This window comes from Clostridium sp. LY3-2 (assembly GCF_024705715.1).
Classification (GTDB): Bacteria; Bacillota; Clostridia; order Clostridiales; family Clostridiaceae; genus Clostridium.
The window spans coordinates 57,672-102,163 of sequence record NZ_JAMDLQ010000039.1 but is presented as its reverse complement, the minus strand read 5'-3'; the positions used below and the strand labels follow the sequence as shown (position 1 = coordinate 102,163).

At 27.0% G+C, this 44,492-nt stretch carries 40 protein-coding genes, 1 pseudogene and 1 riboswitch (1 of these 42 only partly in view); of the genes and pseudogenes, 38 read left to right on the top strand and 3 right to left on the bottom strand.

Going from position 1 to position 44,492, the window contains the following annotated elements:
• Nucleotides 1-1,412 (top strand): annotated as a pseudogene (locus M4I33_RS12805) (hypothetical protein); the annotation flags it as partial.
• A gap of 96 nt (nt 1,413-1,508) precedes the next feature.
• Here M4I33_RS12805 and M4I33_RS12800 read toward each other — a convergent pair.
• Nucleotides 1,509-2,798, bottom strand: a complete 1,290-nt coding sequence (locus tag M4I33_RS12800) for a D-alanyl-D-alanine carboxypeptidase family protein (RefSeq protein WP_257917161.1) — start codon at nt 2,796-2,798, stop codon at nt 1,509-1,511.
• A gap of 128 nt (nt 2,799-2,926) precedes the next feature.
• On the opposite strand from M4I33_RS12800, the gene M4I33_RS12795 reads away from it, so the two are divergent.
• The 18 genes from M4I33_RS12795 (at nt 2,927) to M4I33_RS12710 (ending at nt 22,964) form a co-directional block, all read left to right on the top strand.
• Nucleotides 2,927-3,598, top strand: a complete 672-nt coding sequence (locus M4I33_RS12795; protein ID WP_257917160.1) for a helix-hairpin-helix domain-containing protein — start codon at nt 2,927-2,929, stop codon at nt 3,596-3,598.
• Between the two features lie 76 nt (nt 3,599-3,674).
• Entirely contained in the window at nt 3,675-4,700 is a 1,026-nt protein-coding gene (gene selD / locus M4I33_RS12790; protein ID WP_257917159.1) for a selenide, water dikinase SelD, read from the top strand.
• Between the two features lie 17 nt (nt 4,701-4,717).
• On the top strand, nt 4,718-6,106 hold the full coding sequence (gene selA, locus M4I33_RS12785) for an L-seryl-tRNA(Sec) selenium transferase (protein ID WP_257917158.1): 1,389 nt from the start codon (nt 4,718-4,720) through the stop codon (nt 6,104-6,106).
• Nucleotides 6,103-7,974 (top strand): selenocysteine-specific translation elongation factor, encoded by a 1,872-nt coding sequence (selB, locus tag M4I33_RS12780; protein WP_257917157.1) that lies wholly within the window; start codon nt 6,103-6,105, stop codon nt 7,972-7,974. The genes selA and selB overlap by 4 nt, the downstream gene beginning before the upstream one ends.
• Nucleotides 7,975-8,038: 64 nt before the next feature.
• The gene (locus M4I33_RS12775) at nt 8,039-8,749 is read left to right on the top strand and encodes a hypothetical protein (protein ID WP_257917156.1); all 711 of its coding nucleotides are present in this window, start codon (nt 8,039-8,041) and stop codon (nt 8,747-8,749) included.
• Nucleotides 8,750-8,772: 23 nt separating this feature from the next.
• A complete protein-coding gene (locus M4I33_RS12770; RefSeq protein WP_257917155.1) occupies nt 8,773-9,195 on the top strand; it encodes an RDD family protein in 423 nt (140 codons plus the stop codon).
• 116 nt (nt 9,196-9,311) lie between these two features.
• Nucleotides 9,312-10,637, top strand: a complete 1,326-nt coding sequence (rlmD, locus tag M4I33_RS12765) for a 23S rRNA (uracil(1939)-C(5))-methyltransferase RlmD (protein ID WP_257917162.1) — start codon at nt 9,312-9,314, stop codon at nt 10,635-10,637.
• 308 nt (nt 10,638-10,945) lie between these two features.
• A complete protein-coding gene (locus M4I33_RS12760; RefSeq protein WP_257917154.1) occupies nt 10,946-11,719 on the top strand; it encodes an EAL domain-containing protein in 774 nt (257 codons plus the stop codon).
• 62 nt (nt 11,720-11,781) lie between these two features.
• Entirely contained in the window at nt 11,782-12,498 is a 717-nt protein-coding gene (locus tag M4I33_RS12755) for a LytTR family DNA-binding domain-containing protein (protein WP_257917153.1), read from the top strand.
• 407 nt (nt 12,499-12,905) lie between these two features.
• A complete protein-coding gene (locus M4I33_RS12750) occupies nt 12,906-13,661 on the top strand; it encodes a GGDEF domain-containing protein (protein WP_257917152.1) in 756 nt (251 codons plus the stop codon).
• Between the two features lie 179 nt (nt 13,662-13,840).
• Nucleotides 13,841-14,773: a sulfurtransferase gene (locus tag M4I33_RS12745; RefSeq protein WP_257917151.1), complete on the top strand. Its 933-nt coding sequence runs from the start codon at nt 13,841-13,843 to the stop codon at nt 14,771-14,773.
• A gap of 74 nt (nt 14,774-14,847) precedes the next feature.
• Complete coding sequence (locus M4I33_RS12740) at nt 14,848-15,549, top strand: TVP38/TMEM64 family protein (RefSeq protein WP_257917150.1); 702 nt, start codon at nt 14,848-14,850, stop codon at nt 15,547-15,549.
• Nucleotides 15,530-16,630 carry a (Fe-S)-binding protein gene (locus tag M4I33_RS12735; RefSeq protein WP_257917149.1) on the top strand — a complete coding sequence of 367 codons (1,101 nt, stop codon included), beginning with the start codon at nt 15,530-15,532 and terminating at the stop codon, nt 16,628-16,630. Before M4I33_RS12740 ends, M4I33_RS12735 begins: the two co-directional genes overlap by 20 nt.
• On the top strand, nt 16,630-17,217 hold the full coding sequence (locus M4I33_RS12730) for a CDP-alcohol phosphatidyltransferase family protein (protein ID WP_194189679.1): 588 nt from the start codon (nt 16,630-16,632) through the stop codon (nt 17,215-17,217). Before M4I33_RS12735 ends, M4I33_RS12730 begins: the two co-directional genes overlap by 1 nt.
• A gap of 213 nt (nt 17,218-17,430) precedes the next feature.
• Nucleotides 17,431-18,582, top strand: a complete 1,152-nt coding sequence (locus M4I33_RS12725; protein ID WP_257917148.1) for a diguanylate cyclase domain-containing protein — start codon at nt 17,431-17,433, stop codon at nt 18,580-18,582.
• A 79-nt stretch (nt 18,583-18,661) separates the two neighbouring features.
• Nucleotides 18,662-19,810, top strand: a complete 1,149-nt coding sequence (locus tag M4I33_RS12720) for a diguanylate cyclase domain-containing protein (protein WP_257917147.1) — start codon at nt 18,662-18,664, stop codon at nt 19,808-19,810.
• A 12-nt stretch (nt 19,811-19,822) separates the two neighbouring features.
• On the top strand, nt 19,823-20,533 hold the full coding sequence (locus M4I33_RS12715) for a nuclease-related domain-containing protein (RefSeq protein WP_257917146.1): 711 nt from the start codon (nt 19,823-19,825) through the stop codon (nt 20,531-20,533).
• Nucleotides 20,534-20,630: 97 nt separating this feature from the next.
• The gene (locus M4I33_RS12710; protein WP_257917145.1) at nt 20,631-22,964 is read left to right on the top strand and encodes a 3'-5' exonuclease; all 2,334 of its coding nucleotides are present in this window, start codon (nt 20,631-20,633) and stop codon (nt 22,962-22,964) included.
• Nucleotides 22,965-23,003: 39 nt separating this feature from the next.
• Here the strand turns inward: M4I33_RS12710 and M4I33_RS12705 are convergent, their stop codons facing one another.
• The gene (locus M4I33_RS12705) at nt 23,004-23,588 is read right to left on the bottom strand and encodes a metal-dependent hydrolase (RefSeq protein ID WP_257917144.1); all 585 of its coding nucleotides are present in this window, start codon (nt 23,586-23,588) and stop codon (nt 23,004-23,006) included.
• 143 nt (nt 23,589-23,731) lie between these two features.
• On the opposite strand from M4I33_RS12705, the gene yqeC reads away from it, so the two are divergent.
• The 7 genes from yqeC (at nt 23,732) to M4I33_RS12670 (ending at nt 31,546) form a co-directional block, all read left to right on the top strand.
• Complete coding sequence (yqeC, locus tag M4I33_RS12700) at nt 23,732-24,418, top strand: selenium cofactor biosynthesis protein YqeC (protein ID WP_257917143.1); 687 nt, start codon at nt 23,732-23,734, stop codon at nt 24,416-24,418.
• 14 nt (nt 24,419-24,432) lie between these two features.
• Complete coding sequence (locus M4I33_RS12695; RefSeq protein WP_257917142.1) at nt 24,433-25,005, top strand: NTP transferase domain-containing protein; 573 nt, start codon at nt 24,433-24,435, stop codon at nt 25,003-25,005.
• 78 nt (nt 25,006-25,083) lie between these two features.
• Entirely contained in the window at nt 25,084-28,023 is a 2,940-nt protein-coding gene (locus M4I33_RS12690) for a hypothetical protein (RefSeq protein WP_257917141.1), read from the top strand.
• A gap of 143 nt (nt 28,024-28,166) precedes the next feature.
• Nucleotides 28,167-28,961: a hypothetical protein gene (locus M4I33_RS12685; RefSeq protein WP_257917140.1), complete on the top strand. Its 795-nt coding sequence runs from the start codon at nt 28,167-28,169 to the stop codon at nt 28,959-28,961.
• A 129-nt stretch (nt 28,962-29,090) separates the two neighbouring features.
• Nucleotides 29,091-29,765, top strand: coding sequence for a response regulator transcription factor (locus tag M4I33_RS12680; RefSeq protein WP_257917139.1), 675 nt, complete (start codon nt 29,091-29,093; stop codon nt 29,763-29,765).
• Nucleotides 29,762-30,772, top strand: coding sequence for a HAMP domain-containing sensor histidine kinase (locus tag M4I33_RS12675; RefSeq protein WP_257917138.1), 1,011 nt, complete (start codon nt 29,762-29,764; stop codon nt 30,770-30,772). Before M4I33_RS12680 ends, M4I33_RS12675 begins: the two co-directional genes overlap by 4 nt.
• Before the next feature lie 18 nt (nt 30,773-30,790).
• The gene (locus tag M4I33_RS12670) at nt 30,791-31,546 is read left to right on the top strand and encodes an ABC transporter ATP-binding protein (protein WP_257917137.1); all 756 of its coding nucleotides are present in this window, start codon (nt 30,791-30,793) and stop codon (nt 31,544-31,546) included.
• A 30-nt stretch (nt 31,547-31,576) separates the two neighbouring features.
• Here M4I33_RS12670 and ilvA read toward each other — a convergent pair whose 3' ends face one another.
• Complete coding sequence (gene ilvA, locus M4I33_RS12665) at nt 31,577-32,779, bottom strand: threonine ammonia-lyase (RefSeq protein WP_257917136.1); 1,203 nt, start codon at nt 32,777-32,779, stop codon at nt 31,577-31,579.
• A gap of 151 nt (nt 32,780-32,930) precedes the next feature.
• Between ilvA and M4I33_RS12660 the strand changes: the two genes are divergently transcribed.
• The 12 genes from M4I33_RS12660 to clpB form a co-directional block, all read left to right on the top strand.
• Nucleotides 32,931-33,695: a hypothetical protein gene (locus M4I33_RS12660; protein ID WP_257917135.1), complete on the top strand. Its 765-nt coding sequence runs from the start codon at nt 32,931-32,933 to the stop codon at nt 33,693-33,695.
• A gap of 80 nt (nt 33,696-33,775) precedes the next feature.
• The gene (locus M4I33_RS12655) at nt 33,776-34,063 is read left to right on the top strand and encodes a DUF503 domain-containing protein (protein WP_194189694.1); all 288 of its coding nucleotides are present in this window, start codon (nt 33,776-33,778) and stop codon (nt 34,061-34,063) included.
• A gap of 33 nt (nt 34,064-34,096) precedes the next feature.
• Nucleotides 34,097-34,594 (top strand): GNAT family N-acetyltransferase, encoded by a 498-nt coding sequence (locus M4I33_RS12650; RefSeq protein WP_257917134.1) that lies wholly within the window; start codon nt 34,097-34,099, stop codon nt 34,592-34,594.
• A 61-nt stretch (nt 34,595-34,655) separates the two neighbouring features.
• Nucleotides 34,656-34,792, top strand: a riboswitch (SAM riboswitch).
• 78 nt (nt 34,793-34,870) lie between these two features.
• A complete protein-coding gene (locus M4I33_RS12645) occupies nt 34,871-35,845 on the top strand; it encodes a methionine ABC transporter ATP-binding protein (protein ID WP_257917133.1) in 975 nt (324 codons plus the stop codon).
• Nucleotide 35,846: 1 nt separating this feature from the next.
• Nucleotides 35,847-36,485: a methionine ABC transporter permease gene (locus M4I33_RS12640; protein WP_257917132.1), complete on the top strand. Its 639-nt coding sequence runs from the start codon at nt 35,847-35,849 to the stop codon at nt 36,483-36,485.
• A 21-nt stretch (nt 36,486-36,506) separates the two neighbouring features.
• Entirely contained in the window at nt 36,507-37,316 is an 810-nt protein-coding gene (locus M4I33_RS12635) for a MetQ/NlpA family ABC transporter substrate-binding protein (RefSeq protein WP_257917131.1), read from the top strand.
• 123 nt (nt 37,317-37,439) lie between these two features.
• Nucleotides 37,440-38,546 (top strand): YkvA family protein, encoded by a 1,107-nt coding sequence (locus M4I33_RS12630; RefSeq protein WP_257917130.1) that lies wholly within the window; start codon nt 37,440-37,442, stop codon nt 38,544-38,546.
• 15 nt (nt 38,547-38,561) lie between these two features.
• Complete coding sequence (locus tag M4I33_RS12625) at nt 38,562-39,212, top strand: ribonuclease H family protein (RefSeq protein ID WP_257917129.1); 651 nt, start codon at nt 38,562-38,564, stop codon at nt 39,210-39,212.
• Nucleotides 39,213-39,287: 75 nt separating this feature from the next.
• Entirely contained in the window at nt 39,288-39,464 is a 177-nt protein-coding gene (locus M4I33_RS12620) for a hypothetical protein (protein ID WP_194189701.1), read from the top strand.
• Between the two features lie 231 nt (nt 39,465-39,695).
• Nucleotides 39,696-40,997: a helix-turn-helix domain-containing protein gene (locus tag M4I33_RS12615; protein WP_257917128.1), complete on the top strand. Its 1,302-nt coding sequence runs from the start codon at nt 39,696-39,698 to the stop codon at nt 40,995-40,997.
• Between the two features lie 19 nt (nt 40,998-41,016).
• Nucleotides 41,017-42,267: a helix-turn-helix domain-containing protein gene (locus tag M4I33_RS12610; RefSeq protein WP_257917127.1), complete on the top strand. Its 1,251-nt coding sequence runs from the start codon at nt 41,017-41,019 to the stop codon at nt 42,265-42,267.
• A 249-nt stretch (nt 42,268-42,516) separates the two neighbouring features.
• Nucleotides 42,517-44,492: the 5' portion of an ATP-dependent chaperone ClpB gene (gene clpB, locus M4I33_RS12605; protein WP_257917126.1), read on the top strand. Its footprint extends 628 nt past the window's final position; only the first 1,976 of its 2,604 coding nucleotides appear in the window; the start codon lies at nt 42,517-42,519; its stop codon lies off the right edge, out of view.

Below are 44,492 nucleotides of genomic sequence, written 5' to 3'. Positions count from 1 at the left end.
CAAAAGGAGACACAGGGGCAACAGGTCCACAAGGATTAACAGGAGCACAAGGTCCACAAGGTGAAAATGGAGAAACAGGACCACAAGGACCAGTAGGGCCAAAAGGAGATACAGGATCTACAGGACCAAAGGGAGATACAGGAGAAACAGGGCCACAAGGACCGGTAGGACCACAAGGGCCAGCAGGACCACAAGGAGCACAGGGGCTTACAGGACTTACAGGACCACAAGGACCAGTAGGGCCAAAAGGTGATACAGGAGAGGCTGGTCAAAGAGGAGATACAGGACTTACAGGACCACAAGGACCAGTAGGGCCACAAGGGCCAGCAGGACCACAAGGACCACAAGGATTAACAGGGGAGCAAGGTCCAAAGGGAGATACAGGATCTACAGGTCCACAAGGGTTAACAGGAGCACAAGGACCACAAGGACTAACAGGAGCTCAAGGACCACAAGGAGACCCAGGAGTTCAAGGACCAAAGGGAGATACAGGTGATGTAGGACCACAAGGACCGGTAGGACCACAGGGAACACAAGGAGCAACAGGACCACAAGGACCTATAGGGCCAGCAGGGCCAACAGGAATGACAGGACCACAAGGACCAGCAGGACCACAAGGGCCTCCAGGTTGTTGTGGTAGTGGAGAACAAGGGCCTCCAGGACCACAAGGACCAGCAGGACCAGCTGGAGCAGCAGGACCACAAGGATTACCAGGTGGAAATATATGTCCTTGCGAAATTTCTTTAAGTAAAGTTGCTCAATTAATTTTAGATCAAAAAATTCCTATCACAGTAAATGTTGATAGCGGATCAGTTACAAATATTCCAGATGCAACTGCTAAAACAGTAACAGGTATAAGTCATGGAACAGTATACTTTGAAAATAATGTTATAGTTCCTATCTGTAATGTTGAAAGTTATAATATTGAATTTGCAACAGTGACTGCTAGAGATGCATTTTTAGAGAGCGTAGAGATTGTTCTAGATTATACTTTATGTTGCTGCTGTGGATGCCCTGATACTTGCAATGTAAATCAATACGGTGAATGCATTCCTACAGGAAATATTAAGTGTGATTACAAATATCAAAGCATCGGAACTTGCAAAGCTACAGGATGTGATTGTGATGATGATAAAACAACAGGTTGTTGCTCATTTACAGGTCAGTTAATTGATGTTTGTCAATATGTAAGTAATGGATCAGATAGATTAAGATATATCTTTAATGAACAAAAATTGTTAGGTAGGGTTGTAGATACTTTATCAACATCTGTTCAAGATTTTATAACAACAGGAGATCCTATTTATATAGGACCTACTGGATTATCAACAGTTGTTTTATATTATGGAAATAATGTAAGAGTATTATGCTTAAATTCAGTAACATCAATGAGTTTTAAAACTGCTCCTTAGAAATAAGGGTATAACTAAGTTTTAGATTTAGTTATAATTTAAAAAAGACCCTAGAGATTTACATCTGTAGGGTCTAATTATATTTAAAAATAAATTTTATCTGCTATGTCTATTTTTAATGTGTTTCCACTTTTTGTTAAATTTATCTTGTTTTCTTTTTTTAAATAGTAAGTAAATAATTAAAGATATTACTACTAAAGAGATAAAAGAAATAATTAAAGTTTTAGCATTTCTAGAACTGAAATCTTTAACCTTGTCTAAGGTATCAACATCCCTATATTCAGCGCTTACTAAATCTATTGTTTTAATCTTTTTTCCGTCTATGTAAAGATCTGCTGTAGTAACTTTTTCGCCTTTTAAATAAGATTTACTTTTAAAATTATCTGGAAGAGTATATTTTAATTCTTTAGATAATTTATTAACTTCGTTTTTAGGAACAGAGTCATAAACATCTTCTGAAACTGTTAAAGGGAAAGTTTCATCATTAGAAATTTTAACATTTTCAACTATTTCGCCTTTTTTATATATATCTACATTAGAAAAATTATCAAATCCATAGTCTAAAAGTTTTGCCATATCTTTAAAGTTCTTGTCTTTATCTTCTGCTTTCATAAAGGCTGCAACTAATCTTCTTCCGTCTTTTTCACCAGAAATTACAAAGGTATGTCTTGAAACATCAGTATAGCCACTCTTTCCTGCTAAAGCGTATTTGTAATAATATTTAGAATTAGGATTTATAAGGTGGTTATGGTTGTTACACCATCTTTTATAACCGTCTAAATTACTTTTTGGAAGTTCTACTGAAATTAACCTAGAGATTCTAACAAAGTTTGGGTCTTTTATAGCTTCTTTAAGTATTAGCGCCATATCGTGTGCTGTAGAGGTATGCTTTGGATTTGGAAGTCCACTTGCATTTACAAAATTACTATTGTTTGCACCTATTGATTTAGCCTTTTCGTTCATAAGGCGAGTAAAATTCTCCTCGCTTCCAGCTACATGTTCTGCAAGGGCTAAAGCACAGTCATTACCAGATTCTAAAAGAAGACCTGTTAAAAGAGTTTCTACTGTGAATTTTTCACCTTCTTTTAAGCCTATAGAACTACCGTCAGCAAAGGGCGGATTTTTACCTACAGTTACAACGTCAGATAGTTTTGTGTTTTCAAGTACTACTAAAGCGGTTAAAACTTTTGTTGTAGATGCTGGAAAATGTTTATCTTCACCTTTTTTAGAATAAAGTATATCTCCTGTATCAGCATCAATAAGTATAGCTGATTCAGCGTTTATCTTAGGCGGTTTTTCTTCTGCACTTGCACTAATTGCAAAAATATTAGTGAAGATAAAAAGAAATGTCATTAGTTTTAAGGTCTTAAAAAATAAGTTCTTCATGTCTATCTCCCAAAAATTTAAGTTTATTTTTTAATATTAACAAACTTTTAAATACTTTTCCACATTTTAAGCATAATTTTGCATAAAAGTGAGAATAATTAATAAAAAAATTAAAAAGGGGAATAACTATGCATAAAAATAAAAAATTGATAGGTATAATTGCCATTTTGTTAATACTTGGAGTTGTTTTTGGGGCTTTGTATTACCGAGATAAAAAGAGTTTTGAAGGGGTAAGTAGTAGTGAAGAAATCTTTGTAGAAGAGAAGAAAGATGAAAGTAAAAAGGTAGATTCTAAGGAAGACTCGAGCGAAGAAAAGATAGAACTTAAAGATAAAAGCCTTGCAGTTCATATTGATGGAGAAATTAAAAATCCTGGGGTATATAAAATGCAAGCTGATAGTATTTTAGAAGATTTAGTAAAGACTGCTGGAGGCTTTACTAATAGTGCTGATACTTTAAGTGTAAATTTAGCAGAACTTTTAAAAGATAATCAAAAAATAATAATTCCAAAAGAATTATCAAAAAAAGAAAAAGAAGAGCTTTTAAAATCTAATGGAAATAGTATAGAGACTAAAGGTGCTACGCCGCAAAATTCAAATAGTGAAGATAAAAAAATTAACATAAACACAGCAACAGCAGAAGAACTGGATGCTTTGCCTGGGGTAGGCCCTTCAAGAGCGAATGATATTATAGCGTATAGGGATTCAAACGGAGGTTTTAGTAGTATTGAAGATTTAAAAAACGTAAGTGGGATAGGCGATAAAACTTTTGAAAAGCTTAAAGATTCTATTTGTAATTAATTTGTTTTGAGTTTTATAATACTTATTGTAAAATAGAGATAGAACCTTATGCACCGAGAAAGGATGGTAAGTAAGTATGGTAAAATTAACAAGTTATGCTAAAACGGCTGGTTGAGCAGCTAAAATAGAGCCGGGGGCTCTTTCAGATATATTAAATAGTATACCTAAGATGGTAGATTCTAATCTATTAGTAGGTATAGATACCTCAGATGATGGGGCAGTATATAAATTAAGTGATGATATAGCACTTATTCAAACTTTAGACTTTTTCACGCCTGTAGTTGATGATCCTTATATCTTCGGTCAAATAGCTGCAGCAAATTCTCTAAGTGATGTTTATGCAATGGGAGGAATTCCAAAGGTTGCATTAAATATAGTATGTTTCCCTAATTGTTTAGATAGAAGTATACTTGGAGAAATACTTAGAGGCGGCGCTGATAAAGTATTAGAATCAGGGGCTGTAGTTATCGGAGGACATTCAGTTCAAGATGATGAACCAAAATACGGTCTTTCAGTATCAGGAGTAGTTCACCCTGAAAAAATATTAAAAAACTGTGGTTCTAAAAAAGATGACGTATTAATTATTACAAAGCCTTTAGGAGTTGGAATTATTAATACTGCAAACAAAGGTGAAATGGCTTCTAAAGAGGCTATGGATGAAGCTGTTAAGTGGATGAAAATGCTTAATAAATACGCAGGTGAAATAATTATTAAGTATGATATAACAGCTTGTACTGATATTACTGGATTTGGACTTATGGGACACTTAAACGAAATGGCAGAAGGTTCAAATGTAACTTTTGAAATATTTAAAGATAGTATACCTTATATAAAAGAAGCTAAAGAGTACGCAAATATGGGCTTAGTACCAGCTGGCGCATATCAAAATAAAGCTTACATAAAAGATATATATAAGTTAGAAGAAGTAGAAAGTTATTTAGAGGATATTTTATTTGATCCTCAAACATCAGGTGGTCTCGTAGTTTCATGTAGCGAAAAAGTAGCGAGCGAAATGCTTAAAGAGTTTAGAGAAAAAGATGTTAAGGCTTGGGTTATAGGAAAAGTTAAGGAAAAAGAAGACTTTAATTTAATCGTTAAATAGCCTTAGGGAGGAGTTTTATGGAACTATTAAGAAAGTTACCTAAGATTAATGAACTTTTAGAAGAAGATATAGTTAAATCTTATTTAAAGGTATATTCTAGGGATATAGTAGTTGAAAAGCTTAGACTCTCCATAGACATTTTAAGAAAAAGAATTTTGAAAATGGAGGATATGTCCTCCATTTTTTCTTTAAAAGAGGAGAGTCTTAAGATTTTTAAAGATAATATAGACCTTTTAGATAAGAAAAATTTAAAAAGAGTAGTAAATGGTACTGGGATTGTTATTCATACAAACCTTGGAAGGTCATTATTATCTAGTAGTAGCCTAGAGGCTATTATTGATGTATCTAAATATTATTCAAACCTAGAATTTAACTTAAAAGAAGGAAAAAGAGGAAGTAGATACGATTCTGTTATAGAGGAATTAAAATATCTAACTTCAGCTGAAGATGCCTTAGTTGTAAATAATAATGCTTCGGCAGTACTTTTAGTTTTAAGTGCATTAGCTAAAGGAAAAGAAGCTATTATTTCAAGAGGTGAGTTAGTTGAAATAGGAGGTTCTTTTAGAATACCTGATATTTTAGAATTAAGCGGAGGTATTTTAAAAGAAGTTGGAACTACAAATAGAACACATATTTTTGATTATGAAAACGCAATAAATGAAAATACAGGTATTATTTTAAAAGTACATACTTCAAATTATAGAGTTTTAGGTTTTACAAAAGAAGTTAAATCAGATGTATTAAGTGAAATTTCTAGAAAAAATAATATCCCCCTTGTTGAAGATTTAGGGAGTGGTCTTATAGATAAGTTAAATATTCCTAAAATAGAAGAAGAAAAGACTGTAAAGGAATGTATAAATAGTGGAGTTAATATTGTTACATTTAGTGGAGATAAGCTTTTAGGTGGCCCTCAATGCGGAATTATCGTAGGAGATAAAAGATATATAGAAAAAATTAAAAAGCATCAATTAAACAGAGCTTTAAGAGTAGATAAATTCACTTTAGCTTCATTAGAAGCAACCTTAAAAGAATATATAAAAGGAAATTATAAAAATATTCCTACTATAAACCTTTTAGAATTACCTTTAGAAGAAATAGAAAAAAAAGCAGATAAGTTAAAAGATATATTAGAAAATTTAAACTTAGATTTAAAAATTTCTAAATCTTTAGAAAAATCTTTAGTCGGAGGGGGTTCTCTTCCAACACTAGAGTTAGAAACTTTTGTTTTAAAGATAAGAAGTGAAAAAATAAAAGAACACGAAATAGATGAATTGCTTAGAAGAGAAGATATACCAGTAATTGGAAGAGTTTCTAAGGGAGATTTTATAATAGATTTAAGGTGCATTTTAGAAGATGATTACAAAGTTATAGAAAAAGCATTTAAAAACATAGGAGAAACATTATGAAAACACTTATAGTTGGAACTTGCGGGCATATAGACCACGGCAAAACTTCACTTATAAAAGCTTTAACTGGAGTAGATGCAGATAGATTAAAAGAAGAAAAGGCACGTGGAATCACTATAGATTTAGGTTATGCAGATTATATTTTGCCTTCAAAAAACAGAGTAGCCTTTGTTGACGTTCCAGGTCATGAAAAGTTTGTTAAAAATATGATAGCTGGAATAACTGGCGTTAGTTTAGCTATGATTATAATTTCAGCAGAGGATGGAATTATGCCACAAACAATAGAACATTTTGGAATAATTAAAGGGTTAGCTATAGAAAAATGCGTAGTGGTTATAACAAAGTGTGATAAATCAAACGATGAAGTTATAGAACTTATCTACGAAGAAGTTAAAGAACTTTTAAAAGGAAGCCCTTTTGAAAATTCTAAAATAATAAAAACATCAGCTAAAACTAAAGAAGGAATAAAAGATTTAATAGATTATTTTGAAGAAGAGATAAAATCATCTAAATCAGAACTAGATGAAGATGTTTTTAGAATGAATATAGATAGAGTCTTTACTATAAATGGTGCTGGAACTGTAGTAACAGGAACTATTATAGAAGGGGAAGTAAATTTAGGAGATAACTTATTTTTATACCCTGAAAATATAGAAGTAAAGGCAAGAGGAATACAAGGGTATGGTGAAAACACTAAAAAGTTAACTAAAGGAAACAGGTGCGCAATCAATTTAAGCGGAGTCTCAAAAGAAGAGATAAAAAGAGGGGATGTTTTAAGCTTAGATAAAAATTTAAAAACATCTTTTATTGTAGATTGCAAGTTAAACATTGATGACTCTTTAGATAAAAAGATTAAAGACAGGCAAAGAGTTCGTTTTTACGTAGGAACTAAAGAAGTAATAGGAAGAATTCATTTATTAAATGATGACTACATTCAAGTAAGATTAGAAGAAGAAATAATATCTAAAAAGGGTGATAACTACTATATAAGAAATTTTTCGCCTATTTATAATATTGGCGGTGGAAAAATAATAGAGCCTAATGCTAAAAAGGCAAAGGGAGATAAAGAAAAGTATTTAGATTCTCTAAAATTAAAGGAAAAAGGCTCATTAGAAGAGAATATTTTAAAAGAATTATTAGATATTGAATTTCTATTTAAAGAAGATTTAATTAAAAAATTTAATTCAAAAGAAGAGATAGAAAAAGCTTTAGAAAAATTAGTTCATAAAGATTTAGTAGTTATATTAAGTAAAAGTAATAAAAATATTATATTTAGCAGGAAAAGATTAGATAAAATAGAAAGTGAAGCCTTTAGTATAATAAAGGAATATCATAAAAAGAATCCTTTAGACAAAGGTATATCTAAAGAGGAACTTAGAAAAAAGTTAACTAAAAAAGAAATAAACAAAAATGATTTTAATATTTTTATAGATTATTTAAGTGAAAATTTAATAGAATCTTCAAGTGGTATAATTTATTTAAAAGACTTTAAAAAGAGACTTAGCTTAAATCAAAAGAATTTTAAAAAAGAGTTATTAGAAGAACTAGATAAAGGGTTTGTACCTTTAAATTTGAATGAGTTATATACTAAGCATAATATAAAAGAAGAGGATAAAAATAAATTATTAAATTACTTAAATGAAGAGAATGAATTAATATTATTAAACGACGGTGTTATACTAAGTAAAGATACTTTTAATTTTGGAATAGATGAAATATACAAACACTTTAGGAAAAATAAAACATTATCACTAGGTGAATGCAGAGATATCTTAAAAACAAATAGAAAAATTGCCTTATCTTTTTTAGAAGAACTAGATAATAGAAAGATAACAAAGAGAGGCGAAAAAGACAGAGTTTTGTTGTAAGGAAGGCTATTTAGGTGATATAATTAGGAAAGAAATTTAAAGGATAAAATCAGGAGGGGTATAAATGTTTAAAAAATTAGTAGGTCTTGGAGTGACTTCAATTATTGCATTTTCTTTAGTAGGATGCGGAAGTGGGGATGAAGCAAACGAAAAGTCAAAAGAACAGGTTAATAACGCTAAGGCACAAGAATTTAATATCAATCAAGATAAATTTACAAACCTTAAAGGTGATTGGATAAAAGATTTCACAAAAGAAGATTTCGATAAAACAGGTAATGATTTAATTAAAAAAGTTAAAGAGCAATCTGAAGCCTTTGGATTAAAGGTAGAAGAAAGTGATAAAGTTGATACTGTAGTTGGTCAAACTGCTAAAGTTAAGTCAGTATATTTAGATAATAAAAATCCAGAGGATAATAAACTTGAAAGTATGCAATTTGAAGAGCAAGTTTTAGGAGAGTCAGGAGAATCAGGTAGATTCGAAATGAAACTTTCATTAAAATTCAATGGAGAGAAAGCTTTAAAAGAAGGAAAGTTCAACTTAGGGGATACTAGCTTACCTAAATATGCTGAAATAATGACAGGTGTAAAAGATAGAAACTATGGTAAAATAAACGATGAAATTTTAAAAATAGTTAAAAGCGACAAAAAAGAAGGCGTTTTTGAAGATGATATAAATGGTTTAGTTGAAGAATTTGCAGTTAGTAAAGAATACATAGTATATACTCTATCAACTAAAGAATATAAGTTTGTTCAGGGAAATAGTAATGGAATTTAACTTTAAAATTTAGGAGGATTAAGATGAGCAACAAAGAAGAAATAGAAAACGTAAAAGACGAAGTAAAAGAAGATGTAGTGGTTGTAGAAGAAACTACAAACGAAGATATAGATTCTTTTTTAGAAGATGAAGAAATAAAAGAAGAATCAAAAGAAATTAATAACGAATTACAAACTTTAGAAAACGAAAAGTTTGTAGAAGTAGATAATAATCCATCATTTTTCAAAAAACTATTTGCAAATCTTTTAGATCAAGCGTTAGTTTTAGGAGTATCTGCTATATTCTTATTAGTATTTGATTTTGTAATTGGATTCTTTGGATTTATGGTTGTAAATCCTTCACCAGTACTACTTATAATATATGTAATATTTAACGTATTATATTATCCTTTAATCGAAAGAAAAGGGAATAGAAGTGTAGGAAAAAGAATTTTATCAATAAGATAGGATAAAATAGATTAAGGTGGACGTAAAACTCCACCTAAATTTTTGTAAAAATATTATTTAAAGAGGAGTAAAAAATGGGCAAAAGAAGAGGAAGAATGCAAGAAATATAAGTAAAGATAGAAAAAACTGAATTTCCATCAGTAGGTATATCTAGTTATAACGACAGAAAGGTTTATGTAAAAAATACTTTTCCAGGTCAAACTATAAAAGGTAGAGTTAAGAAAAGAAGAGAAGGTTATTTAGAACTAAAGCTTCAAGAAGTTTTAGAAAAAGCACCATACGAAATAGAAGCTAAATGCCCTCACTTTGGAGTTTGTGGAGGTTGCTCATCACAAAACTTAACTTACGATAAGCAATTAGAACTTTTAGGAGAAGAGGTTAAAACTCTTTTTGAAGATGCATCTGTAACTACAGGAACTTATGAAGGCGTAACAGGAAGCGTAGATCAATTCGAATACAGAAACAAAATGGAATTTACCTTTGGTGATGAATTTAAAGGTGGAGAACTTTGCCTTGGAATGCATATGAAAAACCAAAGTTTTGGAATCTTAACAGTAGATAATTGTAAAATAGTCGATGAAGATTTTAGAAAAGTTATAAAAGCAACTGTAGATTTCTTTAAAGATAAAGACCTTCCTTACTATAGAGTAATGAAAAGAGAAGGGTTTTTAAGACATCTAGTAGTTAGAAAAGCTAAAAACACAGGGGAATTACTTGTTAATTTAGTTACTACAACGCAAAATGATTTCGATGTAAATCTTTATGCTGAAGTTATAAAAAACTTAGAGTTTGATGGTACTTTAACATCAATTCTTCACACTGAAAATGACTCACTATCAGATGCGGTTATTCCAGAAAAGGTTAACCTTTTATTTGGAAGAGATTATATAGTAGAAAATCTTTTAGGATTAAAATTTAAAATCTCACCATTTTCATTCTTCCAAACTAACACAAAAGGTGCTGAAAGCCTTTATAGTATAGTTAGAGACTATATGGGAGATTCAGAAAATAAAGTAGTATTTGACCTTTACTGCGGAACTGGAACTATAGGTCAAATAGTTGCACCTAAAGCTAAAAAAGTTGTAGGGATAGAGCTTATAGAAGAGGCTGTTGAAGCTGCAAAAGAGAATGCTAAGTTTAACGGCCTTAGTAACTGCGAATTTATAGCAGGCGACGTAGCAGAAACTATAAAGCACGTAAAAGATAAGCCAGATATAATTATACTAGACCCTCCTAGAAGCGGAGTGCACCCTAAAGCATTAGAATACGTAATTAAATTTGATGCAAAAGAAATAGTATACGTATCTTGTAACCCTAAAACTTTAGTTACAGACCTTAAAGTCCTAGTAGAAAATGGCTACGAAATAATAAAAACTAGAGTTAAAGACATGTTCCCAAATACTCCACATGGTGAAACTGTGGTTAAGCTAATCAAAAAATAGTACTTAATTTAAAAAATTGTAAAGATAATTTTAAAAGGTTCTTCCACCATTTTATATATAATGGGGAAGAACCTTTTCGGTTTAGGATATGTATAAAAATAAAAAGTATATTTTTTATTTTTATAAAACCTAAGTATAGATATGGAGATTGTCTAAGTAATGCCATTTAGGGAATCTTATTTGTAATTTAGGGATAATGAGAAAAATAAATGGATATATATGCTAAAATATTTATAATAATTTAAGAAAATTCAAAAAATTAGATTCGGATATTCTATATTTACATAAGAAAAGGGAGGATGATGAACGTGGAGAGGTATATTGAGAGTAAAGAGAGGTATGAGGCACTTTATAGCGACTTCAAATATGAGAATCTATATTTAGTTTATCAACCTAAGGTAAAAAATATAACAGGAGAGCTTGTAGGGCTTGAAGCTTTAATACGGATAAAAGGTAAGGAAAAAATAAGTATAGAAAAGTACATTAGAAATTTAGAGGAAGAAAAGCTTATACACGTTATAGATTATTTTGTATTTGAAAAGGTTATAGGTGTTATAAAAGAACGTAGAAATAGAGGTAGACCAGGAGTTTGTATATCAATTAATATGTGTACAGGAACTTTGTTAAGAGATGATTTTGAAGAGTTTATTAGTAATGGAGTAAAAGAAATAGATTTAAATAAAGAATTAGAAATAGAAATAACAGAAAGAAATATCCCCTTAGAAAAAATTAAAGAGATAAATAAAAGAATAAAGTTTCTAAAAGAAAAAAATATAAGAGTAGCCATAGATGATTTTGGTATAGGGAATTCTAATATAAGTCTTTTGATAGAGGCAGATATAGATACATTAAAATTAGATAAGTCATTAATTAGAAATATAATACATAGTAATAAAAGCAAAAACATATTAAAATATATATTTAATATGTGTAAAACTATAAATGTTGATGTTATAGTTGAGGGCGTTGAGAGAAAAGAAGAATTAGAGGCCTTAGTAGAAATCGGAGGAGAATTTTCTCAAGGGTACTATTTTTCAAAGCCATTATTATTAGAAAGAATATCTAATAAATATTATATTTAAATCTTAATAGATGAGAAGCAGCAAGATTTGTACTATTAACAAAAAAGGGGAAGGCATATATTATGAAAATCTTAATATGTGATGACGAAAGGGATATGATAGATAAATATAAAATACGGCTTGAAGAGATAGGTAAAAAATTTAGCGTTAAGATAGAAACACTTTATTATGCTAGTGGAGAGTTTATGCTAATTAGTAGAGAAGAGTGGATAAACCAAGTATCTATAATCTATTTAGATATTCAAATTAATTCTTTAAGTGGAATAGATTTAGCAAAGAGAATAAGAGATCTCGGTTATGATGGAGAGATTGTTTTTTTTGCTAGATCTAAGAATTTTGCATATGAAGCGTATGAAGTATTTCCAACTAGTTATATTTTAAAAAATCAGCTATATGATGAAAGTTTTGAAAAAATATTTTATAAGTGCTTAACTAATATTGAAAAGCAAGACGAAGAAAACTTCATATTAAAGTATGGTCAAGGAAGTGTAATAATTCCTTTAAAAGATATAAATTATTTTGAAATAAATAAAAAATTAGTTACATTAAATTATCTAGATAATAAGATGGAAACCTTTTACTCAAACTTAAATACATTAGAGGAAAAATTAAAAAGAAAGGGGTTTTTAAGAATACATAGATCATATTTAGTTAACACTGATAAAATATATAAGTTTACAGGTAATAATATTACATTAAATTGCGGTATTAATATACCGATTGGAAGGACATACATAAAAAAAGTAAGTTTAGTTTTAAATAAATTATTTAATCTCTAAATATAAGTTTATCTTTAAAAGATAAACTTTTTTTAGTATTAATATTAAAATTTGGTAAAAATATTTTTAAATTTAAATTATAACATAATAATTAGTTCAAAAAATCCTTTAAATTTCTATATGTGTGAACATTTATTGTATAATATCATAAAACTTTGACATATTAATCTCACTTATTTAATATTAAAGTTATATGAAAAAAAGAATTAAATAATAATCTTTAAAAATTAATACAAGGCTTAAGTGATATTAATGTTGTAAAAGGGAAGGATGGGGTTAATATTATTAATTTTACTAATTTAGACGAGTTTAAGAATTTCACAAAAACTGTAAGGAAAATTTACAGTGGAATTCGTGTTATAGACAGTAATTTTAATTGCATCATAGGGGATAAAGAATTTAAAGGATTGAAATGCTATGAAATATGGGAACAAGGTAAAAAGTGTGATATCTGCATTTACGATAAGGCTTTAAAGGACGAAAAGCCTGTAATAAAAGTAGTAAATTTTAATGAAGATACATACGTGATAAAAGCAGTGGCAGTAAAGATAGGTGCTTTAAAGTATGTAGTTGAATTTATAGATAAAATAGGAAATAGACTTTATTATGAATCAAAATATTCAGAGTCTAAAGGAAAGTCATATATGATTCAAGTTGATAATAGCTTAAAAGGGATAGTCTTAGATGGGCTTACAGGATTATATAATAGAAAGTACATAGATACAAGGCTTAAAAGTGACATAGAAGATTCATTTGAATATAATGAACCTTTAAGTATATTGATGATAGATATTGACTTTTTCAAAAAAGTCAATGATACATACGGGCATGTAATAGGGGATAAAATCTTAAAGAGATTTGCAAAAATCTTAGAAGAAAACTTTAAGGATACTAATAATAGTTGGATAGGAAGATATGGAGGGGAAGAATTTATTTCAATAATTCCAAATGGATCTAAAGCCTATTCAAAAAAAATAGCAGAAGACTTAAGAAAAGAGATAGAAAAAGAAGAGTTTAAAGTTAAAGAAAATATTATTAAGATAACTTGCTCTATAGGAATATATACTATGGAAAAAGAAAAACTAGAAATAGATGAACTTATAGAAAGAGCTGATTTAAAACTTTATATGGCAAAAGAACTTGGTAGAAATAGAGTGAAATAAAGTGGGATATCCACTTTGTTTTTTTTATGTTTGATTTTCTAGATTTATAATTTAAATATATGATTAATTATAATTGTATAAAATAATTTCTATAAAATATAAATTATTATTAAAAAAAAGTAAAAAATAGTGTATTATAGAAAATGTAATTATAAATATATGAAAAGGGGACAATAAAAATGAAAAATTTCAAAAAGATAGTGGCATTATTTTTTTCAATGACGCTTATTATTACTGCATTTGTCGGATGTAAAGATTCAAAGCAAAATATTATTAATGAAACTACGAAAAAAGATAGTTACAATAATGATTATTTTGTAAATATTGAATGGGTAGCAAAAAATGCAAATAACGAGAATGTTGTAATAATAGATGGCAGAGATAATAAAAAATATGAAAAAGGCCACATCCCAGGTGCTATTAATGTAGCTTGGCAAAGTTTAGCAAATATTAAAGGAAAAGCAGGAGATAAAAACTGGGGAGTTGCATTACCTAAAGAGGAACTTTCACAAAAACTTGGAGAACTTGGTATAGATAAAAAGTCACAAGTTGTAGTTTACGCTGATAAAGATGGTTGGGGTGAAGATGGAAGAATCGTTTGGGAATTAAAAACTGCAGGAATAAATGCAAAGATGTTAGATGGTGGTTTTGATCTTTGGACTAAAGAAAATAAAGAAATAACTACAGAAGTTCCTGTTATAATTTCAAAGAAACTAGAAATCGAAGAGATAGATTCAAAAACTACTATAACAACAGAAGATTTACGTAATAATATGGATAAATATACTATAGTAGATTCTAGAGCAAAAGATGAATATGAAGGTGCAACTAAGTTTGGAGAAGCTAAAGGCGGACACATAAAAGGTGCTATATCTATTCCATTTAACGAAGTTTATAACGAAGATGGAACTATAAAATCTAAAGAAGAACTTTTAAAGATATTTGAAAGTAAAGGTCTTAAAAAGGATAAAGAAATAGTTACTTATTGCACAGCTGGGATTAGATCAGCTCACGAAGCATTAATATTAAATATGCTAGGATTTAAAGCAAAAAATTATGACGCATCATTTTACGAATGGGCAACTACATATCCAGACCTTATTGTAAAGTAATTTTAAAATCTATCTTATAATTTATAAGATAGATTTTTTATTTAGTGATATAATTTAAAAAATGGAGGAAAGATATGAGTAAGAAAAAATCGTTTTTAATAAAAATAATAGCTTTAATTCTAATAATTCTTATATATATGTTTGTAAAGCCTGTTAATAGATTTGTAAATCAAATGGTATTTTATTTAAGTAGTATGAATTTAGATATGTTAAAGGAATATATTTTATCCTTTGGACCTATAGCCCCATTGGTATCTTTTGCACTTATGATACTACAATCAATAGTTGCACCTATCCCAGCATTTTTAATTACATTAAGTAATGCAGCTATATTTGGCTTTGTTTATGGCGCAGCTTTATCTTGGGTAAGTTCTATGGTTGGGGCTTCTTTATGCTTTTATATAGCTAGAAGCTTAGGAAGAGATGCTGTTTTAAAATTAAACGGAAAGTCTGCTTTTACTAGTATAGAAGGCTTTTTCGAAAAGTACGGAAAGCATACTATATTAATTGCAAGGCTCTTACCCTTTATTTCATTTGATTTAGTAAGTTATGCAGCAGGACTTACTTCTATGAGTTTTATATCTTTCTTTATAGCAACAGGGATAGGTCAGCTTCCTGCAACTATAGTTTATTCATACGTTGGTGGAATGTTAACTGGAGGTGCTAAACTCCTTATGACAGCACTTTTAATTTTATTTGCACTTAGCATTGCTATTTATGTTTTAAAGAAAGTTTATGATGAAAAAAGAGGTTCAAATGAGAAAGGTTTTAGATAATTTTGAAAAATGTATAAACTGCAATAGATGTTATAAAGTATGTCCTATGATGAAAGAATTTAGTGATTCACCAAAGGATTTAATGAGTGATATATTAAATTCTAAAATAAATATTAAAGATGCTTCTTACTCTTGCATGCTTTGCAATAGTTGCACTGAAGTTTGCATAAAAGATTTAGATTTAAAAGATATGTTTTTAAGTCTTAGAGAAGATATTTATAAAGAAGGTAAGGATTTAAAAAAATATAATCTAAAATCAGTAAAGACTCACCAAAAAATAAGTTTTTCAAAAATTACAAAAAATAAAATTAAAAATAAAAGCACTAAAAAAGTTTTTATACCAGGATGTAGTTTAAGTAGTTATAATAACGATATTATAAAAAACACATTAGATTATTTAAAGAAAGAAGAAGGAGAAACGCTAGAACTTTTAGTAAGATGCTGCGGTAAACCTTCAAAAGACATCGGTGATATAAAAAGCTATAAAGAAAACTTAGAAAACTTAAATAAAGAACTAAAAGAAAATAATATAGAAGAAGTTATAGTAGCTTGTGCAAATTGCTATAATACTTTTAAGGATGGACTTAAAGGAATTAAAGTAAGTAGTCTTTGGAATATACTATGGGATAAAGGATTAGATAGTAATTTAAAAGATAAATATAAAGACTTTAAATGCGTAGCGCTTCACGATCCTTGTCCGATGAAAAAAGAAAAAAAGATTCAAGATGATGTTAGAAGCATACTAAAATTTTTAGGACTAAATGTTATAGAGTTTAAAAAAAATAGAGAAAACACTGTCTGTTGCGGCGCTGGCGGGATGGTTTTAGTTACAAACAATAAATTATTCTTAAAGCAAAGTAAGAAGAGGGCAAATGAAGCTGAGTGTGACACAATTGTATCCTACTGTGCATCTTGCGTTAATACTTTAAAAACAGAGAATAAAAAAACCTTACATATCTTAGATTTTTTATTTAATAAAGAGGTTTTAAATAGAAAAACTACTGATTTTAGAAAAGTGAGTTCAATTGAAGGTCTTAAAAATAGAATAACTTTAAATCTAAAAAGTAAGAGGTGGGATTAGTGTTAGATACGTACGGAAGAAAGTATGTAAATCCTTTAATAAATTTAGGCGCAAAAGTTTTTTTAAAGCTAAGGTTTACTCCGAATTTAGTTACTGTAATTGCTTTAATTACAGGGATATTAGCAGCATTTTTTAATTTTTATGGTAATATAATTATTGCACTTTTACTTCTTTGGATATCGGGATATTTAGATTCTGTTGATGGTGCTATGGCAAGAAAGCTTGGCTTAACTACACCCTTTGGAACATTACTTGATATTACATTTGATAGATTAGTTGAACTTTCTATAATTATTTCAATTGCATTAAAATACGAAAACACAAGAATTTATTTATTATTTTTATTGTGTTCTATTTTAATATCTATGACTATATTTTTAACAGTCGGAGCCCTTTCTAAAAATAACGGAGTTAAATCCTTTAGGTATCAAGCAGGTGTTGCTGAAAGGACAGAAGGATTTATAATGTTTTCTTTAATAATGTGTTTAGAGGGAAATTATAAAATAATTACAATAAATATATTTACTATTATAATTCTTATAACTATATTTCAAAGAATAATAGAAGCTAAAAAGCTATTAAAATAAAAGTTTAATTTAAATGCGCCTAAGGGTGCATTTTTATTTTGGAAATAATCGGTTAATAATTTAGATAGAATTTAAATATATTTAAAAGGTTTGGTATAATAAGGCTATAAAGGAAAGCTCATGATATGATAGTTTAGAATTTATTATTTAGATTATAGGGGTAATTTAATATAAGAGGATGTGTAGGATTTGTACGGTAGAGAAGTGTTAATTATGTTAAATGCGGACGATAGCATAATAGATGTTAATGAGGGATTTTGCAAAATTTTAGGCTATGAAAGAAATAATGTCATAGGGGAAAAGGTAAGTTTAATTTTAAAAGACGATATTATTAGAGACGTAAAAGAGGAAAGTAAAGTTTTTATGGAAACCTTAGAAGGGACTATAAAGATATTTGATTTAAATATAAAAAAACTTCCAGAAAAGAAAAGGTGTATTTCTTTAATTGATATTACAGAAAGCAGATGCGAGGATTCAAGAAATGTATTATCACTTAAGGGATTATATGAAAATGCAAAAGATATAATTTATATAAGAGAGATAGATAAAAGGAAAAAGTTCATTTATTTAAATAATGCAGTAACAAAGCTTTTAGGTTATAAAAAAGAGGACTTTTACAATGAAAAATTGATTATAGAAGATTTAATTCATCCTCTAGATTTAAAAAAGCTAAGGGGAAGAGTTTTATCAGAAAAGAGTATAAATAAAAGTCTTGAAGTAAGAGTTAAAAATAAGGAGGGAAAATACATATGGTTTGAAGATATATGTATTCCAAGCTATGATGATAATGGTAATTTAACTTTAATTAAAGGAATAAGCAGGTGTATTCAAGAAAGAAAATTAGCTCAAAATGAATTAGAAAGATTAATTTATAGTGATTCGATGACAAAACTAAACAATAGAAAATACTTTGAAGATAGTATTAAAAAATTAAAATCGAAAAATCTAGGAATAATAGTTATAGATTTAGATAATCTAAAAGAAACAAACGATAATTTTGGACATCTTATAGGAGATGAACTTATACTTTGTGCTGCAAATATTTTTAAAAGAATCTTTAAAGAGGATATTAAAGTTAGAATAGGCGGAGATGAATTTATTATAGTTATAAAAGAAGCGAGTTTAGAAATAGTAAAACAAAAAATAAAAGAATTAGAAGAAGAAATAAAAAGATATAATAAATACTCTATCTTAAAAGTATCACTTTCAAAAGGATATTCTTTATATAGCAAGGAAAGAGATAATATTAGAAAAGCTATAGAAGAAGCTGATTATAATATGTATAAAGAAAAGCAAAAGAAAAAAAGCTTGGAATGTGAGAAAAAGTGTACGAGAAATTTAAAGTACAGTCTAAATGAAGAATAAAGAAAAATTTTTTTACCTTCTTAAAACAGATTAAATTTGCTATAATATATTGATAATTAATTTTTATGGAGGCATTTTTGTGAAGTTTCAACAAAGTGAATTTAATAAGCTTAGGAGAGAGGTTATATTTGAAGTAGACAATAACGATATTATTACTGACGTAACAGATAATATAGAAAAAATATTTAGATATAAAAAAGAAGCTGTTATAGGTAAAGATATTAAAGAATTATATTGTGACGGAAAAAAACAAGAAGGTAAAGTTACTTTATTAGACAACATGGGAAACTTCGATTTATATGATGTAAAATTTTTAAACCATAGAAATGATGATGATAGAGCTTTAAATTACATATCTATTTATAAAGTAGATTGCTGCAAGACCAAAGAAGGTTCAAAATGTATTATTAAAAATATATATGAGGGGTTAAATGATTTAGTTTATTCTTTAAGGATAAAAGATAAAAAGATAAGTGTTATGTATGTTAATGATCTTATAGAGGAGGTTTTAGGCTACTCTTTAGATGAAGCATATAATAACGAAGCTTTTGTAGGGGAGATTATTCATGAAGATGATAAAGCTAAATTAAAACAAAAATTAATAAATAAAAGAGATGAAATGTGGATAGTTGAAGTTAGGCTTAAGCATAAAGATGGTCATTATATCTGGATGGAAAATCTTGCAGTTCCATCTATAGAGGAAGATGGAAGAGGGCTTTTTTTAAGAGGTATCGGAAGATGCATCGAAAAAAGAAAAAAGAAAGAAAAAGAAATTGAAGATATAATGTATAACGATAACTTAACTAAACTTAGAAATAGAAATTATCTACAAGAAAAAATAGAAGAGATAAAAGATAGAGAATTTAGTGTAATAATAGTAGATATAGATAATTTAAAAGAACTAAATGATACGAGAGGTCATCTAGAAGGAGATAAGCTTATCTTAAAATCTGCAAATATATTAAAAAAAGTATTTAAAGATGATTGTATAAAATTTAGGATGGGCGGAGATGAATTTATGATAATAATTAAAAATTCATCAGAAGAATATGTGAAAAGTAAAATAGACGAATTAGATAGAGTAATAGAAGACTCTAATAAGAATAGTGATATAATAGTTAGTTTATCTAAAGGGTATTCGATTTGCAAAAAAACAGGGGAAGACATAGTAAGAGTTATGGATAAAGCTGATTATTATATGTATAGAGATAAAAGGTCTAAAAGATAATAAGGAGTAGGTATGGCGAGAATTCACGGAAGAAAAAATTCTCTTAAAGATAAGATAGATAAAAAGATTCCACTTTATATTATAAGTTCTCTTATAATTACTGTAATCTTAGGAGGTAGTATATTTTATACAAGTTTTCCGTTATTTTTGCTGTCGCCACTTGTGTGGTTTATTTCGATAAAAAAGATAAACAAGATAAATCTAAGAAATAAGAAATACAAAAAAGGGTTAACAGGCGAAGAAAATGTTCTTCACATATTAAAAAAATTAAATGGAAAATACCACGTATTTAACGATATAAATTTACCTAAAAGTTATTATAACGAAAAGGCACAGATAGATATAGTTATAGTTTCAAAAAGTGGAGTAATTATAGTTGAAGTTAAAAATATAAAAGGGATTGCAAGTGGAAATATAGATGATGAATATATTTCTATTTTAAATGGAAACAGTATAAATAAAATATATAATCCTATAAAGCAAGTTAAAGGTCAAGGGTATAAATTATCTAAACTTTTAAAATCTAAAGGGGTAGATACTTTTGTTACAGGGATTGTATATTTTAATAGGTTTGAAGAATCCACTAAGGCTTTTAAAATTAAAAATAGTAAAAATATAGTTTTTGATAAAGAGAAAAAACTATTAAAAAGAATAAAGAAAAATAAAGATTATCTTTCTAAAGAAGAGTTAGAAAAGGTGATTGATATTTTAGATAGTTACTAAACACTTTAAATAAAATATTTAAAGTGTTTTTTCTTTTTATAAGTAATAAAGGATATTTTTATAGAATACTATTTATGTATATATTAAAAGTTAGAAGGTGAGTAAAATCAAATCGGTAGGACATGAAATTATAGATTTAAATGAAGAGCAGCTTAAAGCTATAATGGATTTAAAAAATAATATCTATCTTAAAGGGAGACCTGGAACTGGTAAATCAGAAGCTATTTTGCAAAGAACAGTTAACATATTAAATAAAGGATATGCAAAAGAAAGAGAAATTTTACTTATAGTGTCAAAAAATATTAATGAAATAAGGTTAAGAAATAAGCTAGAAAGAACTGATATAAAATGGGATAGAATAAACATAATGACTATAAAGAAATTCTGTGTAAGATTAGTTAGACTAGAGGGGACAAATAAACTTAAGGTTTCTAACAATTGGTGTTTTGTAGATGATAATGATTCAGTTGAAATTTTAAAGGGTATTTTAAAAGAAAATGAGATTTTAAAAGAGATAAATAAAAGCGTAGAATCTATATATGAGGGGTTAAAAAAAGATAAGTTAAATAATATATTAGATAATGAAATTTTAAATAAATATAATGAGTATTTATTTAAAAACAACCTTCTTGATTATTTAGACGTATTAAGTTATGCAGATACTCTTTTAGAAGAAAAAGATATTTCAGATTTTTATAGTAAAAAATATAAATATATAAATATTCATAAAGTAAGTAAAATGAGCTTTAAAGAGTATAAAGTTTTATCTAAGATATTTAAAAACAATAACATTATGTTAGTTTCTGATATTGTATCAGAGGATAAGAAAATATATAGTGATTTTAAGAAAAACTATAATCATAAAGTAATTGAGTTTACAACAAATCATAGAGGAACTAAGAGATTAGTTTATTTAGAAAATGAATATACAAAAATGTGTCTAAATAATATAGGAAGTATAAAGTCTTCTAAAGGCGATGTAGGGGAAACTATAGATATCATAAAAACTAAAAATTTAAAGTCAGAAGCTGAATTTTTAGTAAGTAATATATTAAAAGATAAGCTCACAAATAAAAATTTAAGCCATGGAATTATTGCAAGTGAAGCATTATATGGAGAGCAGCTAAAGCTTTATTTAGATAAATATTCTAAGGGAAGCTTAACTTTTTCTCTAAGTTCAGACACAAACTTTGTAGATAATAAAAAAATTAAAGGAATACTATCTTTTATGAATCTTTTGATAGATAAACATAGTGACTATCACTTAGAAAATGTTATAAATAATTTTTATAATATAGAAAAAAAGGTATTAGATAAAATAAAAGATAATAATATAAATGTTAAGTTATCTGACTTTATAGATGGGTCATCTATAAAGTATAGCGATCCATTTTCAAGGCTTATAAGATATCTAAAAGCAGAAAATGCAGTAATTATAGGGGTGAGCCGTGAAAGAATTATAAATAAAGAGGAAATTATTAGATTATCCTGTCTTAAGGTTGATTTTAGGGGAGATGTAATAGATAGTTTAGATAAAATTATATATATAGGTGAAAGTTCTAGTTTAAATGAAGCTATCTTAAGTATGAAGGAGTTTTTAAGTTTTGTAAGCGGGCATCTTATAATTTCTGAAAATGCAGCTTTTTCAATTAATACAATAAATAAAATAAACGATTTACTTGGTTTAGAGAAGTTAAATCATAAAAGCTATTATGATATAAGAGAAATAGCTATGAGATACTTAAATTTATCAGACTATAGTTTAGACAACATATTAAATAAATTAAATATAAAAAATAGTAAAAAAGAAGTATTCAAAATTTTAGATATATTAAATTATTTTATTAATAATAAAATAATAAAAGAAAAAGAATCAAGAAAAGATTTTATAAAAACTTATATAGATGATTTTTTGAAAATAAAAGAAGATCTTATATTTGTACGAAATATTTTAAGAAAAAAGCTAGTTAAGCCTTTAGATATCTTATTTTTAACTATAGAGGTTTTAAAATCACCTAAGGTTTATTTATTTGATTGGGATAACGGAAGTAGATATAAAAAAGTATTAAAAGAATTTTTTATATATTTTGATTCTAAAAATAAAAGTATCCAAGAGGATTTAGTAAGTATTTTAGATATCTGTAATATTTTTGGAGAAGAAAGTTTTGAATTTGTTACAAAGGAAAATGTTATTCCTATACTAACTATAGATGAAGCTGAAGGATTTCATTTTGATAGTGTGTATATAACAGGTGCAACTATAGAAAACTTTAAAGATATAGATAAATATAAACTATATAGTGGTATTACAAGAAGTAGGAAAAAAATATCTTTTACGGTTCCAAGTGAAGATGTTTATGGAAATTCAGAAAATATGTTAGAAGTTTTAGAAAATTTGAATGGAAATAATATATCTATAAGTAGATATTAAATTAAAAGGATGTTGCGATTAAAGCAGCATCCTTTTAATTTAAAAAATATTTAAAATATAAGTTATTATATCAAATTTATAATAATCACCTGCAATTAATAAAATGTTATAAAGGCATAGTAAAACTATCATTAATCTTAAAAATTTATTTATGTATTTTTCAGAAGTTCCCCCTGTTCTTATAGGCAGAATATGTATATTTATTCTTATTGGGTTAAAGAATTCTATTCCTTCAGAAGTTAGAAAGTCAAGAACCATATGTGAAGCATAACCTAATACAAAACCAAGACCTATAGATAATACTATTATGTTTTGGTTAGATATCATATAGATTACTTCAAAAAAGAATGAAAATAAAAGTACAGCTAAAAAGCTATGTGTAAAACCACGGTGCCTACATTTTTTACCGAAATGCTTAGCTAAAAAGGGGTATCTTTTACTTATGTAAGAACTTTTCATATCTATATCAGGGAAAAGTGCGCCTATATATGAGGAGTGGAAAAATAAAAGTATTAGAAATATCTTATAAATTAAACTATAGCTTGAAATGAACTTAGTTAAAAAAACATTTAAAGCTAAAAGTGCAATAATTAATCCCCCAGATGAATGTGTTTCTTTTGTCATTGTATCTCCTTTAACTTGTCTATTTAAGAATATTATATAAAACTTATAAAGAAAATCAATAACATATAGGAGATTTAATTTATATTTTTAGTTAAGAAGATTAAAATGTAATTATAAAAGAAAAGTATTTGGAGGGTATATTGATGAATTTAACTAAAGAATTTAGTATAAAAAAGGGTGATGTAGTAACTATAGTAGGTTCAGGGGGGAAGACTACATTGCTTTATAAATTAGGAAATGAACTTAAAAATAATAAGGTCTTATTAACAACTACAACTAAAATGTTTAAGCCAAATAAAGAAGATGTGGATTATTTTCAAAAGAAGATAGATATAAAAGGAAATGGTAGATACTTTTTATATTCAGAAATTAAAGGAGAAAAGGTAAGTGCAGACCTAGATTTAATTAAAGGTGAGATTAATAAATTTGATTATTCTATAATAGAAGGGGATGGTTCTAAAAGAAAAAAGATAAAGGGGTGGAACGATTTAGAACCTGTAGTTTTAGAAGAGACTACTAAAACTATAGGGGTGATCCCTATAAATTCTATAGGAATTTCTATAGATGAAGATAATATACATAGATTAGAACTTTTTAAAGAAATCATAAAAGATAAGAAAGCTAAGAAAATAAGGGTTAATGAAATAATAGATATTGTAAAAGATAAAAATGGACTATTTAAAAATAGTTCTTTAAAAAAAATATTATTTATTAACTGCGTTGAAAGTTTAGGGGATTTAGAGTATTCAAAAGAAATAAAAGATAGATTAAAAGATTACGATATAAAAGTTATAATTGGAAGTTTAAAAGAGGATTTAATTTATAAATAGAGGAGATTTAAATTATGGTAGCGATAGTTTTAGCATCTGGAATGAGCAAAAGAATGGGAGAAAATAAACTTCTTTTAAAATTTAATGGTATGCCTTTAATAGAATATACCTTAAAGGTTATAGAAAGCATTCCATTTAAAGAAAAGATATTAGTTTATAAAGACGAAGAAGTTAAAATTTTAGGCGATCGATATGGGTTTAAATGTATAAAAAATGATGAATTTTATAAAGGGCAAAGTTCAAGTTTAAAGCTTGGGGTTAAAAGCATTAAATCAAACGCTTATGGAATAATGTTTTTTAGTTCAGATGAGCCTTTTTTAAAGAAAGAGGATTTACTTTTTATGATAGAAAAGTTTAATGAAGGCTCTAAAATAATAGTTCCAAAAGTAAATGGTGAAAAAAAGATGCCAACTATCTTCCATATAAAATATAAGAATGAATTACTTAAGGTTTTAGGAGACGTAGGTGGAAGAAATATAATAAAAGAAAATCTAAAAGATGTTACATTTGTAGAATTTAATAACTCTAAAAACTTTTTTGATATAGATACAAAGGAAGATTTTAAAGAAGGATTAAAATTACTTTAAAACTAGTATAAAGCACATTTTAATTCTCTATACATATTATGATAAGGAAATAATTTTTGGGGTTAGGAGTAGATAGATTTGGAAAATAAAATAAATTTAACATTTGAAAATGTATGTAGAAAATCTGTAGACTTAATTTTAGATATACCTTTTGATGAAGATATGTATATAGAATTAAAGAATATAAATTCCTTAGATTTAGTTATAAATCATAGTTTGGTATTTAAATCTACTGAAGAAAGTGAAGAAAAGTTTTTAAAAACTAGAGTTATTCTTTTAGATGATTCAAATCTTTTAAAAGAGGATGAAGAGTATTTAGTAACTCTTTATAAAGATGATGAAGTCTTAGGGGATAAAAAGTTTAAGGTTTTAACTAAAGATTATATTAAAAATGTAGATGTTTCTGGAATAGGTACAAGGATTATTAAGATATCTTTTAATGAGCCTATAGAAAACTTAGATTATTTATATAAATTAAGAGAATTTGAAAAACAGTTAGAAAATATAAAAGAAGAGGCTTTATTAAACTTTTATATAAGTTTCTTTAAAGACAAAAATTTAATTGATTTAGAAAATGATAGTTTAAATATATATAGTGGGCATATTATTTCAAATATAACTATTTCAGATAGTGAAAATACAAAATCTATTAAACCTTTTAATGTAGATGTGTCTGATGATTTAAAAACTATTATTATTACTTCAAATTATAAAAATCTACCAGAAGGTGAAAATCATAATTTGATTATAAATAGTTTCGCATTAATTGATTATAAGGATAATCAATTAAAAGATTATAGCCATTATAGATTAGATTACCCTTTAACTATTAAAGAGTTTTCTTTAGAAAAATTTAAAAATAAGACAAAGGTTAAAGATATAGAAATAATATCTCTTTATGAAATTATAGTAACTTACGATAATGAAGTACTTATTTTAGAAGATGAAAACTTTAATATTTTATGTAACGGAATTAAGAAGGAATTAGATAAAAATAAACCTTTAGAATATGCAGATAATTCTTTAAAAAAGGTTAGATTTTACTTAGATAAATCAACTCCTCTTCTTAGGGGAGAAAACATTAAAGTAACTTTAACTAGCATAACAGATGCATCAGGATTTAAAACTTTAGAAAGTGATTTTTTAAAAGATATAATCCCAGTTATTCCAAAGCTTGAAATTGCAAAGGAAATAAAAGATACTGAATATAAAAATATAAAAGATCTACTTTTAGAAAATAAAACTATAATTTATTTAAAATATTCAGAAGATATGGACGTGCCATCAGCTATAGATACAAATAACTATAAACTTATAAATGAATTAGATAAAAAAGAAATTCCAATAGTTATAGATAGCATCTATAATTTTAATAAAACTTATAAAAAGTATGATGAATATTATATGGTTTTAAATAATTTAGAGTTTGGAGATTATATTTTAAATATTAAAGACGTTAAGGATTTATCTTATGTTTCTATTGAAGAAACTAATAAATCTATAAAAGTAACAGATAGAAAAATTCCAGAATGCAGTAGAGTTTTACTTTCAGAAGATGAATTAATGGATTTTAAAATATTATTATTTGAATTTAATGATAATATGGAAGCTAGAGAAATAGAGAATTCAATATTAAATCCATCTAATATAAAACTTATAGGAAAAGGAAGTGAAGCTTTTAAGAGTCTAGTTTTAGATGAGGCAAAGGTAGAACTTATAAATAATAAAGATATAGCTATAGTTTCTATAAAAAATTCTTTCCTTAAAGATTTTAAATTAGATTATGATACATTTGATATTCTTTTAGGATACACAAGGCTTAAAGATATAAAATATATAACAAATAGCGCTGGAAATATTTATCCTTTATATGAAACATTAAATATAGAATCTATTGTAACTCCAATAGATATAGAATCTAGTGATTCTTTAATAGAGATAGTAGAAGATAAAAAACTAGTTTTTTCAACTGGTGATTTAAATAAAAGGTTCTATAAAGAAACAGTTGATTTAGATTATATAAAAATTAAATTAGATGACGAAACTATATATCCTGAATCTTTTAGGGTTTTAGAATCTTTAAGTAAAATAGAATTTAATTTTAAAAAAGAAAGCTTTAATAGCTTAACTAAAAATATTTCTATAGAATTTATAAAAAACTCTAAAATTAAAGATATCTTCAAAAGAGATATATCTTTTGGTATATGTAAAAATGTTATAAATAATCTAAGGGGCTTAGTTATATCAGTAAGTAAGATTAGGGAAGATAAAGAAGATTCTAATTCTCTTATAATTGCATTAAAGTATAGCGAAGATATAGTTTATGTAGATAAAAAAGATTTTTTAGTTGAAACTTTAGAGGGGATAAGGTGTGATGTTTTAAGTGCTTCTATAGTATATTCTAATATTATAGAACTTAAAATAAAATCAAATATAATAAAGAATTTAGAAAGCGAAAAATTATTTATTTCAACCTTTGATGAAAACATCTCAAAACTTAAAACTAGAGAAAGTGGCGGAGATATTTTAAAATCTTTTAAAAGATTAGAAGTTAAAGAGTTTAATATAAAATCTTTTAATTGGGTTACTATAAATAATAATAATAATAATTTAAATGATAGTTTGTTTTCTATAGAGTTTTCTAAAGATATAGATTTTGAAAAGATATCATTAAATTCAGCTAATACTATATTTAAAGGTACTATTATTAAAGAAGGATTTTTATATATTATTAAAATTAATAGTGACTTAGATTCTTTAGGTGAAATAAGGATTTTAGCTAAAGGTGAAATCTTAGATGAAAGTTATTTAAATAAAGACTTAAAGGGTGAAATAAATATAATAGATAAAAATAAGTTGCAGCTTAAGATAAAAGATGATTCCATAAATTTTAAAGATGGATTTTTAGAAAATATAATTCACGGATATTTTAAACCAGAAGATTATTTTATATTATCTAAGCGAGACTACGTATATTTAAGAGAAGATAGTTCAAATTATATATATCCAAACAAATAAAAGGGCTAAAAAAGCCCTTTTTAAATTTATTAAGAAACTATATATTTTAATAAATTTCTTTCATATACTATAAAAAATATTGAATAAGAAAATATTAAGTTGTATAATTCAAAAGAAAAAAAGAAAGAAAAGGGTGACATAAATTGGATAAATACAAAAAAGAGACCTTTTTAATAGGATCAGGACTTATAGGATTATCTCTTATATTACATTTTTTCCACTATTTAATATTTAAAGATTTACATCATACTTTAATATTTTTAGTTGCAGATATAGCATTTGTACCTATGGATGTATTTTTTACTGCTTTTGTTATAGAAAAGCTTTTAGATAAAAGAGAAACACATCACAAAATGGAAAAGCTAATTATAATTAAAGGTGTGTTTTATTCTGAACTTGGAAATAGTCTTTTAGATGAATTTGTAAAAGGTGATAAAAATATAGACTTAATAAAAAACGATGCTTTTATTAAAAAGTCTTGGGGAAAAGAAGAGTTTAAAGCATTAGAAACTGAATTAGATGAATATTCATACGAAGTTAATTTAGAAAATTTAGATATTAAAAAGATATCAGATATTTTAAATAAAGAAAAGGATTTTCTTATATCTTTAATAACTAATCCTACTCTTATGGAACACGAAAGTTTTTCAGATATGATAATAACTTTAATGCATTTAAGAGAAGAACTTTTAGATAGATATTTTAAAATGGAATGTGAATGTAATTGTTGTGATAAAAATCATATAGAAGAAGATATAGAAGATGCTTATAGAGCGTTAACTTACGGTTGGGTAAGATATATGAGACATCTTAAAAAAGAATATCCAAAATTATTTTTAAAAGCAATGTTAAATAACCCTTTTGATGATAGAAGTTTTAGTGAAAAATATAAAGTTTCAGAGAAAAATGGTATTAATATTTGCGAAATGATTAAGTAAAGAAAAACTTAAATTTCTTAAAAAAAGGTTATATGTGATAAATTTTTTCTTAAAAATTACATATAACCTTATTTTATTTTGATTATGTAGTAAAATAGGAATAAATGAATAAACTAAGGAGGGAATAATATGTATAACATAACTATTATAGAAGATAACGATGGGATAAGAAACGAACTAAGTAAGCTTTTAGAGCGTTATGGTTACAGTGTTTCTTTAATAACTGATTTTAGTAAGGTTATAGAAGATATAGATTTAGAAAACACTAACCTTATTCTTTTAGATATTAATTTACCTTATTTTGATGGATATCATATATGTAGAGAAATAAGAAAGAAATCAGAAGTTCCTATAATTATAGTTACAAGTAGAGATAGTGATATGGATGAAATTATGAGTATGAATTTAGGTGCTGATGATTTTATAACAAAACCTTATAACACAAATATCCTTATAGCTAGAATAGAATCAATTATAAGAAGAACTTATAAGGGAAAAGATAAGGGGTCTGATAAAATTACATATGATGATATGACTTTAGACCTTTCAAAAGGAATTTTAGTAAGAGGAGATAAAGAAACTGAACTTACTAAAAACGAAATTAAAATTATTTCTTTTTTAATGCAAAATAGGGGAGAAATAGTTACAAGAGAAGACTTGATGGAGCATTTATGGAGCACTGATTACTTTGTAGACGATAATACTTTATCTGTAAATGTAACTAGAATTAGAAAAAAGATAGCTGAACTTGGGCTTCAAAATATTATAGAAACTAGAAGAGGACTAGGGTATATAATGAAATGAGTTTTTTAGATTATATAAAAGATAAACTTTTTTTTATAATAATGAACATATTTATTTTTGGAATTATGTCAGTTCTTATGGGAATATTTAAATTTGGTTCAGGGATAGTTTTTATTGTATTTGTAATATGGTTTCTTCCTTTGATATCTTACATAATAGCTGAATTTATTAGAGAGAGAAAATTTTTTAATGAATTAAAAACAGTTACAGAAGAATTAGATAAAAAATATTTAATTGCAGAAGTTATAGAGGAGCCAAACTTTATTGAAGGAAAAATCCTTTATGATTCTTTAAGAGAATCAAATAAGGTTATGCATGAAACTTTAAATGATTATAAAAAGATTCAAAAGGATTATAAAGAGTATATAGAAATGTGGGTGCACGAAATAAAAACTCCAATAGCATCTAGTAAACTTTATATAGAAAATAATAAAGAAACAGTAGGCAAGGAATTAGTAAATGATATAAATTCTATAGATTCTATGGTAGAGCAAGTCTTATATTATTCAAAAATGGATACTGCAAACGATGATTACATAATTAAAAAGATAAAATTAAAAGATGTAGTTAATAAAGTTATTAAAAGAAATTCGAGAGTTTTTATAAGAAAGCGTATTATGGTAGAAACTGTAGGTTTAGAAGAAACTGTATACAGTGATTCTAAATGGTTAGAATTTATTATAAATCAAATTATAAATAACTCTTTAAAATATACAGATTCTTTTGGAAAGATTACTATCTCTTCTTTAGAAAATAAAGATAACGTTGTGCTTTTCATAAGAGATAACGGTGTAGGGATAAGAGAAGAAGATATAGATAAGATCTTTAATAAAGGATTTACAGGAGAAAATGGAAGAATATTTGGTAAGTCAACAGGTGTAGGATTATATATTTGTAAAAAGCTTTGCAGAAAATTAAGAATAGGCATATCTCCTAAGAGGCTAGAAAAAGGAACAGAATTAAAATTAGTTTTTCCAGTAGGGTCTACTACTAATTTTAAAGAATAAAACTTAAGGGGGACTAAAATGTCAAAAATACTTGAGGTTAAAAATGTAGAAAAGTATTATGGTAGCAGAAATAATATCACAAAAGCATTAGACGATATAAGCTTTGATGTAAGTGAAGGTGAATTTGTTTCTATAATGGGTTCTTCAGGCAGTGGAAAGACTACCTTATTAAACTGTATAGCGACTATAGATAGGGTAACAACTGGAAATATATATATCGATGATGTTGATATAACTAAATTAAAAGGGATAGATTTAGAAGAGTTTAGAAGCTATAAGTACGGATATATCTTTCAAGATTATAATGTTTTAGATATTTTAACTGTTTTTGAAAATATCGCACTAGCTTTATCTATTCAAAATATTTCTGGAGTAGAAATAGAAAAAAAGGTTATCGATATAAGTAAAAGAATTGGAATTTTTGATATTTTAAATAAGTATCCTTATGAAATATCTGGAGGTCAAAAACAAAGGATTGCAGTTGCAAGGGCTCTTATAAAAAATCCATCTATAGTTTTAGCTGATGAACCTACAGGTGCACTTGATTCTAATTCAGCTAAAAAACTTCTAGAGCTTTTAGAAGAGATGAATAAAGAATTTAATTCTACAATACTACTTGTAACCCATGATCCGTATAGTGCAAGTTATTCAAATAGAGTTATATTTATTAAAGATGGTAAGATATTTAACGAAATAAAAAAAGGAAATTCAAGTAATAAAGAATTTTTCGATAGAATAATGGAAGTAGTTACTTTACTAGGTGGAGATACTTAAGAAAAAAGGTGCATTTAAAGCACCTTTTTTTTATTTTAATTTTTGTTCTATATAATAACCTTTTGTAATAAAGGCTTTTCTAATAGTTTCAATATGTTCATAACCGTTTGTTTCAACTGTAACTTCTAAGTTTGTATTAGTTAATTTATTTCTAGCTTTAAATTGATTATGTTCAAGTCTAACGATATTTGCATTAGTTTGTCCTAAAATTTCTGATATTTCATTTAGCATACCAGGTCTATTTGTAAGTTCAACATTAAAGCAAAATAATCTTCCTCTTGAAACTAAAGCACTATTAATTAAAGACGTTATAGTTAACATATCGATATTTCCACCACTTATAATAGATACTATATTTTTATCTTTAACATTTAAAAGTTTAATTGCAGCAAGTGATGCTGCGCCAGAAGCTTCAGCTATAAGCTTATGTTTTTCGCTAAGGATTAAGAAAGCTTCAACTATTTCAGTATCTGTAACTGTAATAATATCATCTACATATTCTTTTATAATTTCAAATGTTAAATCACCAGGGGATTTAACTGCTATACCATCAGCTATGGTGTTTACAGAATCTAAAGGAGTTAATTTGCCGTTTTTAAAGCTATGCGCCATAGCACATGCCCCTTCAGCTTGGACACCTATGATTTTGATGTTTGGATTAATTGATTTTAAAGCTAAAGATATTCCGCTTATAAGACCTCCTCCGCCGATTGGGCAAAGTATAATATCGATATCTTTTAAGTCTTCATAAATCTCAAGACCTATAGTTCCTTGACCATAAATAACATCAATATCGTTAAAAGGATGAAGGAAAGTCATACCTTTTTGCGATTCAATTTTTCTAGCTTCATTATAAGCATCATCATAACATTTACCGTGTAGTATAACATTACCACCTAAATCTTTAGTAGATTGTACTTTAAGATAAGGTGTTGTTTCAGGCATTACAATAGTGGATTTAACAGAAAGAAGATCAGCTGCATATGCTACACCTTGAGCATGGTTTCCAGCTGAGGAACAGACTACACCACGAGATAAATCATCAGATGAAAGCGATTTAATCTTGTTTAAAGCTCCTCTAAGTTTATATGCACCTGTAAGTTGTAGGTTTTCACATTTCATATAAACATTATTTGAAGTAAGCTTAGAAAATACATTACTATGAAGTAATGGTGTTTTGATTACTGTGTCTTTAATATTTTCTCTTGCAGTTTTAATTTTGTCTAAATGCATAAACTGCACCCCCTTTTAGCCTTTTACTTTATTATACATTTATTGAATATATAGTACAAACAAATAATCACATTTGTCCTTATAAAAAAATATATTAAATTATAGATGTATAGAGTTTTAGGGGAATTTTAATTTTGGAGAAATTTTGATTATGGATAAAGGGATTATATACAAAATAAAGAGAATTATGGGCCTTGTATTTTTAACAGTTTTATTATTTGCTATATATTATTTTTTGTTTCATAATTCTAGAGATATATTTACTTCTATAGTTATGAATATAGCAAGTATTCCTTTAAATATGTTAGTTACAGGGTATATATTTAATGAGATATTAAATAAACGGGAAAAGGCTAAAATAGAAAAAGAAATAAATATGCTAATTGGAATATTTTTTAATGAAGTTGGTACGGAAGTTTTAAGAATATTTGTAAATGCTGATGATTGTATTGATGATATAAGAGACAAATGCATTATAAAAAGGGATTTTACTAAAAAGGATTATGAAAATCTTATGGAGATTTTCTTAAATAATGATTTTTGTGCAAAGATTGATGGTATTGACCTTTTTGACCTTAAGATGATTTTAAATGAAAAGAGTAATATTATAATTGATTTAATTTCAAATACTATTTTAAAAGAAAAAGAAGGCTTTACAGATGCTGTAATTTCTGTTTTGCATTTAAGAGATGAATTAAACACTAGATTTTATTTAAATAAAATAGAATATGAGTATGAAAAAAAGCATTTAGAAGAAGATATAAATATATCCTATAGATTAATTGCAGTGAGGTGGGTTAATTATATAGAACACCTAGGAACCTATTATCCACAATTATTTACTAAAGCTTTAATAAGTTCACCTTTTGATAATAGGGATTTGAAAACAAAGGATGAAGAATATTTAAAAAAATAAATATACTATTTTAAAAATACAGGTAAAGTATCATAATATAAATAAAAGAAAATTACCTGTATTTTTAGTGAGGTGTAAATATGGACGTATTAATTATGAAAATAACTATAAGGAATTCTTTTGTAAAGTCATTAAAAGAAAAGAGAATGATAAGATTAAGCATAATTGGAAGACTTAAAAATAAATTTAATATTTCTATTTCAGAGATTGGTTATCTAGATGATCATAAATTAATGCAGTTAGGAATAGCTGGAGCTTTTAGTGATGTTAAAGTATTACATAGCGCAAAAGAAAAGATTATAGATTTTGTTGAAAGTAATATAGAAGGCGAAATTATAGATATTGAAGAAATAGCTGAAATCTTTTAATATATATTTAAAAATATATTGTGAGGTTTTATTATGAAATTAAGAAAAGCAACAAGAGATGATTTAAATAATTTTGAAGATATTTTAAATAGGGTTTTAGAATTAGGAAAGGTTACAGGCTTAAATTGGACTGAAAATTACCCAAGGAAAATTCATTTTGAAGAAGATTTAAAAAATGATGAATTATATGTTTTAGAAGATAATAAAGAAATAATAGGCGCAGTTTGTTTAAATGATAAATATGATATTAATTATAATAAAATTAATTTTTCTTATTCTAAACGTGCCCTACTTATACATAGACTTATGATAGATGGAAAGTTTTCAAACAAAGGTTATGGCAAAAAAATGATCAGAGAAATTGAAAAATTTGCATTAGATAACGGATATGACTCTATAAAATTAGATACTAACGAAAAAAATAAAATAGCTCAAAAGTTATATTTTGGTTCAGGGTACATAAAAAAAGGTATGATGAACTTAGAAGGAAAAGAAGGAAATTACATAGCGCTTCAAAAAATTCTAAAATAACTATTGACAAGCTATCTAAAAAAATATATATTAATATACAAGAAATGTAAAATTAAATAAATTCTTATCAAGAGCGGTGGAGGGACTGGCCCTATGAAACCCAGCAACCTATAAATATTTAAGCGTATTTTTCGTGTCTTAAATTATTTATAAGGTGCTAATTCCAGCAACTATTAAATTTTAGTTGAAAGATGAGAGGGTAGATTGAAGTGAGTTTTATATGCACTAGAGATTTAGTCTCTAGTGCATTTTTTATTTATAAAAGGGGGCTAAAATATGATTACTATAAAGAATATTAAAAAGAGTTTTGGGGATTTAAAAGTTTTAGATGATGTTTCGTTAGAAATAAACGAGGGAGAGATATATGGAATAATAGGGCATAGTGGAGCTGGTAAGTCAACTCTTTTAAGGTGTATAAACGGTCTTTCAAGCTTTGACTCTGGAAGCATAGAAGTTTTTAAAAATGAAATAAAAGATTTAAGTAAAGAGGAACTTTTAACTCTTAGACGTGATATTGGAATGATATTTCAAAACTTTAATCTTTTAGAGAGAAAAACAGTTTTTGAAAATGTAGCTCTTCCTCTAGAACTTTGGCAAAAGAAGCTTAGGCTAAGTAAAAATGATATAAGACTTAGGGTTAACGAACTTTTAGAACTTGTAAATCTAAAAGATAAAGAAAATAAAAAACCAAAAGAATTATCAGGAGGTCAAAAGCAAAGGGTTGCTATAGCTAGGGCACTTAGCTTAAATCCTAAGATACTACTTTGTGATGAGGCTACATCAGCATTAGACCCAAAGACAACAAGAGATATATTAAGCTTATTATCTAAAATAAATAAAGAATTAAAAATAACTATAGTTATAGTTACACATCAAATGGAAGTTGTAAAGGAGGTTTGTGAAAAAATAACACTCTTAGTAGATGGGAAAGTTAAAGCAGAAGGTTTTTCAGAAGAACTATTTTTAAAGCCAAAAAATGAGCTTAAAAATTTCTTATCTGAAGATGATATAGAGGTACTTCCGCAAGATGGTATTAATATAAAAATATATTTTGGAAAAGACTCTTCAGAAAATGCACTTATAACTAAGATGGCAAAAGAAACTTTAAAAGATTTTTCTATAGTTTTTGGAAAACTTGAAAAGTTTAGAGAAGATGTAATAGGTAGTTTAGTTATAAACGTATCTAAAGAAGACGAAGAAGTTATATTAAATTATTTAAAAGATAAAGATGTAGAATGGGAGGTTATATAAAATGTTTGAAATTTTAATAGAGGCTTTAATTCAAACTGGGATAATGGTTTTTCTATCAACATTTTTTGCACTTATAATAGGCTTTGTTATAGGCGTAGTATTAACTATTACTTCAAGCGATGGTTTAAAGCCAAACAAAATAGTATATAGCACATTAGATTTTATAATAAACATTTTAAGAAGTTTCCCATTTGTTATTTTAATGGTTGTTATTATTCCGATATCAAGGTTTATAGTAGGAACTTCAATAGGAACAGCTGCAACTATTTTTCCGTTAACTGTAGCTACAGCACCATTTATTTCAAGGATTATAGAAAATTCGTTAAGAGAAGTAGACAAAGGAGTTATTGAAGCGTCTAAATCTTTTGGGGCATCGGATTTTCAAATAATCTTTAAGGTTTTATTAGTTGAAGCTATTCCAAGTATAGTTTCTGGGTTAACTTTAACAATAATTAGCGTTATAGGATATTCAGCTATGGCAGGGGCTATAGGTGGAGGAGGACTTGGAGATGTAGCTATAAGGTATGGATATTATGGACTAAAGCCAGATATTATGATAGCTACAGTTATTATTCTAATAATAGTAGTACAAGGACTTCAAAGTTTAGGAAATTATTTTTATAAAAAATTATCAAAATAAATATTTAGGGGGCAATTAGATATGAAAAAAAGATTAGTAGGAACATTATTAATAGGAATTTTAAGTATAGGATTAATAGGATGTACAGGTAAAAGTGCAGAGGATGATAAAACTATAACTATAGGAGTTACACCAGTACCTCATAAGGAGATAGTAGAAATTGCTAAAAAGGATTTAGAAGATAAGGGGTATAAAGTTAATATAAAAGAATTTACAGACTATGTAATTCCAAACACTTCACTCTCTGAAGGAAGTTTAGACGCAAACTTTTTTCAACATATACCTTATTTAGAAGAAACTAAAAAGGCTAAAGGGTTAGACTTAGTTTACACTAAAAAAATTCACCTAGAGCCTTTAGGACTTTATTCTAAAAAGATTAAAAGCTTAAATGAATTAAAAGATGGAGACACAATATCAATTCCAAACGATCCATCAAATGAAGCTAGAGCACTTAAACTATTAGCTCAAAATGGAATTATAGAAATAAAGGATGGAGAACTAATAACTCCAAAGGATATAACTAAAAATCCTAAGAATCTAAAATTTAAAGAACTTGAAGCTGCAGCTCTTCCAAAAACTCTTGAAGATGTAGATGCATCTGTTATAAATGGAAATTATGCAATAGACTCGGGGTTCTCAGTTAAAAAAGATGCAATAATTAAAGAAGATAAAGATTCAAAAGGTTCAGAGCCTTATGCAAATATCTTAGTTGTGAGAGCAGAAGATAAGGATTCTCAAAAAATTAAGGACTTAGGAGAAGCGTTAACTTCACAAAAAGTTAAAGACTTTATTAATGAAAAATATGATGGTGCTGTAATCCCAGTATTTTAAAATTTTAGGATATTAAGCTTTAAAGTTTAATATCCTTTTTTCTATAAAAAAATAAGATGTTTTACTTCTGTATCTTTAGAGGTTAAAATTATAATTATAGATAGATTTTTGGAGGTATAACAAATGGAGGTTTCTAGCATATTAGTAAACTTAAAAGGAAGTGATGTTTTAAGTATTATTAATGACTTTATAAAAATAGAAGGTCTTAATCTTGATTATGTAGAAATTAATAATGAAATTTTAATAAAGGGCAGTTATAAAAAATTATTAAAAGTAAACTTTGAAGGTGCAATAAGCAATATAGAATTAAATAACAATAATATAATATGTAATTTTTCAAAATTAAAAGTTTATAAGCTTGGAATGATTAGAATGATAAGAAGCTTAGCACTAAAAATAGGATTAAATTTTTTAGATGCTAATGGAATTTCTGCAAATAAAAATAAAGTAGAAGTTAATGTGGACGAGCTTTTAAAAGATTTAAAATTTATAAGTTTAGATATAGAAAGTATTAATATTAAAGAAGATATACTTGAAGCTAAGGTAAATAACTTAAATTTAAATCTAGGATTAATATTAAATAAAGAAGATAAAACTAAAAAAGAAGCTAATAAAGAAGAAGTAGTAGAAGAAGTAAAAGAAGAAGTTAAAGATATAGAAAATGTAGAAGTAACAGATATAGTATTAAGAGAAGATTTAAACGAGGAAGAAATAGAAGAAAAAGTTTTAGATGAGTTTGAAGAGGAAGCTTTAAATTTAACTAGAGCTTTAAGAAATCAAAAAGAAAGAAATGACTTTTATGATAAAGGAAGAGATAAGGCAAGGGAAAAAATAAAAGATAACTTACCAAATAACGCTAAGGTTTATTCAGACTATTTATTTATAGTTCCAGATCTTTTAGCACTTATACTTAGATTATTAAAAGATGATAGAGTAAACATTAAAACAAAACTTGCAGTTTCAGCATCTATTGCATACATAGTGTGTCCAAACGATCTTATACCAAACAATATACCGCTTGTAGGTAAGATAGATGATATTGCAGTGTTATTTTTTGCATTAAATAAAATAGCAACTGATGTTCCTATGAATGTAATTATAGAAAATTGGTCTGGTAAAAATGAAATGATTTTAGTTTTAAAAAATGGTTTAGAATATATAACTAATTTTACAGGAGCTAGAAATATAGATAAGATATATAAAATAATCGAAGAATTAAGCGTACTATAATTAAGGAGATAAGTTATGGCAAGTAAATTTTATTCTGTTTATAAAGGTAAATCAGGAGTACCGATGATATTAAGGTCTTGGGAAGAATGCAAAAATGAAGTTATAGGATTTAAAGGGGCAATTTATAAAAGTTTTAAAACTTTAGATGAGGCTAAAGAATTTTTAGTATTAAGTTCTAATGGTAAAAAAATAAATGATAATATAAAAGATACTAAAAAAGTAAAAAATGAAAGCTTTATAGATGAAAATGGATTAACTATTTATGTAGACGGAAGTTTCTCTTTAGAAAAAGAGAATTTTTCATACGGGCTTGTAGCCTTAGATAAAGGTGAAATTATTTTTAAAGATAATGGAGTAGGTTTTGATGAAAAAGCTATTGCTTTAAGAAATGTTTCAGGAGAAGTTTTAGGGTCTATGAAGGCTATAGAATTTGCGATAGAAAAAGGTTATAGTGAAGTTTCTATTGTATTTGATTATCAAGGAATAGAATCTTGGGCACTTGGAACGTGGAAAAGAAATAACGATATTACAAAAGGATATCACGAATTTATAAAAGAAAAATCTAAATTAATAAAAATAAACTTTATTAAAGTTAAAGGTCATAGCGGTGATAAATACAATGATATAGCAGATGAACTTGCAAAATCAGCACTAGGAATACTTTAGGATATTATTACCACGATTAAAATTAAATAAGCTACATAATATAAATATGAAATAAATTAAAAGAGGTGTTATATTATGTGTTATAAAGGTTTAAGAGGATTAATCTTAGGAACAGTAGCCGGAGCAGCTGTTGGAATGTTATTAATGCCACAACTTGACAGAAAAACACAAAGAAGTGTGAAAAAAACAGGAAGAGTTATAAAATGTGTGGCAGAGGATGCATATGACAACATAATGGGAATGATGAAATGAAAAATTATAGGGCTATTTTCGTAATAGCCCTATAATTTTTTTATAAATTAGAAAAAATTTTTAATAAAATTTTGCCTAATTAAATTTTTAACTCAAAAAAATTAACAAGTTGTAACAAAAATATTGTATATATTTACAGGTACGTGTTATAATATATCTAAAATTACAAGAAATTTAATAAAGTTTAAATAGTATTAACAAAATTAAGTGAAAAAGAGGGAAGAACAGTATATGGAAATTTTATCTCTAGGAGAAAAAATAAAAAGAAAAAGAAAACAGTTAGATATGACTTTAAAAGACTTAGCTAAGGATAGAATTACTCCAGGACAAATAAGTTTAGTAGAGTCTGGAAGATCAAACCCTTCTATGGACCTATTAGAATACTTAGCGCAAAGTTTAGATATTACTGTTGAATATCTAATGGAGTCAGAAGAAAGTCAAGCAGAAAAGATTTGTATGTATTACGAACAAATAGCAGAGTCTTACGTGCTTGAAAAGAGTTTTATACAAGCGGATAAATACATAGAAAATGCTCTTTATTATGCTGAAATGTATAATTTAGAATATAAAAAAGCAAAAATTCTTTACTTAAGAGCAGATATTCACAAAAAGAAAGGTGAGCTGGCTTTAGCTCAGCAATACTTCCTTTCAGCAAATGTTATATTTATAAAAAATAACAAATTCAACGAGATAGTTAGAACTTTCTTAAACCTTGGAATTATTACGCTAGATTTAGAAGCGTATCATTCAGCTACAAGCTATTTAAAACAAGCTGAGAAGGTTTATATGGATAACAACTTAGGCGATGATTATCTTTTAGGAAAAATTTATTTTTATTTAGCTAAAAGTTACTATGAGGTAAATAAGGTAGGACGAGCTATGGACTATTCTTTCTTAGCTAAAGAAAAATTTGAACAAATAAACGATAAGGAAAATTATGCTAAAACTTTATTATCTTTATCAGAAGAATACAACAAAAGTGGTGATTTGGCTAAAGCTATTGAGTATTCAAAAAGAAGCTTAAAAATTTACAGAGAACTTAACGATTTTAGAACTATATCTAATATAGAAAATGATTTAGGAGAGTTTTTCTATAGCTTTGAGAATATTGAAGAATCATTTAAGCATTATCATTTAGCAAAAGAAATGAAAATGAAAAATAATGACGACAGTGTTATTTATACATTAATTAATATATGTAAAAACTATCTAAAGCTTAAAAATATTGAAAGTTGCAAAGAAGTTTTAGATGAGATTTACGAAATGCTTAGAGATGAGCAAAAAGAAGAATATATTGAATGTAATTTAGTTAAATTTAGAATGCATATCATTGAAGATAAGCTAAATGAAGCTGAGAATGTCTTAATGACAACTTACAGATATGCATATTCAAATGATTTATTCCAAAAAGCAGGTGAGTTAGCTATAACGTTAGGTAAATTCTACATTGATAACAAAAATGATGAAGATGCTGCTAAGTATTTAGATACTGGGGTAAACATATTTAAAGAAATTGGCATATTAAAAAACTAGAGTGGAATAGGTGATTTTAATGGAGATACTTTCAACTGGGGAAAAAATAAAACGTACAAGGATATACAAGGGAATAACTTTAAAGGAATTATGCGCAGATAGAATTTCTATTTCTAAAATGAGTTGCATAGAAAATGGAAAGGTAAAAGCTGATAAAGACATCTTAGAATATATTGCAGATAAATTAGCTGTAGATTATTCATATTTAGCAAAAGATGTTTATGAGCAAATAATTGAAAATATAGATATTATAGATAAGGGAAACTATAATACTACATTTGAGAATGATGTGAAATTGAATTTAGAGTACGCTTTAGATTATGGGTATGGTGACTTAGCATTTAAATTAATGCATAAATTATTTAATGGATACAAAATAAAGGGAAAATTAGAAGATATCTCAGATCTTATACCAGAATACTATAACCTATATGTGGAAGATAATACTATAGAAAAGACTATGACTTATTTTAAAGATATAGCAGAATATCTTTACGATAATTTAGAGTACAGGGAAGCTGGAACATACTACGGAAGATTATGTGAACTTTTAGAGAGGGAAAACTTAATTTCTGACGAAGAGTATGTTTACGTAAATTATAAAGAAGGAATGTGTTATCTTAAATCAAATAATCATGAAAAAGCATACAAGCACCTAAGTATAGCTAAAGAAAATATTGATAAAGTAACAAGTAATAAATTAAAAGGCTGTATTTATCATTATAATGATGTTCTAGATATACTTATGGGAAAAGATAATAAAGAATTACAAGATGCGGCTTTATCTTTCTATGGAGTAGATAGTATAGAAGCAATAGATGCAAGACTTGATTTTGCAACTTCTTACTTTACTATAAGAAAAGAAAAAGAAGCTATCGATTTAATAGATTTAAGTATAAATCTTTTAGAGGATAAAAATTCACTTGAAGCTGGAAAACTAATAATAAAATGTATAAAAATACTTATAAGTAATGGTAAATATGATATTGCAGAAAAAATATCAGATAGAGCTATAAACCTTGTTATAAGTTTAAATGACATAAAATTAATTGAACGCGGATACTATTTAAAAGGAATATTACTACAAAAAAAGGGGGAGTATAAAGAATCAGAACTATATATGAATCTTTCTTTAGACTCTTTAATAAAATGTGGTAATAAAAAAGAACTTTATAAAAGATATTTAGATATGGCTAATATGTATCATAAGCTTAATGATATTAAAGATTCGTTAAGATATTTTACTTTAGCTATGCAAACTAGAAACTAAAAAGTCTGAAAGGCTAGCACGATTGTGCTAGCCTTTTTATAATTTTCTTTTAAAAAGACATACTAAAAATGTGAACAAAAAACCAAGGTCAAATAAAGTATAAAATACGAGAAAAATGGAGAAAATAAAAGATAATTTATTTAAATCCTTAAATATAGTCTTAAATTTACTTTTACCTTCTTTGACTTTCAGCTTTTAAGAGATTATTATTTAATCAATAGATAAAAACGAAAAATGAGGTGAATTTAGATGAACATAGATAAAATGACTGTAAGGGTACAACAAGCATTAAACGATGCTAATTCATTAGCAGTAAGATTTAAAAACCAAGAGTTAGATGTAATTCATTTATTTGGAGCTCTAGTAGAACAGGAGGACGGATTGATTCCAAATCTACTAAATAAGATGGGGGTTCCAGTAAAAGGTTTAGTAAGCTCTATTGAAAACGCAATAGATAGACTTCCTAAAGTAAGTAGCAGTAATGGTGGCGCAGCACCAGTATATGCAAGTAGAAGAATCGAAGAAGTTTTAATGGAAGCTGAAAAAGTTTCTAAAAAATTTGAAGACTCATATATAAGCGTTGAACACGTTATGCTTGCTATTATGAAAGTTGATAATAAGGGAATGGTAGGAGAAATATTAAAAGCCTACAACATAAACAAAACAAACTTTATGGACGTATTAAAAGAAGTACGTGGAAGTCAAAGAGTAGAAACTCAAGACCCAGAAGGTACTTACGATGCTTTAGGTAAGTATGGTACAAACTTAAATAAATTAGTTAATGAGCATAAATTAGATCCAGTAATAGGAAGAGATGATGAAATCAGAAGAACAGTTAGAATTCTTTCAAGAAGAACTAAAAACAATCCAGTTTTAATAGGTGAACCTGGTGTTGGTAAAACTGCAATAGTTGAAGGATTAGCTCAAAGAATAGTAAATGGAGATGTTCCTGAAGGGTTAAAAGATAAAATAATATTCTCACTAGATATGGGTTCACTAATTGCAGGGGCTAAATATAGAGGAGAATTTGAAGAAAGATTAAAAGCTGTACTTAAAGAAGTACAATCAAGTGAAGGAAAGATAATTCTTTTCATAGATGAAATTCATACAATAGTTGGTGCAGGTAAAACTGATGGTGCTATGGATGCAGGTAACTTAATTAAGCCTTTACTTGCAAGAGGAGAATTACACTGCATTGGTGCAACAACATTTGATGAATATAGACAATATATAGAGAAAGATAAAGCTTTAGAAAGAAGATTCCAACCGGTTATAGTTGAAGAGCCTTCAGTAGAAGATGCTATATCAATTTTAAGAGGATTAAAAGAAAGATTTGAAATCCACCACGGTGTAAGAATTCACGATTCAGCTATAATAGCTGCAGCTAAATTATCAGATAGATACGTTCAAGATAGATATCTACCAGATAAAGCAATCGACTTAATAGATGAAGCTGGTGCTATGATAAGAACAGAAATAGATTCACTTCCTACTGAACTTGATACTGTAAGAAGAAAAAAATTCCAACTTGAAATAGAAAAAGAAGCTTTATCTAAAGAAAAAGATGAGTTTTCTAATAAGAGATTAAAAGAAGTTGAAAAGGAACTTGCAGAAGTTAAATTAAAAGATGATGAAATGTCTGCAAAATACGAAAAAGAAAAAGCTCATATAATTGAACTTAGAGATTTAAAAGAGCAATTAGACGAAGCTAAAGGAGATATTGAAAAATACGAAAGAGCTTACGACTACAATAAAGTTGCAGAGATTCAATATAGCTTAATTCCAGAAATAGAGAGAAAAATAAAAGAAAAAGAAGAAGAAGTTAAAGAAAATTCTAAAGGTGCTTTATTAAAAGAAGAAGTTACAGAAGAAGAAGTATCACAAGTTTTAGCTAGATGGACTGGTATTCCAGTAACTAGACTTTTAGAAGGAGAACGTGAAAAACTTTTAAGATTAGATAAAGAATTACAAGCTAGAGTTATAGGGCAAGATGAAGCTGTAGAATCTGTATCTAACGCTATCCTTAGAGCTAGAGCTGGACTTAAAGATGAAAATAAACCTATAGGTTCATTTATATTCTTAGGACCAACTGGTGTTGGTAAAACAGAACTTGCAAAAACTTTAGCTAGAACTTTATTTGATAGTGAAGATAGCATGATTAGAATTGATATGTCAGAGTATATGGAAAAACAATCTGTATCTAGATTAGTTGGACCTCCTCCAGG

Bases quoted from the DNA above. Each gene is read 5' to 3' on its own strand.
- M4I33_RS12660 (WP_257917135.1), top strand. From the start codon at position 32,931: ATGGATAAAGGGATTATATACAAAATAAAGAGAATTATGGGCCTTGTA.
- M4I33_RS12645 (WP_257917133.1), top strand. From the start codon at position 34,871: ATGATTACTATAAAGAATATTAAAAAGAGTTTTGGGGATTTAAAAGTT.
- M4I33_RS12715 (WP_257917146.1), top strand. From the start codon at position 19,823: ATGGCGAGAATTCACGGAAGAAAAAATTCTCTTAAAGATAAGATAGAT.
- M4I33_RS12650 (WP_257917134.1), top strand. From the start codon at position 34,097: ATGAAATTAAGAAAAGCAACAAGAGATGATTTAAATAATTTTGAAGAT.
- M4I33_RS12795 (WP_257917160.1), top strand. From the start codon at position 2,927: ATGCATAAAAATAAAAAATTGATAGGTATAATTGCCATTTTGTTAATA.
- M4I33_RS12755 (WP_257917153.1), top strand. From the start codon at position 11,782: ATGAAAATCTTAATATGTGATGACGAAAGGGATATGATAGATAAATAT.
- selA (WP_257917158.1), top strand. From the start codon at position 4,718: ATGGAACTATTAAGAAAGTTACCTAAGATTAATGAACTTTTAGAAGAA.
- M4I33_RS12610 (WP_257917127.1), top strand. From the start codon at position 41,017: ATGGAGATACTTTCAACTGGGGAAAAAATAAAACGTACAAGGATATAC.
- M4I33_RS12705 (WP_257917144.1), bottom strand. From the start codon at position 23,588: ATGACAAAAGAAACACATTCATCTGGGGGATTAATTATTGCACTTTTA.
- M4I33_RS12745 (WP_257917151.1), top strand. From the start codon at position 13,841: ATGAAAAATTTCAAAAAGATAGTGGCATTATTTTTTTCAATGACGCTT.
- M4I33_RS12800 (WP_257917161.1), bottom strand. From the start codon at position 2,798: ATGAAGAACTTATTTTTTAAGACCTTAAAACTAATGACATTTCTTTTT.
- M4I33_RS12675 (WP_257917138.1), top strand. From the start codon at position 29,762: ATGAGTTTTTTAGATTATATAAAAGATAAACTTTTTTTTATAATAATG.
- ilvA (WP_257917136.1), bottom strand. From the start codon at position 32,779: ATGCATTTAGACAAAATTAAAACTGCAAGAGAAAATATTAAAGACACA.
- M4I33_RS12630 (WP_257917130.1), top strand. From the start codon at position 37,440: ATGGAGGTTTCTAGCATATTAGTAAACTTAAAAGGAAGTGATGTTTTA.
- M4I33_RS12655 (WP_194189694.1), top strand. From the start codon at position 33,776: ATGGACGTATTAATTATGAAAATAACTATAAGGAATTCTTTTGTAAAG.
- M4I33_RS12620 (WP_194189701.1), top strand. From the start codon at position 39,288: ATGTGTTATAAAGGTTTAAGAGGATTAATCTTAGGAACAGTAGCCGGA.
- M4I33_RS12625 (WP_257917129.1), top strand. From the start codon at position 38,562: ATGGCAAGTAAATTTTATTCTGTTTATAAAGGTAAATCAGGAGTACCG.
- M4I33_RS12770 (WP_257917155.1), top strand. From the start codon at position 8,773: ATGAGCAACAAAGAAGAAATAGAAAACGTAAAAGACGAAGTAAAAGAA.
- M4I33_RS12680 (WP_257917139.1), top strand. From the start codon at position 29,091: ATGTATAACATAACTATTATAGAAGATAACGATGGGATAAGAAACGAA.
- M4I33_RS12775 (WP_257917156.1), top strand. From the start codon at position 8,039: ATGTTTAAAAAATTAGTAGGTCTTGGAGTGACTTCAATTATTGCATTT.
- M4I33_RS12635 (WP_257917131.1), top strand. From the start codon at position 36,507: ATGAAAAAAAGATTAGTAGGAACATTATTAATAGGAATTTTAAGTATA.
- M4I33_RS12640 (WP_257917132.1), top strand. From the start codon at position 35,847: ATGTTTGAAATTTTAATAGAGGCTTTAATTCAAACTGGGATAATGGTT.
- M4I33_RS12695 (WP_257917142.1), top strand. From the start codon at position 24,433: ATGGTAGCGATAGTTTTAGCATCTGGAATGAGCAAAAGAATGGGAGAA.
- M4I33_RS12670 (WP_257917137.1), top strand. From the start codon at position 30,791: ATGTCAAAAATACTTGAGGTTAAAAATGTAGAAAAGTATTATGGTAGC.
- M4I33_RS12735 (WP_257917149.1), top strand. From the start codon at position 15,530: ATGAGAAAGGTTTTAGATAATTTTGAAAAATGTATAAACTGCAATAGA.
- M4I33_RS12615 (WP_257917128.1), top strand. From the start codon at position 39,696: ATGGAAATTTTATCTCTAGGAGAAAAAATAAAAAGAAAAAGAAAACAG.
- M4I33_RS12740 (WP_257917150.1), top strand. From the start codon at position 14,848: ATGAGTAAGAAAAAATCGTTTTTAATAAAAATAATAGCTTTAATTCTA.
- M4I33_RS12725 (WP_257917148.1), top strand. From the start codon at position 17,431: ATGTTAAATGCGGACGATAGCATAATAGATGTTAATGAGGGATTTTGC.
- yqeC (WP_257917143.1), top strand. From the start codon at position 23,732: ATGAATTTAACTAAAGAATTTAGTATAAAAAAGGGTGATGTAGTAACT.
- selB (WP_257917157.1), top strand. From the start codon at position 6,103: ATGAAAACACTTATAGTTGGAACTTGCGGGCATATAGACCACGGCAAA.